Source organism: Shewanella colwelliana (assembly GCF_001735525.1).
Taxonomy (GTDB): domain Bacteria; phylum Pseudomonadota; class Gammaproteobacteria; order Enterobacterales; family Shewanellaceae; genus Shewanella; species Shewanella colwelliana.
Genome location: NZ_MCBT01000024.1, coordinates 173,014 through 230,684, shown reverse-complemented (window position 1 = coordinate 230,684; position 57,671 = coordinate 173,014). Strand labels below are relative to the sequence as shown.

38 protein-coding genes (2 of these 38 only partly in view) are annotated in these 57,671 nt (G+C 46.8%); 24 read left to right on the top strand and 14 right to left on the bottom strand.

Annotation, left to right across the window (positions count from 1 at the left end; translation table 11 throughout):
• Positions 1-2,819, bottom strand: the 5' portion of a protein-coding gene (locus BEL05_RS09605) for an ATP-binding protein (RefSeq protein ID WP_069671026.1). Its footprint begins 856 nt before the window's first position; only the first 2,819 of its 3,675 coding nucleotides appear in the window; its start codon is at positions 2,817-2,819; the stop codon falls past the left edge of the window.
• Between the two features lie 330 nt (positions 2,820-3,149).
• Complete coding sequence (locus BEL05_RS09600) at positions 3,150-3,860, bottom strand: DUF3581 domain-containing protein (protein WP_028763780.1); 711 nt, start codon at positions 3,858-3,860, stop codon at positions 3,150-3,152.
• Positions 3,861-4,057: 197 nt separating this feature from the next.
• Between BEL05_RS09600 and BEL05_RS09595 the strand changes: the two genes are divergently transcribed.
• The 6 genes from BEL05_RS09595 (at position 4,058) to BEL05_RS09570 (ending at position 11,308) form a co-directional block, all read left to right on the top strand.
• Positions 4,058-6,253, top strand: coding sequence for a TonB-dependent receptor family protein (locus BEL05_RS09595; RefSeq protein WP_069671025.1), 2,196 nt, complete (start codon positions 4,058-4,060; stop codon positions 6,251-6,253).
• A gap of 308 nt (positions 6,254-6,561) precedes the next feature.
• Positions 6,562-7,731 (top strand): porin, encoded by a 1,170-nt coding sequence (locus BEL05_RS09590; protein ID WP_069671024.1) that lies wholly within the window; start codon positions 6,562-6,564, stop codon positions 7,729-7,731.
• Positions 7,732-7,850: 119 nt separating this feature from the next.
• A complete protein-coding gene (locus BEL05_RS09585) occupies positions 7,851-8,369 on the top strand; it encodes an FMN-binding protein (protein WP_028763777.1) in 519 nt (172 codons plus the stop codon).
• A gap of 101 nt (positions 8,370-8,470) precedes the next feature.
• Positions 8,471-9,265, top strand: coding sequence for a PepSY-associated TM helix domain-containing protein (locus tag BEL05_RS09580; protein ID WP_069671022.1), 795 nt, complete (start codon positions 8,471-8,473; stop codon positions 9,263-9,265).
• A gap of 187 nt (positions 9,266-9,452) precedes the next feature.
• Complete coding sequence (locus tag BEL05_RS09575; RefSeq protein ID WP_245686971.1) at positions 9,453-10,679, top strand: flavohemoglobin expression-modulating QEGLA motif protein; 1,227 nt, start codon at positions 9,453-9,455, stop codon at positions 10,677-10,679.
• A gap of 29 nt (positions 10,680-10,708) precedes the next feature.
• Entirely contained in the window at positions 10,709-11,308 is a 600-nt protein-coding gene (locus BEL05_RS09570) for a GNAT family N-acetyltransferase (protein ID WP_069671032.1), read from the top strand.
• Positions 11,309-11,857: 549 nt separating this feature from the next.
• Here the strand turns inward: BEL05_RS09570 and BEL05_RS09560 are convergent.
• Positions 11,858-13,654: a flavocytochrome c gene (locus BEL05_RS09560; protein ID WP_028763789.1), complete on the bottom strand. Its 1,797-nt coding sequence runs from the start codon at positions 13,652-13,654 to the stop codon at positions 11,858-11,860.
• 403 nt (positions 13,655-14,057) lie between these two features.
• On the opposite strand from BEL05_RS09560, the gene BEL05_RS09555 reads away from it, so the two are divergent.
• Both BEL05_RS09555 and BEL05_RS09550 read left to right on the top strand, forming a co-directional pair.
• Positions 14,058-16,019 carry an ATP-binding protein gene (locus BEL05_RS09555; protein ID WP_069671030.1) on the top strand — a complete coding sequence of 654 codons (1,962 nt, stop codon included), beginning with the start codon at positions 14,058-14,060 and terminating at the stop codon, positions 16,017-16,019.
• A gap of 21 nt (positions 16,020-16,040) precedes the next feature.
• Entirely contained in the window at positions 16,041-17,417 is a 1,377-nt protein-coding gene (locus BEL05_RS09550) for a sigma-54-dependent transcriptional regulator (protein ID WP_069671029.1), read from the top strand.
• Between the two features lie 59 nt (positions 17,418-17,476).
• Here BEL05_RS09550 and BEL05_RS09545 read toward each other — a convergent pair whose 3' ends face one another.
• From BEL05_RS09545 to BEL05_RS09515, 7 genes are all read right to left on the bottom strand, one after another.
• A complete protein-coding gene (locus BEL05_RS09545; protein WP_069671028.1) occupies positions 17,477-20,425 on the bottom strand; it encodes a prolyl oligopeptidase family serine peptidase in 2,949 nt (982 codons plus the stop codon).
• Positions 20,422-21,006 (bottom strand): hypothetical protein, encoded by a 585-nt coding sequence (locus tag BEL05_RS09540; protein WP_069671027.1) that lies wholly within the window; start codon positions 21,004-21,006, stop codon positions 20,422-20,424. The genes BEL05_RS09545 and BEL05_RS09540 overlap by 4 nt, the downstream gene beginning before the upstream one ends.
• A gap of 211 nt (positions 21,007-21,217) precedes the next feature.
• Complete coding sequence (locus BEL05_RS09535; protein WP_028763784.1) at positions 21,218-22,480, bottom strand: dicarboxylate/amino acid:cation symporter; 1,263 nt, start codon at positions 22,478-22,480, stop codon at positions 21,218-21,220.
• A 525-nt stretch (positions 22,481-23,005) separates the two neighbouring features.
• Positions 23,006-24,226: a hypothetical protein gene (locus tag BEL05_RS09530; RefSeq protein WP_028763783.1), complete on the bottom strand. Its 1,221-nt coding sequence runs from the start codon at positions 24,224-24,226 to the stop codon at positions 23,006-23,008.
• A 1-nt stretch (position 24,227) separates the two neighbouring features.
• Entirely contained in the window at positions 24,228-24,881 is a 654-nt protein-coding gene (locus BEL05_RS09525) for a hypothetical protein (protein WP_028763782.1), read from the bottom strand.
• The gene (locus tag BEL05_RS09520; protein WP_069671026.1) at positions 24,882-28,556 is read right to left on the bottom strand and encodes an ATP-binding protein; all 3,675 of its coding nucleotides are present in this window, start codon (positions 28,554-28,556) and stop codon (positions 24,882-24,884) included.
• 330 nt (positions 28,557-28,886) lie between these two features.
• On the bottom strand, positions 28,887-29,597 hold the full coding sequence (locus BEL05_RS09515; protein ID WP_028763780.1) for a DUF3581 domain-containing protein: 711 nt from the start codon (positions 29,595-29,597) through the stop codon (positions 28,887-28,889).
• 197 nt (positions 29,598-29,794) lie between these two features.
• Here BEL05_RS09515 and BEL05_RS09510 point away from each other — a divergent pair, with 197 nt between their 5' ends.
• The 6 genes from BEL05_RS09510 (at position 29,795) to BEL05_RS09485 (ending at position 37,045) form a co-directional block, all read left to right on the top strand.
• Positions 29,795-31,990: a TonB-dependent receptor family protein gene (locus BEL05_RS09510; RefSeq protein ID WP_069671025.1), complete on the top strand. Its 2,196-nt coding sequence runs from the start codon at positions 29,795-29,797 to the stop codon at positions 31,988-31,990.
• Positions 31,991-32,298: 308 nt separating this feature from the next.
• A complete protein-coding gene (locus BEL05_RS09505) occupies positions 32,299-33,468 on the top strand; it encodes a porin (protein ID WP_069671024.1) in 1,170 nt (389 codons plus the stop codon).
• Between the two features lie 119 nt (positions 33,469-33,587).
• Entirely contained in the window at positions 33,588-34,106 is a 519-nt protein-coding gene (locus tag BEL05_RS09500; RefSeq protein WP_028763777.1) for an FMN-binding protein, read from the top strand.
• A gap of 101 nt (positions 34,107-34,207) precedes the next feature.
• Positions 34,208-35,002: a PepSY-associated TM helix domain-containing protein gene (locus BEL05_RS09495; RefSeq protein WP_069671022.1), complete on the top strand. Its 795-nt coding sequence runs from the start codon at positions 34,208-34,210 to the stop codon at positions 35,000-35,002.
• A gap of 187 nt (positions 35,003-35,189) precedes the next feature.
• Positions 35,190-36,416, top strand: coding sequence for a flavohemoglobin expression-modulating QEGLA motif protein (locus tag BEL05_RS09490; RefSeq protein WP_245686971.1), 1,227 nt, complete (start codon positions 35,190-35,192; stop codon positions 36,414-36,416).
• Positions 36,417-36,445: 29 nt separating this feature from the next.
• Complete coding sequence (locus BEL05_RS09485) at positions 36,446-37,045, top strand: GNAT family N-acetyltransferase (protein ID WP_069671021.1); 600 nt, start codon at positions 36,446-36,448, stop codon at positions 37,043-37,045.
• A gap of 45 nt (positions 37,046-37,090) precedes the next feature.
• On the opposite strand, the gene mrcB is transcribed toward BEL05_RS09485, so the two are convergent.
• From mrcB to BEL05_RS09470, 3 genes are all read right to left on the bottom strand, one after another.
• Positions 37,091-39,442, bottom strand: coding sequence for a penicillin-binding protein 1B (gene mrcB / locus BEL05_RS09480; protein WP_083250333.1), 2,352 nt, complete (start codon positions 39,440-39,442; stop codon positions 37,091-37,093).
• 31 nt (positions 39,443-39,473) lie between these two features.
• Positions 39,474-41,969, bottom strand: a complete 2,496-nt coding sequence (gene hrpB, locus BEL05_RS09475; RefSeq protein WP_069671020.1) for an ATP-dependent helicase HrpB — start codon at positions 41,967-41,969, stop codon at positions 39,474-39,476.
• An 81-nt stretch (positions 41,970-42,050) separates the two neighbouring features.
• On the bottom strand, positions 42,051-44,240 hold the full coding sequence (locus tag BEL05_RS09470) for a putative bifunctional diguanylate cyclase/phosphodiesterase (protein ID WP_069671019.1): 2,190 nt from the start codon (positions 44,238-44,240) through the stop codon (positions 42,051-42,053).
• 293 nt (positions 44,241-44,533) lie between these two features.
• On the opposite strand from BEL05_RS09470, the gene thpR reads away from it, so the two are divergent.
• Positions 44,534-45,064 carry an RNA 2',3'-cyclic phosphodiesterase gene (gene thpR / locus BEL05_RS09465; RefSeq protein WP_028763770.1) on the top strand — a complete coding sequence of 177 codons (531 nt, stop codon included), beginning with the start codon at positions 44,534-44,536 and terminating at the stop codon, positions 45,062-45,064.
• Between the two features lie 70 nt (positions 45,065-45,134).
• On the opposite strand, the gene pepB is transcribed toward thpR, so the two are convergent.
• Positions 45,135-46,412 carry an aminopeptidase PepB gene (gene pepB, locus BEL05_RS09460; RefSeq protein WP_028763769.1) on the bottom strand — a complete coding sequence of 426 codons (1,278 nt, stop codon included), beginning with the start codon at positions 46,410-46,412 and terminating at the stop codon, positions 45,135-45,137.
• 266 nt (positions 46,413-46,678) lie between these two features.
• Here pepB and sfsA point away from each other — a divergent pair, with 266 nt between their 5' ends.
• The 9 genes from sfsA to BEL05_RS09415 all read left to right on the top strand — a co-directional run.
• Positions 46,679-47,383: a DNA/RNA nuclease SfsA gene (sfsA, locus tag BEL05_RS09455; RefSeq protein ID WP_069671018.1), complete on the top strand. Its 705-nt coding sequence runs from the start codon at positions 46,679-46,681 to the stop codon at positions 47,381-47,383.
• A gap of 159 nt (positions 47,384-47,542) precedes the next feature.
• Positions 47,543-47,986 carry an RNA polymerase-binding protein DksA gene (dksA, locus tag BEL05_RS09450; protein ID WP_069671017.1) on the top strand — a complete coding sequence of 148 codons (444 nt, stop codon included), beginning with the start codon at positions 47,543-47,545 and terminating at the stop codon, positions 47,984-47,986.
• Positions 47,987-48,054: 68 nt separating this feature from the next.
• A complete protein-coding gene (gene gluQRS, locus BEL05_RS09445; RefSeq protein ID WP_069671016.1) occupies positions 48,055-48,921 on the top strand; it encodes a tRNA glutamyl-Q(34) synthetase GluQRS in 867 nt (288 codons plus the stop codon).
• A gap of 90 nt (positions 48,922-49,011) precedes the next feature.
• Entirely contained in the window at positions 49,012-50,463 is a 1,452-nt protein-coding gene (gene pcnB, locus BEL05_RS09440) for a polynucleotide adenylyltransferase PcnB (RefSeq protein WP_069671041.1), read from the top strand.
• Entirely contained in the window at positions 50,463-50,951 is a 489-nt protein-coding gene (gene folK / locus BEL05_RS09435) for a 2-amino-4-hydroxy-6-hydroxymethyldihydropteridine diphosphokinase (protein ID WP_028763764.1), read from the top strand. Before pcnB ends, folK begins: the two co-directional genes overlap by 1 nt.
• 78 nt (positions 50,952-51,029) lie before the next feature.
• The gene (panB, locus tag BEL05_RS09430; RefSeq protein WP_069671015.1) at positions 51,030-51,824 is read left to right on the top strand and encodes a 3-methyl-2-oxobutanoate hydroxymethyltransferase; all 795 of its coding nucleotides are present in this window, start codon (positions 51,030-51,032) and stop codon (positions 51,822-51,824) included.
• Between the two features lie 32 nt (positions 51,825-51,856).
• Positions 51,857-52,705 (top strand): pantoate--beta-alanine ligase, encoded by an 849-nt coding sequence (gene panC, locus BEL05_RS09425; RefSeq protein ID WP_028763762.1) that lies wholly within the window; start codon positions 51,857-51,859, stop codon positions 52,703-52,705.
• 692 nt (positions 52,706-53,397) lie between these two features.
• On the top strand, positions 53,398-55,041 hold the full coding sequence (locus BEL05_RS09420; protein ID WP_051413076.1) for an L-lactate permease: 1,644 nt from the start codon (positions 53,398-53,400) through the stop codon (positions 55,039-55,041).
• Positions 55,042-55,108: 67 nt separating this feature from the next.
• Positions 55,109-57,671, top strand: the 5' portion of a protein-coding gene (locus BEL05_RS09415) for an FAD-binding and (Fe-S)-binding domain-containing protein (RefSeq protein WP_069671014.1). It continues 242 nt past the right edge of the window; the window shows 2,563 of its 2,805 coding nt (coding positions 1-2,563); it begins with the start codon at positions 55,109-55,111; its stop codon lies off the right edge, out of view.

Below are 57,671 nucleotides of genomic sequence, written 5' to 3'. Positions count from 1 at the left end.
GCACGCTCCCAAGTTTCCGATAGACTCGAACCAGACTTACTGGCGATCACCGAATCGAAATGCTCAATATACTGCTTCACTGCACCAAGTAGCTGGTCGCGACGCAATAACAGCTCTTCGCCTTGACGCAAACGCTCAGTCAAGCCGCCTTGTAACTCATCGTTGTTGGCCGGTAATTTTAGCTCGGCTAATTTGCGCATCACACTGCGTAGCTTAGTTAAGTTCTCCGACGCCTCAACTTGCACCGCATCAGACTGCTTGCGGTCGGTATCTAAGCTTTGTCTTTGCTGCTTCACCTCGTTGGCTTTACGGGTTAATTGCTGTTCTAATTCAGTAACGGCCAGCTTAATGGTGCTTAACTCAGTTTGTAATTTAGGTTTGCGCGCCAGCCACGTATGTTGATACCAATCATCAAATCTGAGTACTTCGCTACGACGCTGCTCCGCCTTACTAATGTTGCTTTCCAGCTCGCGGATCGATTGCTTAAGCTTAACAATCTTGTCTTCGTCGACCCCCCGTGATTTTAACTCGTCCTTATACCACTGCTCACAAGCTTTCTGCTCACTCTTAGCATCTTGGCGACGCTGGGCAATGTTGCTCTTAATCTGCGCTAATTGGCTGTCGAGTACACCAACCACCTCTTGCCAGTAGGCATTCTTTTCCATGCGAGCCTCGAGAGCTTGTTCTTTTTGCTCGTCAATCCAGGCTTGATGTTGCTGTTCAAGTTGTTTGAGTTCGCTGTCGAGACGGCTTAGGCGTTTTTGCGCTTGAGCTTTCCGCTCACCGAGGGCTTTATTGATCTTCTCCTGCTCAACCCGCTTTTCATCAAACAGACGTCGCAGATCATCACGACTGTTTTTATACGCGGTCTTAGCAAAGGTCAGCTCACGATTGAGTTTATCAAGCTCACCATTGATGGCGACTAAACTATTTTCCGCCTCTGCTTGCAATGCTTTGGCTTTGGCCAATGCGTCTTCAGCCTCGCCATAACGACCACGTAGCTCTTGCTCTGAGGCTGCATATTCAGGGATCTCAATCGCTTTGAGATCTAAGCCGACACCGCAGAATAGATCGTCACTGTTTTCACCCATGACAGGGTGCAGATCACTGCGATGTAACAGTTCTGGATTAATCAGTTTACCTATGTTCTGTTCCCAACCATCAACCTCTTTACGCAGGTACTCAAGCAAGGTGTGCGATTGAGGGAAGAGGATATGGTGTAACTCATCTAAGGCACCTTGGCGCTCAATCACCCGAATACCAGCTTGACGCAGGCTTTCATTGGCTTGATCACGTTTAGCTCGATATTTGCGCTCCTCGCTACTGAGCCGTTCTGCCTTGGCATTACAGGCTTCTTGTTCTTCATCAGCACGCGAGATACGTTCATCAAAAACCGCTAACGCCAGTTTTTCTTCTTCACTATAGGTCACGTTATTGACCTGCATCGTTAGCTCAGCAGCGGTCAATTTGAACTGATATTCTTGCTCTCTGTGCTTTGCCTGGCCAGCATCCATCTGCTCACGCCACTGCTCGTCAAGCGCTGTTAACTCTTTGCGGCCTTGCTCTTTCTGTTTATCGCGGGCTTCTCGGTGTTTATCTTGCTCTTTATCGAGTAGCTCTAGTTCACGGTTAAGGTTTTCACCAATTTTGCTACGACGGGCATTATAAGCCGCCTCAACATCTTGATGTTTCTCGGTTTGCAGCTTATGACGCTCAGTTAAGTTATCTAAGCTGCCTCGCCAACTAGGCAGTTGATCTAAATCCAGCTTGGCTTGCTCTATATCGGCGTCGAGAAACGAAGCGTGTTGATCTTCGATCACATCAAGATCGTGTTCGATCTTAGCAACATCCCCTTTAGCGGCCGACAGATCTTGATTTAACTCATCGCGCACTTCTTTCCATTCGTCATCGAGCTGACGTAGTTTTAAACCTAACTCTTTTGAGCGTTGTTGGTTTAACTCCTGACGTTCGACTTCAGTGGCTTCATCTCTGCCATAACCACGCTTTAAACCAGCGAGCCTTTGTTCGGCGCTAAGCAGTTGATTAAACTCTTGTTCAAGCTTATCGAATTCGGGACGGATCTGCTCAAAACCTTGAATAAGCTGACTTTCTCTTATCCATGCTTCGACTCGCTGAGGGTTGATACGCGAGCTCGGAGGGTTCACACCATCCTCTTCCAAAATGGCGGCAATCATCGACTTGATGGTTTCCATCTTGCCCTCTTTGGAGTGCACCGCTTTAGCAAGCTTTTCAATATGACGTAGCGAATGTTCGCTCTGACACAAAGAGAATTGACGCGCATAGGCGCGCAATTCACTGCGGTTACTTCCCGTGCTCAGCAAGGTGCGGTCATTTTGGATAATGGCACGATACTCTCGGGTATTAAGGAGATTGGTGACAGCCACGCCTGCACGCTTCATCTCACGGCCTAATTCAGCCATGTTGTGACACAGAATCGACTCTCCCTGCTGCGACTTAACGTAATCTTCTAACTCAAACCCTTTCGCAATAAAGCGGTAATTCACCCCTTTACCATCACCCGCCGAAGCCAATACAGCCTGGTTAAGCAGGCCATCATCACGACGATATTCGTAGATGATGTAACTCGAATCGTGCGGCAGATACCAACGCTCAAAGCTGTCGCGAGTCGAGGGGACGACGCGGCTTGGATATTCACCATAAAACACCGGCACCAAACGCTGCAATGTTGTCTTACCCGAAGCGTTGGTTCCACAGATATTGGTATGTCCATCGAGGGCGAGTTCTACAACGCCAGGGAGGTGCGTATTGATGAGCACAATTCGATTCAAGCTTGGCATCTTAATCCTTATCCAAACAGCGCCAAATATTGGCAATAGCGCATAAACAATCGCAGCAGCCGAGCAGCATTAACGATCTATTTTTAAAATAATCCCACTAAAGTAAAACAAAGCCGCAGCCTTGGCAATCGAGGCGATGCCTCAAACACATTGGGAGTGAAAAAAGCGCGATCATAGCTCACTTTGGCGCGTAATGAAGCTTAAGGAAACAGCAGTTGAATTCTGATCTAGCGAAAACAAAAAAGCCATCGCTGCAGTAGCGATGGCTTTCGTCACCTTATTGGGGGGCAACCCTTAGTGAGTGATGTCGTTTAGTGATTATCCCAACGACTATGCACCTTGGTAATCTATACGGCGAGACTCATAACGCTCAACCATCTCATCCATACTTTGCACGTCGATAGCTCGCAGGCCACTCAGTACTAAGGTCTTAATGCCTGTGCCGACTAATTTGTCACCGCAATGCAGCTCGAAACCTAAGGTCACATCGCCGCGCTTGCCATCAACCACTAACTTTTGCTCCACGAGGCTTAGCTCAACCTTATTGAAGTCGAGCGTGGTTAAATCAAATGACATGCTCTCATAAATTACCAGTGGTCTAGCTGGGTTAATCATCACCCCATGGGCCTTCATCATCGGCACCAATACATGGGTAAAGTTAAGCCCAGAAAAAGCCACGTAACTTCTTATAAAAGACTCAGTTTGCACGTCACACAGCGTCGATGCGCCGCTTCGGGTAACACTAAGATATTGCTTGCCTTTATCATCGACAACGGCAAAGGCTCCACCTACCTGCTCAGGAAACAGCAAGGGGACGCCATCACCAACCATTCCCTCGAAACGAAAGCCCATGGTTTGACTTAAGCCATACTGACCCAGTACCAAGGCAAACAACAGATCACCGGGGACACAAAACTTCTTCGCAGCAACGTCGTGGATGGGATTAAAATCTTGCGCAACGCCTTTGGCAAACTCACTGGCTTGTTCAGCAGTGACAGAAACAAGCTGTTCATCTTTTTTATAATAAGGACTTAGAAACATATCGGCTCGACAATACAGGGGCTAGTTATCATTCAGGGGCCACAGTGTATAGCAAAACACCACAAACACTTCTCCGATGACTTAGGATACAGAATTTAACAAATGTAAATAGCTGCTGCTTTAAGTTAATTTTAAGCACCAACTCCTAACATCCGCCCAACTTAACGAGAATAACTCTCATTTACGTTGGAGATTTTATGTCACGCTCATTTACTGGCTCACTTAGCCTGATCACTGTCGCACTGCTGAGTCCCCTCAGCAACCCAAGCCATGCCCAGTCAGCCCCCCTTCAAGTTGCACAACCGTTAGAACAGCTGACCGTATTTGGTAAACGCAACCCTCTCAATACCGTACCAGGCAGCGCCCACCAGCTAACTCAAGCAGATTTAGACACCTTCAAATACAGCGATATACTGCGCACATTAGCCTCTATTCCTGGCGTCTATATTCAAGAGGAAGATGGCTTTGGTCTGCGCCCTAACTTAGGCATGCGCGGCACCGGCCAGAATCGCTCAGAAAAGATAACCATTATGGAGGATGGTGTACTAGCCGCGCCCGCCCCCTATGCTTCACCTGCCGCCTATTACTTTCCAACCTCAGGCAGAATGCAGTCTATCGAAATCCTTAAAGGCAGCTCGACAGTAAGATATGGCCCACGCACTACTGGCGGTGTAATTAATCTTATCTCGCGGCAGATCCCTGATGCGCCGTTGGCTGGGCAAATTGAGGTGGCAGCCGGCCAGCATGGCTACGGCAAACTCCATACCTATGCAGGTGGACAAGGTGAACGAGTGGGTGCGCTGGTGGATCTATATCGCTATCAAGCCGATGGCTTTCGTACCATCAATGGCGTCGGTGGCGATAGCGGCTTTAGTAAAAACGATGCACTCGCCAAACTGAGTATTCGCAGTGATGAAAACAGCCTGCAACCACAAATGCTGGAGATAAAACTGAAATATTCGGACGAATCCTCAAATGAAACCTACCTAGGTTTAACCGACGCAGATTTTGCCGCTAACCCCTACCAGCGCTATTCTGCTTCGCAAAAAGACCTGATGACCACTGAGCACAAACAGCTACAAATTAACCATCTTATCGATCTCAGTCCTAACCTGACCCTCGGCACAACCGCGTACTATAATGCCTTTGCCCGTAACTGGTATAAAACCAGTAAAGTAGGGGGTAAGAGTATTAGTGGCTCTGGTACTCAGTTGGCCGCCGATTTTGATAAAGACCCCCTAGCAGGAGATCTGAGTGTCGATGTGAAAGCCAATAATCGTGAGTATCTCTCCCAAGGGCTTCAAACTGAATTGAACTGGTTGTTAGACAACCATGAACTCGCTTTGGGTGCACGCTATCATGAAGATGAGATGGACAGATTCCAATGGGTAGACAAATACACCTTGCAGGCGGATCAACAGATGCGTCTCGATACGGCTGGCATACCTGGCACCGACTCTAATCGCCTCGACAGTGCTCAAGCCTTGGCACTTTATCTACAAGACAAAATCCAATGGGGTCAATTTAATCTCACAGCGGGTCTGCGCTATGAAACGGTCGAAACCCGTCGACTCGATTGGGGCAAAAGCAATATCGGCCGTGAGGGCGAGCCAAACAAAGATATTCGCAATAGTTTCTCGGCACTGTTGCCATCTTTATCGGTCACCTATCAATTAGATGAGCACTGGTTGCTCTTGACCGGTGTCCAAAAAGGCTTTTCCCCAGCGGCGCCCGGCAACCGTGATCGTAAAGAGGAGCAGAGCTGGAACTATGAGGCAGGTGCGCGTTTCAATAGTGGTGAATTAAACGCCGAAGCGATTCTGTTTTACAGTGACTACAGCAATATGCACGGCAACTGCACCGCTGCGCAAGGGTGTAATGATGACAATATAGGTAATCAGTATAATGGCGGAGAAGTCGATGTAAACGGCCTCGAATTCAGCCTAGATTACACCATCAACCAAGGGAAATCGTTGAGCTTCCCGCTTAAGTTGGCCTACACCTACACTAACGCAGAGTTCGATAACAGCTTCACCTCAGACTTTGACTCTTGGGGGGACGTCGAGGCTGGCTTTAAACTGCCTTACCTGCCTGAAAATATGCTGTTTGCCTCGGTGGCGATGGAGACTGAGAACTGGCAATTAACGCTGGCAGCACGTTATACCAGTGAAATACGCACTCAAGCTGGTAATGGTCATATCCCGAGCGAGCAACTTATCGAGGCTAAAACCATTGTTGACCTATCTGGGCGCTACCATATAGCGCGTGATCATGAGCTTTATCTGACAGCGGAGAACTTATTCGATACTGACTATGTCACCACTAAGATCCATGGCTCCAACTTTGCTGGTAAACCCCTATCCGTGACCATGGGTTATCGTTACCAATTCTAATTTACTTACCGATTTTTATCTGAGAATTAACGCTGGGCAGCATATCGCTGCCCACTTTTAGTCCGAAAGTTTACGCTACACCATTTAGCCACCTCTATGCCCTCGCCAAGAAGATAAACCCATACTTTTGTTTTTAAAGTGTTTTATAAAAAATATTTTAGCTTTCACCTACTCCTAAACATTTACAGACCCTTTACATTTGTTGATCTTGATCAATAAACTTAATGATAATGGTTTGCATTACGATACGTAATTGGTAGAATCGCCAGCAATTTAATAACCCCGACATAACAACTGGGAAGAGAATGATGAAGAAAACGCTAATTGCTGCTGCAATTGTCAGCTTATTTGCTAGCCAAGGTGCTGTTGCATCTGAAGAAACTCAAGAACTGCGTAAAGTAATTGAGCAGCAACAAAAAGTCCTGAAAGACCTTGAGAAGCGTCTTGAAGAGACAGAAAAGCGTGTTGAACAAACCGCAGATGTTGTAGAAGAATCAAGCTCAGCGAAGAGCGCGACCACCATCGGTGGTTATGGTGAACTGCATTACAACAATATCACCGATAATAAAAAAGGCACTGACAAGAAAGAGTTCGATTTCCATCGCTTTGTACTTTTCTTCGGCCACGAGTTCACTGAAAACACACGTTTCTTCTCTGAACTAGAAGTTGAGCACTCAATCTCAGGTGACGGCCAAAATGGTGAAGTAGAGCTTGAGCAAGCCTATATCGAACATGACTTTAACCAGATGTTGACGGGTAAAGCGGGCCTATTCCTAATGCCTGTTGGTATCATCAACGAGACTCACGAGCCACCTGCCTTTTACGGTGTTGAGCGTAACCCAGTTGAGAAAAATATCTTACCTGCAACTTGGTGGGAAGCCGGTGCTGCACTGAATGTTAAAGCTGCTCCTGGTCTTGCATTTGACGGTGCCATCACCTCAGGTCTTTATGTCGATGAGTCATACAGCATCCGTGGCGGTCGTCAAAAAGTCTCTAAGGCCAAAGCTGAAGATCTCGCTTATACCGCACGAGTTAAATACACCGCAGTACCAGGCCTTGAGCTTGCGGCAACAGCACAATACCAGTCAGACCTGACCCAAGGTCGCGAAGGTGTTGATACTGCATCTGCGACATTACTGACTGCTCACGCTATCTACACCATCGAAGGTTTTACGGTTAAAGCGCTTTACGCCCAGTGGGACATCGATGGACAAGAAGCCAAAGCACTTGGTCGTGATGAACAAACAGGTTGGTATATCGAACCTTCTTACCGTTTTAATGAGAGCTTTGGTGTGTTTGCTCGCTACAACGAATATGACAACAACGCCGGTAACAACGCAGATACTAACGTAGAGCAAACCAATGTCGGTATTAACTACTGGTTGCACGAAAACGTTGTATTCAAAGCTGACTACGAAAAAGTTGGCGGTGCTAAAGACTCTGATGGTTTCAACTTAGGTGTTGGCTACCAGTTCTAAGCAAGGCTTCATAATGAGTGCGTCTTAGCGGCGCACTCACTATGCCAAAGTAACGGTTATGACATAGCGGTTACTTTGCCATAGTGACCTATTTTCATCACATCATTGCAGAGCTAAACATGAAATCTATCACCCTTGCTTGCGCCAGCATCCTCTTGTGTTTCAGCTTGCAGTCACAGGCTGACAATACCTATCAAACTACTGAAGATTTTATCGCGAGCGCCTTTAACTCAGTAGCCCCAAAAGCCAACGTGCTATGGCTAGACAGCGAATCAAAAAAAGTCATTGAGGAGATATTGGCCCACAAGTTTAACAAGATGCGAGTTAGATACTGGCAACAACCACAGCAAACGGTATGGATTCTAGAAGAGATAGGCAAAGAATCTCCCATTACCGTGGGTATCCATGTTAAAGACAGCGCCATAGTGCAAACCAAAGTCTTGGTGTATCGGGAAAGCCGCGGCGATGAAGTACGCCATGATTTTTTTACCGACCAATTTAAAGCCGCCACACTCACAGCTAACTATCAGTTAGATAAACATATCGATGGTATTACCGGCGCAACCTTATCCGTCAGAGCACTCACTAAGCTTTCACGTATCGCTCTCTATCTGGATCAACAGATAAATAGTCAATAAGAAAGTAGTGGTTAGCATCAAGCTCAGTTATAGTAATCGCCACGAAATGGGGATGATTCCCCCGATTGACGCATCCTTAGACAACAGATAAGAACCGCTGCATGAGCAATAAGCCCCGCCATCCCCACCGTAAAACCCTGAATCAACAATTAGCAAAACTCTTTAGGCCTTGGCACAGAAGACTGGGGATCGCCAGCGCATTGCTGGTGGCAATGGTATCAATTAGCGGTATATTAATTAACCACAGTAATCAGCTAGCCATAGACAGCAGTCACGTAACACAAGCATGGTTGCTGGATCATTACGGTATTAAACCGCCAAATGAGATAAAGATTTTCCAAACTAAACCACTGTTGGCCATCACTGATAACCTATTATGGCTCAATGACAAACGTATCCTTGAGGCGAACGCACCACTTATCAGTGCAATGGTTTATCAACAAATGTTTGTCGCCATTGATGAAAGTAATCTCTATATACTCTCTGCTGAGGGGGAATTACTCGAACAACAAAGCAGAGCCACTGGTCTGCCTGACAACATCGAGGCCATTGCCATTCAAAAAGATCGGCTATTCCTTAAGACCCAAGAGGGCCAATTTGTGGCAGATGCCGAACTCATTGAGTGGGCAGCCACAACAGTCAAGCCTACGCTAGTTTGGCAACAAGGGCTTGATGGCAGAAAAATCACAGCAGCCAAGGCCCAAGTCTCCCTTTTATCGCGCTCAAATAACCTGACCTGGGAACGTGTCTTACTTGACCTTCACAGCGGTCGCATTGTTGGTTTGTCTGGCCAATGGCTTATGGATCTAGTGGCACTATCATTAATCTTTATGGCATTTTCAGGCCTGTACCTGTGGCAGCAAGCTAAGCCTAAAAAGCGCAGCAAACGCCCCTAATGACCGCCACAACCGTCCCATCCAGCAGCCTGTTATCCTTACAAAAGTATTAAGCTAACAGGCTGATATAACTAAAAATAGTAAAATCTCCACCACCATCAAAAAAATCTGCCTTTAGAGAAGATGATTTTCTAGCAAAAAACACTGTCCTGAGTTAGCTTAAGCCAAATACCGCCAACACTTTATTATGCGGTTAGAAAAGGGCACTACGCCAGCAGAGGTGAATATCACCTTCTTGCTTTACTTATTTCGAGGTTTGCCAACTATGTCTACACTCGCATCGCCAGCCCTTAAGTCATTGCAGACAAACATTGACGCCCCACTGCACCAATTAGTGGCAGATATCGATATACTTGATGCGGTAAAACCTCTCAATAATGTTGAACAAAAACAAGCCTTTTTCGATAATCAATTTTCGGTGGAACCTTCCTTCATTTACGCCAAAGAGAATATCGATCCGTTTAAACTCAAACGCGCCCTATTTAACCTGCCATTAGAAACCTTAAAGGATGACGATCTCTACACTTTATACCTAGATGTTATCGACTCCTATGTCGACAAAGTCGATCAATACAAGTCGATCGGTAGCACGGATTTTTTATATGATTCATTGCGTTATTACGGTGAGCCAAGCGAAAAAGATATTAATAATGCACAGTTCATTTTGCATCTACCCGATGATCCCGATGACAACGTCGGTAAGTTGCAAGATGCACAAGCCATTTGCCAGATCCTCTCATCGATGGCAGCTCAAGAAGGCTATACTTGGCAGTTGCAAATGGACGATTCTATGGTGGCGAATGCGCTAGTTTCAGGCACCAAAGTGCGCATTAATAGCCGCGCTATACTTTCTCACACCGACTCACTGGCTTTAGCCCACCATGAACTAGGCGTGCACTTAGTGACCTCCTTAAATGCACAAAGCCAGCCATTAAATGTGCTCTCATTAGGCTGTCCGCTCAACACCATGACCCAAGAAGGGTTGGCGATATTGAGTGAATATCTGTCGGGAAACCTTACCTTAAAACGACTAAAAATATTGGCGTTACGGGTCATGGCGGTAGCCTCTATGATTAAAGATAAAGATTTTCGCTCCACCTTTTTGCTGCTTAAAGAGCAATATGGTGTCGAAGATAATCTAGCTTATACCATCACAGTAAGGGTCTATCGTGGGGGCGGTTACACTAAAGACCACCTCTACCTCAAAGGCTTCAGTATGATACTGAATGCCTATGAAACGGAGGCTAACTTTAATCACCTACTAACAGGAAAAACATCACTGGCTTATTTGCCACTTATCTCACGTTTAATCAGCAAAGGCGTTTTGATTGAACCCAAGTATGTTACACCCTCCTATAAACAACCGGTACAGGCCAATGCGGTCAACCGCTTTATCACCCATGCAATACGCTAATTAACATTGACGTTAAATAAGGCGAACTTATGACGAACCTAGCCCAGTTCACATTGCTAACTCAATCCTTTAGTCGCTCATTTAAACAGAGTGATTGCGGCGCCTATATTCAGCCGCTAGTAGACCAAGATACCGAGTTCATGCAATTAATAGGCATAGATCCAAGGATTTGGCGTTTCGCACGGTTTCCAAAGAGTACACCAGAGAGCTTTAACCACTATTTTACCAACGTATTGTCAGATGAAGGCAGCTTTTTATTTAGTGTACGGCTTAAAGAAACCGATGCGATCATCGGCTTTACCCGACTTAAAAATATGGATTTTGATCATCGCCGTGCAGAGACTGGAACCTGGCTCATTGGCGATCAGCAAGGCAAAGGGCTCAATAAGTATATAAAACAGCAGCTATTAACCATCGCCTTCGACGTACTCCAGCTCAACGAGGTATATTGTTACGTCAATTGTGACAATCATCCCTCGGTAAAGAGCCTACTCTCTTTAGGGTTTGAGATTAAAGAAGCGCAGCAGCGGCTATCGCCGACCCATAACGAAATGGTCGATATGCAACAGTACTACCTGCATATGACGGCTGAGATGTTCCAGTGTTCCTTCAGGCACACACCCCAATAACAATGAACCAAAAGAGAAAATGTAACCAGCCTTCATTCGAAGGCTAACAAGTTTTGGGGCAAAAGCATGTTAACTTTTTACTCGCCACTCACAGCAAATGAAGCTAAAACGAAGAGAGAACATAACCTAGTGCAGATGCAGCTGCGGACGTTGATGGCATGGCCGCTCTTTGACATCCATGTCATCGCGGCATTTGTGAATCCATTCACGTCAGATGCCACCGTGGCGCGTATAGGGACATATTCACAACAATATCCCTATCTAAAAGCCAGTTCGGCATCCCAGCCTCTCGTTCGTTAGCATGAAGCCATGCTTCACTCACCGTGCTAAAAAAGTGCTTGCACACAAGCTCACCGCAGGTGATTGATTGCTATGACGGTAGGACCTTCAAGCGCTCTTTTCCAAACAGGACACCACCAAACACAACCTCTACAAAAGGTAAAAAAAAGCCACAGTATAATACTGTGGCTTTTTAGCGGCGGCTTCCTAGCCACCTTTTGGGTGTTGATAAACTATGTTAGTAACCTATGAGTTAGGTTGATAAGAAGATTAGTTCTTCTTAGAGTATTTCGCGGCTTCTTCACCCGCTAGACGACCAAAGGTAATGATGTCAGAGATAGCGTTACCACCTAAGCGGTTTGCACCATGGACACCGCCAGTCACTTCACCAGCGCCATATAAGCCAGGAATAACTTCTTTCTTGGCATTCATGACTTCAGCTTTGGTATCAATCATTACGCCGCCCATAGTGTGGTGAACACCAGGAGTGACTTCAATCGCGTAGTAGTTACCTTCATTCAGTGCACGAGGTAGGTTAGGACGCTCGAAATCAGCATCTTTACCACTCGTCACAAAGCTGTTGTAACGTGCAACGGTTTCCGTCAAGGCTTTACCGTCAATACCTACGCCTTTCATGTCGCCAAGTTTAACTAAGCTGTCAGACGTTGGTGCTACACCCAAGCCAATGTACTTATCAATTTTCTTCAGTGACTTACGTACAGAATCATCAAAAATAAGGAAGGCTGACTTACCTGTTTGCTTCAAGATAGCGGCAGAAGCTTTGTCACGTGTAGTGATTTCGTTAACGAAACGCTTACCTTCACGGTTAACTAAAATCGCACCGTTACCACGTACCGCTTCGGTAACCATAACGCCACCTTTAACAGATAACGTTGGGTGCGCTTGAATGTACTCAACATCTTTCGTTGCTGCACCAGCGTTTTCTGCCACGTCGATACCATCACCGACTGCACCTGGTTGGTTAGTAGAGATAAAGCCTTTTAGCTTAGGATCTAACTTAGCAACGCGATCGTTATTCTTAGCAAAACCACCTGTTGCAAGAATTACCGCATCGGCTTTAACCCAGTAGTAACCCTTATACATACCCTTAACTAGGATACCTTTTACCTTGCCACTATCATCTTTAAGAATTTCGATACCGCGTGTGTTCATGCGTAAATCGATATTACGTTTAAGTGCATTATCGTAAAGCACTTGAACAACGTGAGCACCCACACCAGCACCACCAGTTGGACGGTGTGAACGGTTAACCGATGCGCCACCCATACGGCCCACATCGTTTAGATCGGCGCCCATAGCGGTCATCCAATCTACAGAACCTTTAGAGTGAGAGCTTAAAATCTCAACTAGAGCTGGATCGTTAATGTTACGGCCACCTTTCATGGTGTCTTTATACATCAACTCAGGGCTATCGGTAATGTCCTTCGCTTTTTGCTGGTCAGTCCAAGCTGCATTCATACCACCAGCGGCTAACTTGGCGTTACCACCAATCACAGGCTCTTTTTCAATAAGAATGACTTTGGCGCCATTATCATGTGCAGACACTGCAGCAGAGAAACCTGCGCCACCTGAACCCACAACGACAACGTCAACGGTATCGTGCGGTGCGCTAGCAAGAGCAGCTTGACGTTCTGACTTATCTTTGGCCAATTCTGCAATAGTAGGCTCGTTACGCTCCCACTTTTTAGCGTATGGCATGTTGAAATCAAAGCTATGGCAAGAGTCACAGTAAACCATAGATTTTTCGTGAGCACTGTGACATGAGGTACATGCGACATCGCCAGGGAAATGAGAATCATGAGCGTTATAGTGCTCATGTTTAGTGGTTTCAGCCACCTCAGCGAGCGTGCCGTGACACGACACACATTGTTCATTTTCATAAGTTAAGCTGTCGTTAGATAGCTCACCATCTGGTGTATGACAGCTGTCACACTCTTGGTTTTGAGCATGGAACTCAGCCAAGTTATCTGCGGCTAAAGTACTGCTCATAAAGCCTGTACTACCAATTAATGTGGCAATACATGCTGCAAGTTTGATCATTTTCATCTTTGCTCCCCCTTCTACCCGTTATGACCTAAGCCTTATCAGTATAGAAGCACTTTCATTTCATTTTATTTAATTGAAGTGATGTCACTTCGTTTATGTTAAATACCGTCAAAATTTTTAGCGTTTTACGCGGCATTTAATATCGCTCAATTAAATCTTTACCTAAGGCTGCAAAGCCAGCAACAAGATAGAGAGGTTAGTGCTGAAAAATGACACCTCAATCACACGCCATTTATTGGCCTATGCAAACATGCATAGCCCATTGGAGGTATATGCAAAATTGCATAACGCTACGTGCGACGGGTCACATCGCACCATCAACATGCATAAACATGACTTAACATATGATGGATTCGCGTAATACAGCACAGTTTCATTAGTGAACATTATGTAAAATCTCCCCATGAGATCGTTACTGCTTTGCCTTACCCTACTCGTCATGCCTGCGCTCGCCCAAGAGAGCATTGTCTTTGGTGTACACTCAAAAACCGCCCCGTTAGAATGGCGCAACAATGGTGTCGACCAAGGCTTTAACATCGAGTTAATCGACCGTATTGGTCAACTCATGGACAAACGGATTTTAGTGCGCCGTAAAAGCTTTCAACAACTAGTGAAAGATGTTCACAACCCTGACAGCGATATCGATGTCATTGCCGTGGTTAGCCCGGTTAATTTAGACAGAAAGCTCAGCCAATCCGATCCTATTTATGCCACCCATGCCAAAGCCTATACCTTGCAAGGCAAAGCATTAATCAATAGCTGGGCAGACTTAATCGGCAAACGTGTTGCGATTAAAAAAGGCGCCTTTGTTGACGTTTACCTCTCTGGTTATCCACAACAATTTGAACGGATTGATGTCGACCTTTATGAGACAGGCTTTCAACGGCTGATTAATAATGAAGTGGATGTGGTCATTGCTGAAAGCTTTGTTGCTCGTCGACTATTACCCCTTTATCCGTCGGTTCGCAGCTCCAGTGATGCACTGATTTACGGCGCATTTAACTTTGTCTGCAATGGCAAAAAGTCTGCTTTAATGGACCAGATAAACGATGCACTGCGCCAGTTAAAACTCTCAGGGGAGTATGACAAGCTGGTGAATAAGTGGTTTGGTACTGGACGAGAAAAGGTCGATTTAACCTCAACCCAACAACGGATGTTTTGGCTGGCTATCTTAATTTCTATTATCTCCGCAATGGGGATGATCTATACCGGTTTTATTAGTGTGAGCCTGCATAAACGTAAAAAGGCGCTCGATGCAGAGTTGATGCAACGTCGACGGGTTGAAGCTGAGATCTCAGCACTTTCTAAACAGTTTCAGTCGGTATTAGATGGCATGCCTCATGGCGTCACCATCGTCAACCAAGCGATGCAGCGCTTATGGAGTAACGACAACAATATTCACCTTTTGGTAAGCCCTGAATTTCGCTATATCGACAACCACCCCTTTCAGCTAAAGTCAGCGGTGTTAGACACCTTGTCTGACCAACACTCGCTCACTGCCGACATGGTGTATCAACAGCAGTATTGGCAGCTGCAAATTCACCCTATTGCTCATGATCAGGTAGTGGTCTTACTCGAAGAGTCTACCGAGCAACATAGATTGCGCCATGCTAACGAAGAGGCGAGCCGCTTAGCCTCCCTTGGAGAGCTTAGTGCCGGTATCGCCCATGAGATCAACAACCCAACAGGACTTATCGTCCATGCTATTGCACTCTTTTCCGCCGCGATGAAAGATTTAACCCCAGCAGCGCAGCATTACATTAAAGTTAACCCGTTTTGGCAAATTGCTGGGTTTGAACCGGTCAAAGCTATGGATGAGTTAGCCCAAAGTTGCGACACCATCAACGAAGGAGCGCAGCGCATCAGTCGTATTGTTAACGATCTTAAGCGCTACGCCTTGCCGCACCTTGCCAGTGAAAAAACTGCCGTTAGCCTTAACGAAGTGGTGCAGGTCGCATTAAGGTTAACGGCAAATCAAACCAAAACCCATGAGGTGATTATCGAACTTAATTCCCCGTCACCTCTGGTGATGGGCGATGCACAACAGTTACATCAAGTTTTGATTAACCTCATTCAAAATGCGTGTCATGCCTGCCCCTCTCATACAGGGCGCATCTATATACAGACTCATTTAACAGCGCAGCATGCCAAAATATCCATATCAGACAATGGCTGTGGCATGGACAGTGCCACACTTAAACGTATTACGGAGCCATTTTTTACCACCCGCAGAACAGAGGGTGGCACGGGCTTAGGCTTATCGGTATGCAGCCGTATCATTAAAGCCCACAATGCTGAAATGCAGATCCATTCTAGCCAAGGAAAAGGCACCCAAATTAACCTAATTTTTCCACTGTTCCAGTGAAATTAACGGCAGGAACTTAAGATGAAACTGGCAAGAAATATTCTCTTAGTCGATGATGAGGCCTCATGGTTACGCAGTCTTGCCGTGACGCTCAACCGGCTGGTCCCCGAAGCTGAGATAGACACCTGTGTCGATAGTCGCCAAGTGATGAATCGCCTTCAGGTAGGTGATTACGCATTAGTTTTGCTCGACTTGACCATGCCTTTCCATTCAGGAGAGGAGCTGCTTGCCATGATCCGCAGTGATTTTCCTAATACCCGGGTTATCATCGTCACAGGGGTCAATGAGGTCGATACCGCCGTGCGCTGCATTAAAAATGGTGCCTACGACTACTTTATTAAAACTGATAATGTCGATGATCTGTCTCATACGGTCAGACGGGCTTTAGAAGTTGTAGGGCTTGAGCGGAACTACCTACATATTAAGGAGCGATTTTTAAGCCGCACCTTAGATCATCCCGAAGCCTTTAATAACATCCTCACCTGTGAACCTCAGTTATTGGATCAGTTTCGCTATTTAGAAGCCGTCGCCTTTAGCCCTGAGCCATTGCTGATTTATGGTCAAAGTGGGACAGGTAAAAGTGAATTTGCTAAATCTTGTCATCAACTTTATAGCCCAGATGCCCCCTTTATCAGCCTCAATTTGGCGGGCATCACCTGTGAGACCTTTGCTATCAAACTGTTTGGTCAGCTTCACCACAGAGCCAATGGCGAAATCGATGCGGTAGCCGGCTACCTGCACCAAGTGGGTAGCGGTGTGCTTTACCTCAATGAGATAGGCTCATTACCTCAGCAAGCGCAAATACAGTTACTGGAACTGCTTGAAAGTAAAAAATATAGCCCTATTGGCAGTGAACAAGCCTACCCGGTTAAGTGTAAATTCGTGGTATCCACTCAAGATGATCTTCTGCAACTTAATCAGCAAGGAACATTTCGAAGCGACTTACTCTACCGCTTACGCTCTCACAAAATAAAGCTGCCTCCATTGGCAAATCGGCCACTGGATATCGCCATGCTGATTAATCACTTCATCGCCCTCGCCGCGCAAGAGATGTCATTGAGAGCTCCTCAGCAACCGCGCGATCTCGCGCCTAAACTGGCAGGGTATCAGTTCCCAGGTAACCTTCACGAACTCAAAGGGATGGTTTTTGATGCCGTCAGCCGCAGTGATGGCGTAGCCTTAAATATCTCTCCTTTTATGGAGGCGATTAACGAACATAAATCTCTGTGTTCGCCACAACAAGATTGCATGGTATTCCCCAAACAATTACCCACACTCGCTGAAATCAATCAAGCCTTAATCGATGAAGCGATGAGCCGTACCGCCAACAATCAAACCGCCGCGGCTCAACTTCTGGGCATAAGCCAAAGCGCACTGAGCCGTCGCCTCAAGGGGTAATACGACAAAAAAACGGCTTTTCTCAAAGTCAGAAAAGCCGTTTTTAAACCTTTACAACTTTAACGTAATTCGACAGTTTTACTCGCTAAAAGCCTATTATTCAGATCGCTAATTTCTAACGTTAACGTTCCCTCAAACAGCTCATCTTCATCAAAGGTATATCGAATATCCCAACTCTTTGCGTCAGCATCACCATAGACAAATGAACTATCGAACACTTGTTGCTTCCCACTCGCACCTTGCTTAATCCATTTACCTATCAGTGCCACGTTTTCGCCTTCATGCTCAAACTCTACATTGAACACAGCGCCTAAACTCAATTTGTCTCTACCCACGAAGGACTTAGCATCATCAGTGACTTGATAACGGTTACGGTAATTGTTGTAAGTCACTTCACCAAATTCGACATCATCCAAATCAACCTTAACGTCTGAAGCTTGATACTCTTGCTGCACAACATTTTTCAATAATGTCCGTTCATCTAGGTTGTAGTCCCCTTTGGCAAAGATATCGCCAAGTACCCAACGCAAAGTCTTGTAAGACTTGGAGGTCACAGCGTTTCTCTGTTCATCCGTTGGCAATTTTTCCAGATCTGATAGCGAAAGCAGTTCGCTACAGCGTTGGACATCTCGAATTGGCGCAGGCGCAAGGCAATAGGCTTTTGCCATTCTCAAGCGCGCTCTCGCGTCATATTCTAACTCCGCTGCCGCAGTAAAATACTTCAAGGATTGTCCCCAATCTTGCTCAACTAACTCACCTAACTCATAAACAATGCCAAGCCAATAACCAGCTCCCGCATAACCAAACTCAACTGCCTTGTCGCCCCATTCTATCCCCTCATTAATCAATGCTTGGGCATTTTCTTTGTCGTCCACACCAGCCATGACACCTGCACCTATGGTGATGTTATCTTTGAGCTCAAGTCCCTGCTCAACAAGCAGATTGCCAAGATTGTAAGCCGCTCGTCCCTCACCCATATTGGCAGATTCACGGTAATACTTAAGCGCTAAGAGCCGATCATTTTCAACTCGATTATCAAAATGAAATCCATCGGCAATCAGTACCGTATCACCACCAAGCTGTTTAACCAGTTCATCATTAACGCCTTGCATTTGATGGTACTCGCCAAGCACTAAAGTACGCTTAAGATAGTCCGCGACATAGGCAGACTCATGCCGCTGCCAATACCATGAACTTTGACCATGCCCAGTTTGTTCGTAATAGAGAGTCTCAACCTCTTTGCCCAATTTGTTGAGTACGTATTCCATTCGCATCGAATGCTCAAAATCAGCAATACGATCCATCTTACCCGCAACCAACAGTACAGGGCTTTTGATCGCCTCAGCCAAATAAACTGGAGAGTACTTAATCAACTCATCACTCAATTCACCCACAACTTTGGATACACTCTCACGATACTCTTCCAGTACTTTGAAGTTGTTTGCGTTAAACAGTAACGGTAGATCGTAAATGCCGTATCCACCCACCGCACACTGATAGTCATCAGGATGCTTAATTGCCAGCATCAGCGAAGAGTAACCACCGTAGCTGGCACCAATGGCACACATCTGATTAAACTTATGTTGCTTTCTGACTTGAGTAACCGCTGCGGTAATATCCTCTTCAATCGCCTTTCCAAACTCGCCTTTACCGCTATCTAAAAACTGCTTACCGTAACCTTCAGAGCCGCGAAAGTTAACTCTCAGTATCGCAAAGCCACGGCTGACAAAATACTGAACTTCACTATTGAAATAGTTAAAGTCACGTACACCAATCGGCCCACCATGAGGCATAACCAAAAGCACGCCGTTGCCACTCTGCTTATCTGGCAAAGTTAAATAGGCTTCAACCTCTACGCCAGCGGTATTTGTGACAGAAAACACTTCTGTCGGCTGAAGTTGATGTTGAATTAAGTCTGGATATAACTCAGTAAGCAAATCAGCTTTTTTACTCTGCACATCAAATAAGTAATAGCTACCTGGGTCATCAGAGGCATAGGAGAATAGCAACATCTGCTTCGCGTCATTTGAGTGCGCACTAATAACGGTTTCCTTGCCCTGAAATGCGCTACTAAACAGCGATTTAATTTGGTTAATATCATTGTCAAAGAAATGGCTAACATGATGACCGTTTTCCACGTACCGAACAGACTTAACAGCCTTGCCAGACTCATCCAGTTCAGCGCCAACGAGGTCGTATTTTGGGTGTTCATATAACACGCTGCCTAACGTCTGGCTTGGAATGTCAAACTCATATAAAGCAACTTTATCAGTATTTTTATTGCTCAATACGGCCAAGGTATTGTCACGAATAAACCCGATCGGACTAAAACTGACCTCGGAGTCATCAATTTCAAACAGTAGCTTCCAGCGGCTTTCGTTTAGTGACCGATAAAGGACTTCGCCACGCATATTTTCAATATCTGCCGTGACCGCAAACAACTCCTCACGAATACTGTCAAAGGCAAATACCGCGACATCCTTTAGCTTTTTTTCTTCAAATTTAGCGGAATTAAACTTTTTATTGATCAACTCATCTAAGGTCAACTTATAAAGGCGATTACTGGGACGATTACCATAGCGGTTCTTAGCGTATAAAACATGCGTTGGGTCAGCAATAAGCGGGTCAACCAGATATCCGTCACTTGGAAGCGACACCATTTTGGCATCGATTTTCCCAGCTTTTTCTGACAACAATGCCAACACTTGGCGAGCTTGGCCACGGTGACTATAGCTAATGTATAGGGTGTTATTATCAATCCAAACATATTCATTGAGCTGCTCATCGGCGTCAAAGGCCCCTACATGCTGATATATTTTATCTTCAACACCTATCAGCGACAGATAGCTCTTCCCCTCATCCACAATTAGCGCCGAGATATAACGATTATCAGGGGAAAAGCCCACCTGCGACATAGCTGGTGAGCGAAACAGTTCTTTTGCAGGTATTGGTGTCGCTTGAGCATAAAACGCCAAGCAATATAAACACAGCGCAATCAGTGCTCTCATAGTGCCGCCTCCTTACCTGCAAGCAGCCTTTCGGCATACTCTAAAAACTTATCCTCGCCAGGTCCCGAATAACGAACTTGACGAGACTTTAAGATATTAGGGAATTTCTCTTCTAAAAATAGTTGTGCAGAGGTTGAGCGGTTTTCAAGTAGAATTTCAGCAGAAGATACCATCCAAAACCCAACAGTCTTCACGTATAGGTCGCCAACATAACTGACTTGATTGGGCTTCACCTCAAAATTCCAATATCCCTGCTCAAGCTCCATATAGACATAGCGACCAAACTTAATATCTTCTATTTGGTATTGGCCCGCTGGCACATCGACTAATATATAGTTGGTCCCAGACTGGAGATCTTTGTCGGTCAACATTAATGATTTGGTACCACCAATAATGATGCTGTGTAACCCTCGGTTAGTATCAATACCTATTAACAGGTATCCGCTATTTTCAGCAAGCTGCTTATCGACATCTTTAGAGATGCCCTCAATTTTCTGTGCACAGCCCAGAAGCGTGCTAATGGCAAGCATTAACACCAAACTTAATCGTGGCTTCATTAAAATCCCTTTCATCAATTTCATAGTGATACTGCTTGATTATGACGCTGTTATTGATTGTCGTTGTGCTGGTCGCACCAGAAGCAAAGATATCAGCAATACACATAAAATCAACATATTTTACATATACTTAAAACGTAGATCACTAATATTACGTACAAAAAAGCTCGCCATCTAGGCGAGCTTTTTTACTATCAATCGATTCAGTGTTTCACAAAAACTAGGCCAATCAGAATTAAGCCGACTTAAGCTCTGATGCTTCTGCCACCTCAGCTTCATGCTCTTTCTCTGTGGCATCGACAATGGTCAATACCGCGGCATCGCCCACCACATTACAAGAGGTTAATACCATATCGATGAGGCGGTCGAGCGCGGCAACAATAACAAATGCTTCAATTGGCAGACCCATTTGGTGAATAAGCACACCAATCATCACCATACCACCACCTGGTACACCACCTGCACCGACTGACAATAGGAAAATGCTAAACAAGAGTGCAGGTAACTGCTCCATCGCAATCGGTGCACCGAACGAGTTGGCCACAAAGAAGATAGCGATAGTGATGTAAATCGATACGCCGCCCATGTTCATGGTTGCCCCCAGTGGCACACCAAAACCCGCCACGGCACGCTTAACACCTAACTTTTCGGTCAAGGTACGCATGGTCACTGGAATAGTGGCATTTGAACTGGCCGTAGACAGTGAAAACAGGATCTGTTCTTGTGTTTTAGCCCTGAACTCTTTTGCTGATACCGGTGTAAATAGGCTTACCGCTAGCGGATAAACCACAAATATCCACAGTAGCAGTAGACTCAATATCACCACTAAGTATTCAAGTACGCTGAAGAATAAACTCGCCTCTAAGGTCGCCCCTAGCTTTAACATCAAGGCGAACACGCCAAACGGTGCCAGTTGCATCACCACGCTGATAAGCTTCATCATCAGCTTGTTGCCCTCTTGGAAACCTTGCACCAACAAAGGCACTGCACTGCCCATCGACTTGACGACACCACCAATCAATAGCGCCATAAAGATAACCTGTAGCATGTTGCCAGAGGTAAACGCGGCGACAGGGTTACTCGGCACAATATTGACGATAAGTTGCATCAAATTAGGCAGTTCAGTGGCGGTGATCTCAGCACCACTGCCACCGGACATATCTACACCTTGGCCAGGTTTGAGTAAAAGTGCGACAGCTAATGCCGCAAAGATAGCCACTAAAGTATTAATAATATAGAAGCCGAAGGTCTTTCCCCCTAGGCGACCAAAGCTTTTTAGGTCTTTCAGCTCTAATACACCACAGACAATACTGACGAATACCAGTGGCACCACCAGCATCATGATCATATTGACGAACATGGTGCCCGCACCTGAAGCGACATCCACCAAAGCGCCAGAGAACAGGCTAACGTCAGCGAGGAAATATTGAATGATTGACCCAAATATCAATCCAGAGAATAGACCAATAAAGATCCGAGTAGAAAGTGATTTTGTCATATGCTTGCCTATTTTATTAGCCCGTCTATTGCGCGCTTTTATCTGTTCATCTCTGCGGATGATATCTAGATATGAAACGACTACATGTCGTAATGAGCGTTTGATAGTGAATCATGCTGACAATAATTTCAATATCAATCACAATTAACGGCAGGCGAAACAAATCAATAACACCCAAACACTCAAAGCTAGCTCGCTGATTTACAACCAAATATCTTATAAAACAAAGGTTAATCCGTACAAAACTTTTACAACGACAACATGAAGGCAATGAACTAGCACAACAAACCACCACAATCAGCAGTGACTATACCCAACAAAACCAAAAAACTTAGCGCAATCCACCACAAAAGGTACAAGTGAAAACTCAAATCACTAGCAAAACTTGCATCGCCCTTATATTCCCTAGCTAAAAAACAGACAAAATCCGATTTACCTAACATGGCTTCAACAAGCGAAACTAATAAAAAAAACCATTAATACAATGTATTAATGGTTTTTTTTATTGGATAGTGGCGTAAAAAGTTAGGCCAGCCACAGCTCCACATCACGTATGATGAAGTTGCCCGTATAAACAGGATCTGGTTCACCGATAGGCTCTAGCTCAAAGTAACGTCTATGCTCCTCGGGGAGTCCTTCATAGCCGCAGATCACTTGATAGAGCCAACTTTCTTCATCCCAATTAAGCTGCTTATCTTGATGGTACTCGAGGGCCGATTGTCGTAAGCCTGAATCAATAACCGCGCAGAAATACTCCTCTACGGCTAACTTGAGCGGATTATCTGGAATATCAAAATCTTCAGCCTGAACCAAGGAGAACGCCACATCATGCTCACGCACTTCGCTATCTCGTCCAACCCTTGTTATCGCCTTGATCTGCGCCACTAATCCCAATAGCTCAGTTTCATAGCCACTGTTATTCACGTCTACTGCTGCTGGCGCTAATAGCGCATCGGCACGATTAAACAGCCTTGGTAACTGTTTATGGCCAACATGGTCGGCCACCCGATAGTCAGGATGCTGATCGGTATAGAGTAACCAGCCTTTTAATAACCGGGTACGCCCCTGAATCTGTCTGAAACGCCCCAATAGCTCCAGTAAACGTCCCTGCACCACACTGAGCTCCTGAGTACAGTCACTCAGCGTTTCTTGTAATGTGGTGACCAGGAGTTTTCTCAGCTCTCTAATATCGCCAGCGATTTCACCTAACTCACTAAACTGGAACATCTCCAGCCCATTGAGCAGCTCGGTAACCTGACTCTGCGCTAGCTCATTTTCACGAATTTTGGCATTGATGGTGCCAACATAACCAAATTCATTGTTAATCCGGCTCCACAGTACACGAATCGAGTAGCGTAACCCCTCGGCAAAACTGTAAACATGCTCACTTAAATCAGAAAGGTAGGCTTCACTCGCACTATAATCAACCGCATGACGCGCCTCTTTATAGTGATCGGCTAGGGTCTTAATGGTCGCCAGTGATGAGCCGACATTGGCATCGATTTGACGATTACGCTCATCGCTTAACGCCTCCTCAAGCAGCGCACGTACCGAACGCTTGAGCCGTAACTCCTGTTCGGGTTCGGGTCGCCACAAGATATCCGCCTTGCGCAACTTTTCAATGGCTGCGGCGTTGTCTCCGCCCTCAGAAACAGAGCCAGACAGGTAAACATCCATCACCAGCTCGGCATGACGGCCTAGCTGCTTAAGTAGTGTTACCCCGGCCTGGTGTAAGTTACTACTCATATTAGATTAAGTCCCTTTGCGTCGCTGTTTCAGCCTGTGCTTCTAAACTTAATCCTTCAGTTTCATCGATAAAGCGGATCACTTCATAGAGATAATCGAGTTTACCGGTGGCAATGTAGATCTGTTTTTCAGCGTTGGGCCGTAGCAGATAACCTAGCTCCACTAAGCGTTTAAACACTAACTTAATCTGCGCATCCACTTGAGTACTGGTTGACCCAAACAGACGATAATGGCTAATTTTTCCCAGTTGTTCCCTAAAGGCTGGCGTGTCTTCAATCCGCATCTGCAGCTCGCTTACACGCACGGCAGCCCCTTCAGACAGTGGCGCATCTTGGCCGCTCGCTTCTTGCACTAGCACCAGCCATTCCACTAAGGGAATGAGTGCATTACAGATATCTTTAAACTGACTGGAAATCACTTTACGCTCATCATCGCCAAGCTGCTGATAACCGCAGAAAAAGACCTCGCCCTCACCCGCTGAGGCGATGGTGCGGTTGATCTGATTTAGGTACTGCTCGACATTGTCACGAGTGACTGGCGACTTCAGAGCACGCCACGCCTCTTCATTACTGGTGCGGCAGATAAACTCGCCGCGCAGTAAGCTTTCAATCAATGCGCCTTGGCCAACTAATACGGTTTGCGTTGTACTACTCATTTACACAGCCTCCTTGGCAAAACGTTGGCTCAACTTATCGGCAATGGGGTTAATTTGCGGCTTCACCACCTGCAGTTTCTTAGTTTGCTTATTAATAATGTAACGGTTAGCAAACAGGTTCAGCACCTCAGACTCAGGATTAGGGAATGCGCCAAGTACCGAGATGTTATTGTTTTCACAGGCATCGAAAATCTTCTTCACGTTACCGTGGTGTAAAGTTCCAAGCTCATCGATAGGCCAATGAATAGTCACATCGGCTCGGCCGCGCAATAGGCGGGTAAAGGCTAAAAGGAATTTACATAAAATCAGATAAGCCATACCGTGGCTCGACGATTCGTTTAACTGACGGTCAGTACGAATAACCAAGTCACTATTGCCCTCTTTGAGCCTTAACTCAATCTCAAGCAACTTAGCGATACCACCAGTTAATGCGGCGCGGCCGATGATCTCTAACGCGCGGCGCATGCTACTGGTATAGTGCTCATCGGGCAACTCGGCAAAGCCGTCGGCTTTCCATTGGCGGAAAGCTTTCACAAAGACCTCCAGCTCAGGCCAAAATTCGAGTTCACTGATCCGCGATCGAATACGCACTGCTGACTCGCTGACACCATCGAGGAACAACTCCTCACCCACTTCGCGAGTAATACGTGCACTTTGCGAGGCAATACGGCGATCGATATCGGCCAACACATCGTAAAATGCAGTTAAGTCGATACCAAAGTTACGTCCCTGTTCACGCAGCCCCATTATCGCCTGTGGCACCATAACATTCAGCAACTGCTCAAGCTGTGGCACTAACTTGCGGTAGTCGAGCAGACGAATGCCTTTATCGTTGATAAAGCTCGACTCTTCGCGAGCACGCTCCCAAGTTTCCGATAGACTCGAACCAGACTTACTGGCGATCACCGAATCGAAATGCTCAATATACTGCTTCACTGCACCAAGTAGCTGGTCGCGACGCAATAACAGCTCTTCGCCTTGACGCAAACGCTCAGTCAAGCCGCCTTGTAACTCATCGTTGTTGGCCGGTAATTTTAGCTCGGCTAATTTGCGCATCACACTGCGTAGCTTAGTTAAGTTCTCCGACGCCTCAACTTGCACCGCATCAGACTGCTTGCGGTCGGTATCTAAGCTTTGTCTTTGCTGCTTCACCTCGTTGGCTTTACGGGTTAATTGCTGTTCTAATTCAGTAACGGCCAGCTTAATGGTGCTTAACTCAGTTTGTAATTTAGGTTTGCGCGCCAGCCACGTATGTTGATACCAATCATCAAATCTGAGTACTTCGCTACGACGCTGCTCCGCCTTACTAATGTTGCTTTCCAGCTCGCGGATCGATTGCTTAAGCTTAACAATCTTGTCTTCGTCGACCCCCCGTGATTTTAACTCGTCCTTATACCACTGCTCACAAGCTTTCTGCTCACTCTTAGCATCTTGGCGACGCTGGGCAATGTTGCTCTTAATCTGCGCTAATTGGCTGTCGAGTACACCAACCACCTCTTGCCAGTAGGCATTCTTTTCCATGCGAGCCTCGAGAGCTTGTTCTTTTTGCTCGTCAATCCAGGCTTGATGTTGCTGTTCAAGTTGTTTGAGTTCGCTGTCGAGACGGCTTAGGCGTTTTTGCGCTTGAGCTTTCCGCTCACCGAGGGCTTTATTGATCTTCTCCTGCTCAACCCGCTTTTCATCAAACAGACGTCGCAGATCATCACGACTGTTTTTATACGCGGTCTTAGCAAAGGTCAGCTCACGATTGAGTTTATCAAGCTCACCATTGATGGCGACTAAACTATTTTCCGCCTCTGCTTGCAATGCTTTGGCTTTGGCCAATGCGTCTTCAGCCTCGCCATAACGACCACGTAGCTCTTGCTCTGAGGCTGCATATTCAGGGATCTCAATCGCTTTGAGATCTAAGCCGACACCGCAGAATAGATCGTCACTGTTTTCACCCATGACAGGGTGCAGATCACTGCGATGTAACAGTTCTGGATTAATCAGTTTACCTATGTTCTGTTCCCAACCATCAACCTCTTTACGCAGGTACTCAAGCAAGGTGTGCGATTGAGGGAAGAGGATATGGTGTAACTCATCTAAGGCACCTTGGCGCTCAATCACCCGAATACCAGCTTGACGCAGGCTTTCATTGGCTTGATCACGTTTAGCTCGATATTTGCGCTCCTCGCTACTGAGCCGTTCTGCCTTGGCATTACAGGCTTCTTGTTCTTCATCAGCACGCGAGATACGTTCATCAAAAACCGCTAACGCCAGTTTTTCTTCTTCACTATAGGTCACGTTATTGACCTGCATCGTTAGCTCAGCAGCGGTCAATTTGAACTGATATTCTTGCTCTCTGTGCTTTGCCTGGCCAGCATCCATCTGCTCACGCCACTGCTCGTCAAGCGCTGTTAACTCTTTGCGGCCTTGCTCTTTCTGTTTATCGCGGGCTTCTCGGTGTTTATCTTGCTCTTTATCGAGTAGCTCTAGTTCACGGTTAAGGTTTTCACCAATTTTGCTACGACGGGCATTATAAGCCGCCTCAACATCTTGATGTTTCTCGGTTTGCAGCTTATGACGCTCAGTTAAGTTATCTAAGCTGCCTCGCCAACTAGGCAGTTGATCTAAATCCAGCTTGGCTTGCTCTATATCGGCGTCGAGAAACGAAGCGTGTTGATCTTCGATCACATCAAGATCGTGTTCGATCTTAGCAACATCCCCTTTAGCGGCCGACAGATCTTGATTTAACTCATCGCGCACTTCTTTCCATTCGTCATCGAGCTGACGTAGTTTTAAACCTAACTCTTTTGAGCGTTGTTGGTTTAACTCCTGACGTTCGACTTCAGTGGCTTCATCTCTGCCATAACCACGCTTTAAACCAGCGAGCCTTTGTTCGGCGCTAAGCAGTTGATTAAACTCTTGTTCAAGCTTATCGAATTCGGGACGGATCTGCTCAAAACCTTGAATAAGCTGACTTTCTCTTATCCATGCTTCGACTCGCTGAGGGTTGATACGCGAGCTCGGAGGGTTCACACCATCCTCTTCCAAAATGGCGGCAATCATCGACTTGATGGTTTCCATCTTGCCCTCTTTGGAGTGCACCGCTTTAGCAAGCTTTTCAATATGACGTAGCGAATGTTCGCTCTGACACAAAGAGAATTGACGCGCATAGGCGCGCAATTCACTGCGGTTACTTCCCGTGCTCAGCAAGGTGCGGTCATTTTGGATAATGGCACGATACTCTCGGGTATTAAGGAGATTGGTGACAGCCACGCCTGCACGCTTCATCTCACGGCCTAATTCAGCCATGTTGTGACACAGAATCGACTCTCCCTGCTGCGACTTAACGTAATCTTCTAACTCAAACCCTTTCGCAATAAAGCGGTAATTCACCCCTTTACCATCACCCGCCGAAGCCAATACAGCCTGGTTAAGCAGGCCATCATCACGACGATATTCGTAGATGATGTAACTCGAATCGTGCGGCAGATACCAACGCTCAAAGCTGTCGCGAGTCGAGGGGACGACGCGGCTTGGATATTCACCATAAAACACCGGCACCAAACGCTGCAATGTTGTCTTACCCGAAGCGTTGGTTCCACAGATATTGGTATGTCCATCGAGGGCGAGTTCTACAACGCCAGGGAGGTGCGTATTGATGAGCACAATTCGATTCAAGCTTGGCATCTTAATCCTTATCCAAACAGCGCCAAATATTGGCAATAGCGCATAAACAATCGCAGCAGCCGAGCAGCATTAACGATCTATTTTTAAAATAATCCCACTAAAGTAAAACAAAGCCGCAGCCTTGGCAATCGAGGCGATGCCTCAAACACATTGGGAGTGAAAAAAGCGCGATCATAGCTCACTTTGGCGCGTAATGAAGCTTAAGGAAACAGCAGTTGAATTCTGATCTAGCGAAAACAAAAAAGCCATCGCTGCAGTAGCGATGGCTTTCGTCACCTTATTGGGGGGCAACCCTTAGTGAGTGATGTCGTTTAGTGATTATCCCAACGACTATGCACCTTGGTAATCTATACGGCGAGACTCATAACGCTCAACCATCTCATCCATACTTTGCACGTCGATAGCTCGCAGGCCACTCAGTACTAAGGTCTTAATGCCTGTGCCGACTAATTTGTCACCGCAATGCAGCTCGAAACCTAAGGTCACATCGCCGCGCTTGCCATCAACCACTAACTTTTGCTCCACGAGGCTTAGCTCAACCTTATTGAAGTCGAGCGTGGTTAAATCAAATGACATGCTCTCATAAATTACCAGTGGTCTAGCTGGGTTAATCATCACCCCATGGGCCTTCATCATCGGCACCAATACATGGGTAAAGTTAAGCCCAGAAAAAGCCACGTAACTTCTTATAAAAGACTCAGTTTGCACGTCACACAGCGTCGATGCGCCGCTTCGGGTAACACTAAGATATTGCTTGCCTTTATCATCGACAACGGCAAAGGCTCCACCTACCTGCTCAGGAAACAGCAAGGGGACGCCATCACCAACCATTCCCTCGAAACGAAAGCCCATGGTTTGACTTAAGCCATACTGACCCAGTACCAAGGCAAACAACAGATCACCGGGGACACAAAACTTCTTCGCAGCAACGTCGTGGATGGGATTAAAATCTTGCGCAACGCCTTTGGCAAACTCACTGGCTTGTTCAGCAGTGACAGAAACAAGCTGTTCATCTTTTTTATAATAAGGACTTAGAAACATATCGGCTCGACAATACAGGGGCTAGTTATCATTCAGGGGCCACAGTGTATAGCAAAACACCACAAACACTTCTCCGATGACTTAGGATACAGAATTTAACAAATGTAAATAGCTGCTGCTTTAAGTTAATTTTAAGCACCAACTCCTAACATCCGCCCAACTTAACGAGAATAACTCTCATTTACGTTGGAGATTTTATGTCACGCTCATTTACTGGCTCACTTAGCCTGATCACTGTCGCACTGCTGAGTCCCCTCAGCAACCCAAGCCATGCCCAGTCAGCCCCCCTTCAAGTTGCACAACCGTTAGAACAGCTGACCGTATTTGGTAAACGCAACCCTCTCAATACCGTACCAGGCAGCGCCCACCAGCTAACTCAAGCAGATTTAGACACCTTCAAATACAGCGATATACTGCGCACATTAGCCTCTATTCCTGGCGTCTATATTCAAGAGGAAGATGGCTTTGGTCTGCGCCCTAACTTAGGCATGCGCGGCACCGGCCAGAATCGCTCAGAAAAGATAACCATTATGGAGGATGGTGTACTAGCCGCGCCCGCCCCCTATGCTTCACCTGCCGCCTATTACTTTCCAACCTCAGGCAGAATGCAGTCTATCGAAATCCTTAAAGGCAGCTCGACAGTAAGATATGGCCCACGCACTACTGGCGGTGTAATTAATCTTATCTCGCGGCAGATCCCTGATGCGCCGTTGGCTGGGCAAATTGAGGTGGCAGCCGGCCAGCATGGCTACGGCAAACTCCATACCTATGCAGGTGGACAAGGTGAACGAGTGGGTGCGCTGGTGGATCTATATCGCTATCAAGCCGATGGCTTTCGTACCATCAATGGCGTCGGTGGCGATAGCGGCTTTAGTAAAAACGATGCACTCGCCAAACTGAGTATTCGCAGTGATGAAAACAGCCTGCAACCACAAATGCTGGAGATAAAACTGAAATATTCGGACGAATCCTCAAATGAAACCTACCTAGGTTTAACCGACGCAGATTTTGCCGCTAACCCCTACCAGCGCTATTCTGCTTCGCAAAAAGACCTGATGACCACTGAGCACAAACAGCTACAAATTAACCATCTTATCGATCTCAGTCCTAACCTGACCCTCGGCACAACCGCGTACTATAATGCCTTTGCCCGTAACTGGTATAAAACCAGTAAAGTAGGGGGTAAGAGTATTAGTGGCTCTGGTACTCAGTTGGCCGCCGATTTTGATAAAGACCCCCTAGCAGGAGATCTGAGTGTCGATGTGAAAGCCAATAATCGTGAGTATCTCTCCCAAGGGCTTCAAACTGAATTGAACTGGTTGTTAGACAACCATGAACTCGCTTTGGGTGCACGCTATCATGAAGATGAGATGGACAGATTCCAATGGGTAGACAAATACACCTTGCAGGCGGATCAACAGATGCGTCTCGATACGGCTGGCATACCTGGCACCGACTCTAATCGCCTCGACAGTGCTCAAGCCTTGGCACTTTATCTACAAGACAAAATCCAATGGGGTCAATTTAATCTCACAGCGGGTCTGCGCTATGAAACGGTCGAAACCCGTCGACTCGATTGGGGCAAAAGCAATATCGGCCGTGAGGGCGAGCCAAACAAAGATATTCGCAATAGTTTCTCGGCACTGTTGCCATCTTTATCGGTCACCTATCAATTAGATGAGCACTGGTTGCTCTTGACCGGTGTCCAAAAAGGCTTTTCCCCAGCGGCGCCCGGCAACCGTGATCGTAAAGAGGAGCAGAGCTGGAACTATGAGGCAGGTGCGCGTTTCAATAGTGGTGAATTAAACGCCGAAGCGATTCTGTTTTACAGTGACTACAGCAATATGCACGGCAACTGCACCGCTGCGCAAGGGTGTAATGATGACAATATAGGTAATCAGTATAATGGCGGAGAAGTCGATGTAAACGGCCTCGAATTCAGCCTAGATTACACCATCAACCAAGGGAAATCGTTGAGCTTCCCGCTTAAGTTGGCCTACACCTACACTAACGCAGAGTTCGATAACAGCTTCACCTCAGACTTTGACTCTTGGGGGGACGTCGAGGCTGGCTTTAAACTGCCTTACCTGCCTGAAAATATGCTGTTTGCCTCGGTGGCGATGGAGACTGAGAACTGGCAATTAACGCTGGCAGCACGTTATACCAGTGAAATACGCACTCAAGCTGGTAATGGTCATATCCCGAGCGAGCAACTTATCGAGGCTAAAACCATTGTTGACCTATCTGGGCGCTACCATATAGCGCGTGATCATGAGCTTTATCTGACAGCGGAGAACTTATTCGATACTGACTATGTCACCACTAAGATCCATGGCTCCAACTTTGCTGGTAAACCCCTATCCGTGACCATGGGTTATCGTTACCAATTCTAATTTACTTACCGATTTTTATCTGAGAATTAACGCTGGGCAGCATATCGCTGCCCACTTTTAGTCCGAAAGTTTACGCTACACCATTTAGCCACCTCTATGCCCTCGCCAAGAAGATAAACCCATACTTTTGTTTTTAAAGTGTTTTATAAAAAATATTTTAGCTTTCACCTACTCCTAAACATTTACAGACCCTTTACATTTGTTGATCTTGATCAATAAACTTAATGATAATGGTTTGCATTACGATACGTAATTGGTAGAATCGCCAGCAATTTAATAACCCCGACATAACAACTGGGAAGAGAATGATGAAGAAAACGCTAATTGCTGCTGCAATTGTCAGCTTATTTGCTAGCCAAGGTGCTGTTGCATCTGAAGAAACTCAAGAACTGCGTAAAGTAATTGAGCAGCAACAAAAAGTCCTGAAAGACCTTGAGAAGCGTCTTGAAGAGACAGAAAAGCGTGTTGAACAAACCGCAGATGTTGTAGAAGAATCAAGCTCAGCGAAGAGCGCGACCACCATCGGTGGTTATGGTGAACTGCATTACAACAATATCACCGATAATAAAAAAGGCACTGACAAGAAAGAGTTCGATTTCCATCGCTTTGTACTTTTCTTCGGCCACGAGTTCACTGAAAACACACGTTTCTTCTCTGAACTAGAAGTTGAGCACTCAATCTCAGGTGACGGCCAAAATGGTGAAGTAGAGCTTGAGCAAGCCTATATCGAACATGACTTTAACCAGATGTTGACGGGTAAAGCGGGCCTATTCCTAATGCCTGTTGGTATCATCAACGAGACTCACGAGCCACCTGCCTTTTACGGTGTTGAGCGTAACCCAGTTGAGAAAAATATCTTACCTGCAACTTGGTGGGAAGCCGGTGCTGCACTGAATGTTAAAGCTGCTCCTGGTCTTGCATTTGACGGTGCCATCACCTCAGGTCTTTATGTCGATGAGTCATACAGCATCCGTGGCGGTCGTCAAAAAGTCTCTAAGGCCAAAGCTGAAGATCTCGCTTATACCGCACGAGTTAAATACACCGCAGTACCAGGCCTTGAGCTTGCGGCAACAGCACAATACCAGTCAGACCTGACCCAAGGTCGCGAAGGTGTTGATACTGCATCTGCGACATTACTGACTGCTCACGCTATCTACACCATCGAAGGTTTTACGGTTAAAGCGCTTTACGCCCAGTGGGACATCGATGGACAAGAAGCCAAAGCACTTGGTCGTGATGAACAAACAGGTTGGTATATCGAACCTTCTTACCGTTTTAATGAGAGCTTTGGTGTGTTTGCTCGCTACAACGAATATGACAACAACGCCGGTAACAACGCAGATACTAACGTAGAGCAAACCAATGTCGGTATTAACTACTGGTTGCACGAAAACGTTGTATTCAAAGCTGACTACGAAAAAGTTGGCGGTGCTAAAGACTCTGATGGTTTCAACTTAGGTGTTGGCTACCAGTTCTAAGCAAGGCTTCATAATGAGTGCGTCTTAGCGGCGCACTCACTATGCCAAAGTAACGGTTATGACATAGCGGTTACTTTGCCATAGTGACCTATTTTCATCACATCATTGCAGAGCTAAACATGAAATCTATCACCCTTGCTTGCGCCAGCATCCTCTTGTGTTTCAGCTTGCAGTCACAGGCTGACAATACCTATCAAACTACTGAAGATTTTATCGCGAGCGCCTTTAACTCAGTAGCCCCAAAAGCCAACGTGCTATGGCTAGACAGCGAATCAAAAAAAGTCATTGAGGAGATATTGGCCCACAAGTTTAACAAGATGCGAGTTAGATACTGGCAACAACCACAGCAAACGGTATGGATTCTAGAAGAGATAGGCAAAGAATCTCCCATTACCGTGGGTATCCATGTTAAAGACAGCGCCATAGTGCAAACCAAAGTCTTGGTGTATCGGGAAAGCCGCGGCGATGAAGTACGCCATGATTTTTTTACCGACCAATTTAAAGCCGCCACACTCACAGCTAACTATCAGTTAGATAAACATATCGATGGTATTACCGGCGCAACCTTATCCGTCAGAGCACTCACTAAGCTTTCACGTATCGCTCTCTATCTGGATCAACAGATAAATAGTCAATAAGAAAGTAGTGGTTAGCATCAAGCTCAGTTATAGTAATCGCCACGAAATGGGGATGATTCCCCCGATTGACGCATCCTTAGACAACAGATAAGAACCGCTGCATGAGCAATAAGCCCCGCCATCCCCACCGTAAAACCCTGAATCAACAATTAGCAAAACTCTTTAGGCCTTGGCACAGAAGACTGGGGATCGCCAGCGCATTGCTGGTGGCAATGGTATCAATTAGCGGTATATTAATTAACCACAGTAATCAGCTAGCCATAGACAGCAGTCACGTAACACAAGCATGGTTGCTGGATCATTACGGTATTAAACCGCCAAATGAGATAAAGATTTTCCAAACTAAACCACTGTTGGCCATCACTGATAACCTATTATGGCTCAATGACAAACGTATCCTTGAGGCGAACGCACCACTTATCAGTGCAATGGTTTATCAACAAATGTTTGTCGCCATTGATGAAAGTAATCTCTATATACTCTCTGCTGAGGGGGAATTACTCGAACAACAAAGCAGAGCCACTGGTCTGCCTGACAACATCGAGGCCATTGCCATTCAAAAAGATCGGCTATTCCTTAAGACCCAAGAGGGCCAATTTGTGGCAGATGCCGAACTCATTGAGTGGGCAGCCACAACAGTCAAGCCTACGCTAGTTTGGCAACAAGGGCTTGATGGCAGAAAAATCACAGCAGCCAAGGCCCAAGTCTCCCTTTTATCGCGCTCAAATAACCTGACCTGGGAACGTGTCTTACTTGACCTTCACAGCGGTCGCATTGTTGGTTTGTCTGGCCAATGGCTTATGGATCTAGTGGCACTATCATTAATCTTTATGGCATTTTCAGGCCTGTACCTGTGGCAGCAAGCTAAGCCTAAAAAGCGCAGCAAACGCCCCTAATGACCGCCACAACCGTCCCATCCAGCAGCCTGTTATCCTTACAAAAGTATTAAGCTAACAGGCTGATATAACTAAAAATAGTAAAATCTCCACCACCATCAAAAAAATCTGCCTTTAGAGAAGATGATTTTCTAGCAAAAAACACTGTCCTGAGTTAGCTTAAGCCAAATACCGCCAACACTTTATTATGCGGTTAGAAAAGGGCACTACGCCAGCAGAGGTGAATATCACCTTCTTGCTTTACTTATTTCGAGGTTTGCCAACTATGTCTACACTCGCATCGCCAGCCCTTAAGTCATTGCAGACAAACATTGACGCCCCACTGCACCAATTAGTGGCAGATATCGATATACTTGATGCGGTAAAACCTCTCAATAATGTTGAACAAAAACAAGCCTTTTTCGATAATCAATTTTCGGTGGAACCTTCCTTCATTTACGCCAAAGAGAATATCGATCCGTTTAAACTCAAACGCGCCCTATTTAACCTGCCATTAGAAACCTTAAAGGATGACGATCTCTACACTTTATACCTAGATGTTATCGACTCCTATGTCGACAAAGTCGATCAATACAAGTCGATCGGTAGCACGGATTTTTTATATGATTCATTGCGTTATTACGGTGAGCCAAGCGAAAAAGATATTAATAATGCACAGTTCATTTTGCATCTACCCGATGATCCCGATGACAACGTCGGTAAGTTGCAAGATGCACAAGCCATTTGCCAGATCCTCTCATCGATGGCAGCTCAAGAAGGCTATACTTGGCAGTTGCAAATGGACGATTCTATGGTGGCGAATGCGCTAGTTTCAGGCACCAAAGTGCGCATTAATAGCCGCGCTATACTTTCTCACACCGACTCACTGGCTTTAGCCCACCATGAACTAGGCGTGCACTTAGTGACCTCCTTAAATGCACAAAGCCAGCCATTAAATGTGCTCTCATTAGGCTGTCCGCTCAACACCATGACCCAAGAAGGGTTGGCGATATTGAGTGAATATCTGTCGGGAAACCTTACCTTAAAACGACTAAAAATATTGGCGTTACGGGTCATGGCGGTAGCCTCTATGATTAAAGATAAAGATTTTCGCTCCACCTTTTTGCTGCTTAAAGAGCAATATGGTGTCGAAGATAATCTAGCTTATACCATCACAGTAAGGGTCTATCGTGGGGGCGGTTACACTAAAGACCACCTCTACCTCAAAGGCTTCAGTATGATACTGAATGCCTATGAAACGGAGGCTAACTTTAATCACCTACTAACAGGAAAAACATCACTGGCTTATTTGCCACTTATCTCACGTTTAATCAGCAAAGGCGTTTTGATTGAACCCAAGTATGTTACACCCTCCTATAAACAACCGGTACAGGCCAATGCGGTCAACCGCTTTATCACCCATGCAATACGCTAATTAACATTGACGTTAAATAAGGCGAACTTATGACGAACCTAGCCCAGTTCACATTGCTAACTCAATCCTTTAGTCGCTCATTTAAACAGAGTGATTGCGGCGCCTATATTCAGCCGCTAGTAGACCAAGATACCGAGTTCATGCAATTAATAGGCATAGATCCAAGGATTTGGCGTTTCGCACGGTTTCCAAAGAGTACACCAGAGAGCTTTAACCACTATTTTACCAACGTATTGTCAGATGAAGGCAGCTTTTTATTTAGTGTACGGCTTAAAGAAACCGATGCGATCATCGGCTTTACCCGACTTAAAAATATGGATTTTGATCATCGCCGTGCAGAGACTGGAACCTGGCTCATTGGCGATCAGCAAGGCAAAGGGCTCAATAAGTATATAAAACAGCAGCTATTAACCATCGCCTTCGACGTACTCCAGCTCAACGAGGTATATTGTTACGTCAATTGTGACAATCATCCCTCGGTAAAGAGCCTACTCTCTTTAGGGTTTGAGATTAAAGAAGCGCAGCAGCGGCTATCGCCGACCCATAACGAAATGGTCGATATGCAACAGTACTACCTGCATATGACGGCTGAGATGTTCCAGTGTTCAGGTTTAAGACTAAGCTGCTAACCGACTAGATAAGGGAAAAAGATCCCTTCTCTAAGCCGGTAAGCATTAACCGCCAGTCAGTTTTTGCCACCACGACAGTGGCTCACCACAGTTTTTGGCTGGATGATAACTCTCTGCCAGTGCCGGCAGCGCCATCACATTGCCACAATCACGCTCCATTGCCGCACCAGATGTGGCATCAAAATAGCCCTGCACCACACCATTTACAGGTGTTCGCCTTAGGCTAATAGGCGCCCTATTTTTTAAGAACGCCTGATAAACCGCCATGGCACCACTACTGCCATACAAGCCTGTTTTGCCGTTATCATCTAAACCGACCCAAATTGCCGCGACATTTCGCTCATCAAAACCGGCAAACCAAGAGTCACGAGAGTCGTTACTGGTTCCGGTCTTACCCGCCAAGGTGACACCTGGAAACGCCTGACCCAGCCGCCGCGCCGTCCCCGACGCGACCACTTGAGTCATGGCATGCTGCACTAAAAAGTCACTGCCAACATCAATGGCCTGTGATGAAGAGAGCCCCGCGCCCTGCAGCGGATTATTGTCCATATCGAGTACATGAGTCACCGCACTCAACTGACGGTAACGACCATTATCGGCAAGGGTTTGATACGCCTGTGCCACCATCAAAGGTGAGCCATTAATAGCCCCCAATAGCATCGATGGGTACTCAGGAATTTTGTCAGTCCAACCAGCTTTATCTAGTGTCGTCGCCACCGCACTAGTGCCGATAGCCATACCCAAATTAACCGTTGGCACATTCATCGAACGTTTAAAAGCGGTTAATAACGGCACCTGTCCGGTAAACTTTTTGTCCACGTTTTGGGGTGACCAAGTTTTACCCTGACCATTTTTAAGGGTAATAGGCTCATCTTTCAAGGGGGTCGCTAAGGTGTATTTATTCCCCTGAGACAAAGCTGTTGCATAGACAAAGGGTTTGACCAAGGAGCCTATGGGACGTCTTATCTCTACGGCACGATTAAACCCTTGGTAGCTTGGCACCTTATCACCGACCATGGCAGCTATGCCCGCGGAGTACTTGTCGGTCAACACCATACCGACTTGCAATGCCTTATCACGTTGGCTCAACTGTTTCATGGTCGAAGCCACGGCTTTTTCAGCCGCCTCTTGCGCCATTGGATCTAAGGTGGTGTACACCTTAATACCCGACTGCTGCAGCAAAGCATTGCCAAAACGTTGATTTAATTCATGTCTCACTACTGCAAAAAATGCTGGCAACTTCTGATGCACAGGTTTATCAAACTTACGCAGCCCCAGTGGTGATTCCACTGCCGCTTTATATTGCGCCACCGATAACTGCTCCGCCTCCATGAGCAAACGCAGCACTAGATCACGACGCTCTTGCGCGCGCGCAGGGTAACGCCAAGGATTGTAATAGGAAGGACCTTTAATCGCCGCGACCAAAAATGCCTGTTGCGGCAAAGTCAGTTCGGCAATCGGGCGACCAAAATAAAATTGAGAAGCGAGCCCCATACCATGAACAGCACGCGACTTATCTTGCCCCATATAGACTTCATTTAAGTACGCCTCAAGGATCTCATCTTTGTCATAGCGAAAATCGATAATGATCGCCATCAAGGCTTCTCGCACTTTACGGATAAGTGAGCGCTCACTGGATAAGAAGAAGTTTTTCGCCAACTGCTGGGTTAAGGTCGAGCCACCTTGAACGGTTCGACCAGCACTGATATTCACCATCGCCGCTCGCACAATGGCAAAAGGGTTCACGCCGTGATGTTGATAAAAACTTCTGTCCTCCACCAATATTAAGGCATCTACGATCGCCTGCGGCATCTTTTCTGTCGGCACAAATAACCTATCTTCACCATCACCAGTGATCATGCGGTCCAGCAGCACAGGTTCTAGATGAAACACAGCCATTTGACGTTTATCATCATGGCGAGCGACAGACTCAACCCCTAAACCATCAAAAGTGATCATCACTCGTTGCTCACCTTGAGAGCCTTGTGGATGTAGGAAGGGGCGACGCCATAGATCAACTTTAGTTTTAGACGCAGAAAACTCACCCACTTGACGAGGATTGGCCACCTTACGATATCCAAGTAGTTTTAGCTCGGCAATCAACTGTCCGTGACTGACGGCAGCCCCTGGATACAGTGCCATCGAACGGCTAAATACCTGCGCTGGAAGGTGCCACTTCTGTCCCTCAAACTTACGCGCAATAATCTGATCTAAATAGATACTGTAGATAGTCAACGCGGCCATAACAATCAGCGCTAATTTCCAAGTTATCGACCAGAGCTTACGCCCCCACCCTCTGGAGGTCGCCACGCCCTTCTTAGGCTTTGATTTGGCCTTGGCTGACTTACTGGCAGGCTTGCGTGGTGCGCGCTTCTTTGGTGTCTCTTTCGTTGTCATTACAATTCCATTAAAAATCGATAACGGCGTTTTACTGGCCGTTATTTAATGTCTTTTTCTTGGTGAATTTGGTCGGTAAGGTGTTGGCTGGATCATCGGGCCATAGGTGCTTAGGGTAGCGGCCTTTCATCTCTTTTTTCACCTCAACATACGCGCCATTCCAAAAGTTGGCCAGATCGGCTGTCAATGCCAGCGGTCGCTGAGCAGGCGACAGTAACTCCATAGTAACCGTTAACTTTCCCTGCGCGATCTGTGGGCTTTGCGCCAAGCCTAAAGCCTCTTGCAGTCGCACGCTCAATAAGGCTCGACCAGAGGCTTCGTAACGAATTCTCGCTCGGGTTCCTGTTTTCATCAACCAGTGCGTAGGCAACATCTCATTCAGTTGCTGCTGTTGCTCCCACGGTAAACGGTTGAACAGTATCCCATAAAAATCCAAACTTTTAAGCTGTCCGATACGACGAACATCATCTAAATAAGGGCCGAGCCACTGCTCCAACTGAGCCAATAGCCCTTGCTCACTCACATCAAACCAAGTACCCGCTAGCTGATAATGGGTCGCTAAAGCAATACGTTGACGAAGCTGGGTTACCTTATCATCAAATGCCAATATCGATAGCCCTTTAGTACGGAGTAATCCATAAATTGCTTGCTTTATCAGTGTACTATCAAGTTGCTGTAGTTGACGCTGCTCAACAACGATAGCACCTATCCGTTTTTGCTCAAAGGCAACAAACCGCCCCTGCAGCTCATCCCAGCCACACTCCACATGATTACTCACACAATGGCGAAGCTCAGAGGTCAAAGTCTGCGGATTTAACTTAGCAGCCAAATAGACGAGACCACTGCTCTGCCCCTGCGACTCTTGAAAGTCGGCAACGACTAACCAAGGCGTCGCGACTAACGCTTCATGCTCTCTCAAACTCACGCCAACACCGCAGGCGAGTAGGTAACGATGATCACCCCGTCCTTTGGCGATGCGGTCAGGATATGCCAACGCTAATAACAGCGCCATCTCGTCGGGATGACTTTGATAAACCTCATCATCAATATGGTTTGCGCCATTCACCCGTTGTAGGTAACCTCGAGCCAGTTGCGCGACTTCGCCTTGACGTGCATCACGTAAATAGCTGCTGATATCTGCGCCTCTTCGCGGCAGAGTGCGAGACTCCAAAATACCCGCCAATACCGCCGCTAAGCCCAAGTGGTGGCCGACGTTATCACCTTTATCAAACGCTTGAGCTTGAAGCAGCATATGTGCCAAACGCGGATGACATCCCAATTGATAAGCCGCTTGTCCATGGGGGGTGATTTTACGTTGGTCATCAACCAAAGTGAGCTGGGTGAGTAGCGACCAAGCCACCGCTTCATTGGCCTGATTGGCGGGGCTTAATAGCGGTAACTCAGCTAATGCGCTAACGCCCCAATAAGCCGCGTCGAGCACCATGGCGGTCAGATCGCCATGAAGGATTTCGGGATCATCGGCTTGCATTAATCGACCGTGCTCCTCCTGTCCCCATAAGCGGATACAATGCCCAGCACACAGACGACCCGCACGACCAGCGCGTTGCGCCGCAGATGCTTGGCTAATGCGCTTAAGTGACAAACGGCTTACGCCCGTTTTAGGATTGAAACTGGCTTGGCGTTTATAACCCGAATCGATGACTAAAGTGATCCCCTCAATCGTTAAACTCGACTCGGCAACATTGGTCGACAGCACCACTTTTCGCATTCCGGTCGGTGCTGGAGCGATAGCGCTGTCTTGAGCCGCAGCAGGTAAGCTGCCATAAAGCGGCGCAATAAGGTATTTGGTTGTATCCAGACGTTCATTGAGATATTGAGCTAACCGATTGATTTCTTTCTGTCCGGGCAAGAAAGTTAATAGCGACCCCATTTGATGCTGATTGAGCGCATCATGGATAACTTTTGCCATATGTAACAACCAATCTTGTTGCGTCCCAGGCGCTTGATATTCAATCTCCACCGGGAAACTACGCCCCTCACTTTCAAGTAGCACCGCATTGGGCATTAAGGCACGCAGCGGTAAACCGGATAATGTCGCTGACATGGCGACAATCTTAAGATCTTCACGGAAACCAGCTTGCAGCTCAAGCGCTAGGGCCAAACCAAGATCCGTGGTGAGATGACGTTCATGGATCTCATCGAAAATAATCAGCCCAATTCCTGCTAACTCAGGATCTTGCTGGATCATCCGCGTTAGAACCCCTTCTGTCACCACTTCCAACTGAGTCTCTTTGCTGACTCTGGATTCGCCTTTTACTCGGTAACCCACCCGCTTGCCCACAGTTTGGCCGCACTGCTTAGCAATAAAGCGGGCAACATTTCTTGCCGCCATGCGTCTTGGTTCGAGCATCAGGATTTTCCCCGATATCTCAGGCCAATCGAGCATTGCTAAAGGCAAGGCGGTCGACTTTCCGGCACCGGTAGGGGCTTGTAAAATGAGCTGGTCATGGGCCGCTAATGTTTGTTGAATGCGACTAAGGAGCTGATGGATAGGTAACTGATTCAAAGGTGGCGTTCTATCGCTAAAAACTGCGACAAGTGTACAAGGAAAGCCAACAAAACAAAACTGATGTGCGACGGCAACTCACTAACTGAGTTGTTGGTACCAGGCTAAACTGTTGCCCGACGTCAGGCCATTCAATGAACTCGGCTTAGCGATACCATAACCTTGTCCATAGTCCACGCCAAGCTCTTTAAGGTGACGACCAACGGCTACTGATTCAACAAACTCGGCGATGATCTCAAACTCCATATCACGACCTAACTGCACAATGGCATTAACAATGGCTTGGTCTGCCTTGTCCTCGCATAGGTTTTGCACAAATTGACCATCAATTTTGACAAAATCCACATCCAGTAATTTCAGATAAGCAAAGCTTGAAAAACCGGAGCCAAAATCATCAAGGGCCAGCTTACACCCCATAGGCTTTACTAAGTTAATCAATTCGGTTGCATGATCTAACTGACTGACCGCTGCGGTTTCGGTGATCTCAAAGCAGAGTTTACCCACCAACTCAGGCTCACCCAGTAGACGCATCTCTAACCAGTCAATAAACTCTTTGTCGCCTATCGATAACGCCGATAAGTTCACCGATATCATAGACATCGCCTGCCAAAGTGATAAATGCTCAGCCCCCCAGCGCAATAGATGATCAATCACCCATTTATCGACTTTTGAGACCAAATTAAAGCGCTCGGCTGCCGGTAAGAAAATCCCTGGTGCAATCAGCTCACCATCATCGGATATCATTCGAAGCAATATCTCTAAATGTAAGCCTTCTGACTCCTTCATTAACGGCTCTATCGGCTGAAAATAAAGCTCAAATTGGTCCTTGGACAAGGCTCCGATAATATCCACAGAGGCACTCATATCGGTATTAAGTCTATCTAAGGTGGGGTCATCCGCCTGATACAAGTACCAACCGTTACGCCCTTTTTCTTTGGCAATACGGCACGCAGCACTGGCACTTCTTAACAGCTCGGAGATCGACTCTTCTGGTACATCGCACCGAGCTAAGCCCAAGCTGATACTGACACTGTGTTTTCTCTCATTCCATACAAATTCATGCTCACTGAGGGCATGACAGATACGCTGCGCCACTTGCTGGGCGATCGCCATGTCGATATCTGGCATCAAAATACCGAATTCATCGCCACTAAGACGTGCGACCACATCATCTTTGCGCACTAACAGCCCAAGTCGTGCCGCCACTTCACAAAGCAGGCGATCACCCGCCTTGTGGCCACTGACATTGTTGACGATCTGAAAACGATCTAAATTGATAAACGCAACGAAGGTAGAACGCCCTTGACGATTAGGCTTAGCTTGAGTGTATAGCGCTTCGAAATAGCTACGATTAGGCAGTCCTGTTAGCCCATCGAAATGCAAGGAGATGGGTGGGGCCGTGGCAAGCTGCTCTTCGATAGGCTCAATAAACATCAATAGTGGCCCCTCTTCACCAGAGAGCGACAAAAAAGTCAGTCGTGACGGTGCAGGGGAAGGACTTGGCTTTATTACCAGTTCACAGGAAGCTTGCTCTAAAACTTGGCCTCTCACTAACTGCATGGTATCAAGCAGTAATGCTTCGTCACGGCGATTAACCAAGGTCAACACCTCTTGCATCGCCTGCAGATGCAGTGTCTCTTCAGCACTCACATTAAAACGCACTACTTTATTATCAATATCAATATGCGCGCAGGGCATCGGCAATCGATACAAGTGTTCGGCACACACCAGTTCATTATTGCTAACAATCGAACGTTGGCGAATTAACTCTTGCTTAAACGCGACCAGGTGGCTCGCTAATCGAAGCGCTTCAATCTTATCCTCGTGCCATGGCTCGTCACAATCGTAACGATAGGCTCCCAATATATAGGTATCAATACCACTAATTGGCATCAACAACACACTGCGGATCTGCACGGCATCCAATTGTGACTGAATGGCTAGGTCGTCGTCGATAATGGTGTTGAGATCATCGACAATACAGGGCGTTTTGAGTGATGCATAGGAGTGTAAACGACGATGGTTGGCCAGCCGAGTCAATAATCGTTCCGCATCTTTGCGGCTTAATTTCGCCCCCTGTGTCTGGCTCATCGCCTCAACCACCAGATGACGTCGCTGCTGAGTAACACGCAGCAAAAATAGTCCATCACAGTTGACATCCACGGCGAGATTTTCTAATACAGCATCAAGCTCATCATCTAATCCACCATCACACAAATAGGCCAAAACCTGTTGTAATAGATACGGTTGATGCTGCTTGCTATTAGGCATATAGGGCTAATTTCCTTGGTGACTCGGGCTTACGACACTAAAATTATAGCTAGGGATACGGCAATGACCCCGTTATTTCAACGATTCACACGCTAATACGATATGAAAGAGCTTATTAGTATCGTAAATTAATACAATGCGTTGACTCATGAGTAACAGGGATTATCACGCGAATTTTTGTATACAAATTAGTTAACAACAAATCCGTAACACACTCAAGTGTTAATCAGTAATAATACAATTTCATCAATGACATTTAGCTTTCATCGCAATCCGTAGAAGAGTAGACCGCTATGTTAAAGAGACTTTTTTTAGGTTTCAGTCCAAATGAGGTACAAACCACACAACTACTCGGTGAGCAAAATGCTATTGAAAGCGATGGTAACCGAGTGCCATCAGCTAATTTACATCTGACGTTGGCCTTCCTTGGCCAAGTAAATGAGTACCAACAAGCTTGCCTCATTGAACAACTCAATCATCACTCTACTGCCGCTAAGTTCAAGCGTTTTAACGTCATACTTAATGAATTCGTTCACTGGCAAAAAGCCAGCGCCATCTGCCTAATAGGTAAAGCTCTTGATCCCAATTTAATCGACCTTAAACGTCGAAGCGTCACCTTGGCCACAGATATAGGCCTGCACTGCAGCGAGCATGACTTTATCCCCCACATCACTTTGTATCGCAAAGCCAAGCGGCTGACCGCTGCGCCACCAGCCCCCTTATACTTTGCCCCTGATACCTTGCATCTGTATCAATCGGTGTCCACTCACAATGGCGTGCGCTATCCCATCGTGTCGTCATGGTCTCTGATAGATGAGCCGTGAGCGTAGATAAAAAAGCGGCCTCATGATGAGACCGCTTTAAGTATTCGATAGAGTTAAGTCATTAAGACGCTTAGTCTTCCAATAGTGCAGCTACCGTCAATACACCGTGAGTGGTTGCACCGGCGGCCCAAAGTCCATTAGCACTGTCAGCAAATGCCGCGGCTAAATCCACATGCAGCCACTGTGCATCAGGTGACACAAAGTGCCACAAGAACCCTGCCGCGTTAGAGGCTCCACCAGCGCCGCCTCCTTTCACTGGGCGACTATTTGCGGTATCGGCATACGGTGATGGACACATCTCTTTATGCCAAGGATCTAACGGTAATGGCCACACACGCTCCGCCACACTTGCGGCTTTAGCTTGAGTGCGCGCCAGTAACTCGCTGCTTGGAGAGAAAATGGCGTTATAGTTGGTGCCAACGGCCATCAAGGCTGCGCCAGTTAACGTTGCCGCATCGATGATTAATGGTGCCCCGGTTTCCGACGCGGCTTGCAGACCATCGGCCAGTACTAAACGCCCTTCCGCATCGGTATTAACCACTTCCACCGACACACCATTTTTATAGGTCAATATATCGCCCAGCTTGTAAGCATGGCCACTAATTAGGTTTTCAGCACAGCACAAAAAGAGTTTTACACGCTTGTTTAAGCCTGATTTGATAGCTAAACCAAGTGCTGCAGTAACGGTGGCTGCACCGCCCATATCGCACTTCATTCCCAACATTCCTTCAGACGCTTTAATGCTATAGCCGCCCGAGTCAAAGGTGATTCCTTTACCGACCAAGGCCACAGAAACTGGCGCGTCTTCACCCAAAGGATTGTAATCAAGCTCTAACATCGCTGGAGGACGCTCACTACCGCGACCGACTGCATGAATACCAATCCATTTCTGTTGCAGTAACTCTTCGCCCTCAATAATACGATAGCTCACCTTATCGCCACCGATTTCAGCCAACCATTTAGCCGATTGAGAAGCTAATGTTACCGGCGCTAAATTCTCTGGGGTTTCATTAATTTGTTGGCGTGCAAAGCTGGCACTGGCTAGGCGGTCAGTCAACAACTTCTGCATACTCTCATCGCCTGTCCATTGAATCTCACCAGCACCTTTTGCCGTGGCGAAACCTTGAGCAAACGCCCATTGAGTGTGTAACTCCCAATGTTCACCACACAATGCAACCTGTGAAAGCCCTTGGCTGCGGAGTTTACGGGCGGCCTGTTGCACTTGGCGCAAATGATCACCGGCTTGCAGGTGAATATAGGCTTGCCCCTGCTCAAAAGTCACATCGGCTTTTCCCCAGTGGGCGGCAGGTGCATCATTGGTCAGAATAATCTTCATCGCGTGGCTCATATCGATTCCTTGTTTGGACAGCAATTATCTTAATCAGATTTTGTCATGGCAAAAACAGAGCTCACGAGGTCATCATTAGCATGATTTCTTACACTTGCTAACGCCCTATTTGTTTGCGCTAATCTGACAGGCATTATTATCGAGTCTTCATTTTTGCGCCCAAGTATAACCCCAAACCTTAATCAGGATAAAACCTGATCCGCCAATAGGCTCGCTCCGTACTTTCTGCTAACCTGCTGCCACCGCTTATTTGATGATTTTTTAGTATGCTTTTTGATCCCAAATTTGAACAAGGCACCTTAATCAAACGCTATAAACGTTTTCTTGCTGATATCCAATTGCCCGACGACTCACAAATCACCATTCATTGCCCTAATACAGGGTCGATGCGTCACTGCCTCTTTCCGGGTGAAAAAGTCTGGTATTCCACCTCAGACAATCCCAAACGTAAGTACCCCAATACTTGGGAACAAGCCCATAATGATGTAGGAGACATTATTGGCATCAATACGGGCCGTGCAAACGAGTTAGCCGCCGAAGGGATCGCTCAAGGGGTGATTAGCGAGTTAAGCGGATATGCATCACTGCGTCGCGAAGTTAAATACGGCAGTGAAAATAGTCGTATCGATCTACTTCTTGAAGATGAGCATAGACCGAATTGCTATATTGAAGTCAAAAGTTGCACTCTGCTCGAAGAGGGTCAAGGTTACTTTCCTGATGCCGTGACGACTCGCGGCCAAAAGCACTTACGAGAGCTAATGGAGATGGTGCGTTTAGGCCACAGAGCGGTACTATTATTTGTGGTGCAACACAGCGGCATTACTTCGGTCACAGCGGCCCGTCACATCGACCCTGACTATGCCAACTTACTCCAACAGGCAGCTCAAGCTGGCGTAGAAATCTTGGCTTATCGTGCGCAACTATCACCAAACAGTGCTTTCTTGGCTAAATCCTGCCCTGTCAAACTCTAAAAGGCGAGTAAAAGTTGAATTAATGCTAAATAGAGGACATAGTCAAAAGATAAAGAGATGGCAACATAAAAAATTTGCGTGGTATATCAGTTTCTGATATAGATATCGGCCTTTAATGAAAGACGCCCTACAACGCAAATGATTAACAGGAGATGCGTTATGCCTGAAGGCACTAAAAAACTTGGCGTGCTCGCTATCGCAGGTGTAGATCCTTACCAGGAGAAACCTGGCGAGGAGTATATGAATGACAATCAACTTGGTCATTTCAGAAAGATTCTCGATGCATGGCGCAACCAACTTCGCGAAGAAGTAGACCGCACTCTTAGTCATATGCAAGATGAAGCGGCAAACTTTCCCGATCCAGTGGATCGCGCTGCGCAGGAAGAGGAGTTCAGCTTAGAACTTCGTGCCCGTGACAGAGAGCGTAAACTGATCAAGAAGATTGAAAAAACGCTACAGAAAATTGAAGATGATGATTTCGGTTTCTGTGACTCGTGCGGTATCGAAATTGGTATTCGCCGTCTCGAAGCCCGTCCTACTGCCGATCAGTGTATCGACTGTAAGACACTTGCTGAGATTAAAGAAAAGCAGATGGCTGGTTAATCTGACTTTTTAATGAAAGCGGGGATTATCCCCGCTTTTTAGTATCTGCTTCTTGCAAAGGCTGCAACGTGCACTCTAAAGCCTATATCGGTCGTTTCGCTCCTTCACCCTCGGGGCCACTCCATTTCGGATCACTGATTGCTGCCCTTGGCAGTTACCTGCGAGCACGTGCTCAACAGGGAAAATGGCTAGTCAGAATCGAAGATATCGATCCTCCTCGTGAAATTGCCGGTGCCAGTAGCCACATCTTAAGTACTTTAGACGCCTACGGCTTGCACTGGGATGACACAGAGCTTTACCAAAGCAGTCGGCTCGACGCCTATGAGATGCAGCTGCAACAGTTACTGAGTCAGAATGACGCTTATTATTGCCAATGTACCCGCAAATTGATCAAAACTATGGGTGGCCATTATGATGGTCGCTGCGGCCAGCTACACCCACAACTAAACCAAGGCGCTATTAGAATCCGCAACACCAGTCCCGTATGCCAGTTTACTGATCAATTAATGGGAGAGATCGATGTCGATGCCGATTTTGCCAGCGAAGATTTTATTATTAAACGCCGAGATGGTCTCTATGCGTATCAGCTTGCGGTCGTCATGGATGATGCTTATCAAGGGATCACCGAAGTCGTTCGAGGCTGTGATCTACTGACCTCGAGTGCGCGCCAAGCAACATTGTTCAATCAGTTTTCACTCACCAGCCCTCAATGGTTACATCTGCCACTCGTTTGCGCTGAGCCTGGGCTAAAACTGTCAAAGCAAAACCATGCGCCAGCCATAGACAGTAAGGCGCCACAGCAAAGTATCCAATCTGCGCTGGCCTTTTTAGGTCAACCTAGTGTCGATATCGATGATCCGCGCACTATGCTCACTCAAGCTATCAGCCAATTTACGCTACACGCTATACCTAAACAGCAGGAGATTGTCCTGTAACGTTAAGGGCAATCATCGCTGCCTATGACACTCGCGCCGTGATCATTGGCAGCTAACCGCTTCCCTGAGGGTATACTCTTTAAGCTGTATTTGAGTTATGATAGCGGCCTTATTTTATCGCTAACTTTAGATCCATGTTCGAGGTGTCCTATTTTTCGCCGTATTAGTCAATTCTGTAAGCAGCTTTTTGACGACAATCAAAACAACACAGAAACCACACAAGCGGGACTAAGCTTGGAAGTTGTAGCGCGCAAACATCACGCTATCTCTCGTAAGCAGATTAGCGAAAACGCTATAAAAGTACTCTATAGACTGCACAAAGCGGGCTTTAAGGCCTACCTTGTTGGCGGCGGTGTACGCGATATTTTATTAGGCCTCGAACCTAAAGATTTCGATGTGGTGACTAACGCCACTCCCGAAGAGATCAAAAAGCTGTTCCGTAACTGTCGCCTTGTGGGCCGTAGATTCCGTCTGGCGCATATCGTTTTCGGTCGTGATGTCATTGAAGTGGCCACCTTACGCGGTCACCATGTTGATAGCGGTGAAAAGATTTCTAAGACCAACGCTGAAGGTCGTCTGCTGCGTGATAATGTTTATGGCACCATTGATGAAGATGCAGAACGCCGTGACTTTACGGTTAATGCACTCTATTACGATATCAGTGACTTCTCTATCCACAGTTATGGCGGCGGCTTACAAGATCTTGAGTCGCGCACTCTGCGCCTGATTGGCGATCCACAGAAGCGCTATCGTGAAGATCCTGTGCGTATGCTTCGAGCCGTGCGCTTTGCCACAAAACTGGGCATGAGCATAGATAAAGGCGCGTCAGAACCTATCTATGAGCTGGCGCCGCTGCTTAAAGATATTCCCGCAGCACGCATGTATGAAGAGATATTGAAACTCTTCTTCAACGGTCAAGCACAAAACAATTTCACCATGATGCGTGAATTCGGCCTGTTTGAGCCGCTATTCCCATTAATTGAAACCTTATTAAAGGATGATCCTAAAGGCCCTGTTGCCAAGATGGCCAACGCCATTATGCGTAATACAGATGAGCGAGTAAACGCAGAGAAGTCTGTTACTCCTGCATTTTTCTACGCGGCAATGTTGTGGTACCCCTTGAGTCAGCGAGCCGACGATATCGCACTGGAAAGCGGCTTAAGCTTATATGATGCCTTTTACGCTGCCATGGGCGATGTGATGGAGCAGCAATGCCAAACCATCAGCATCCCTCGTCGCTTTAGCACACCGGCTAAAGATATCTGGCAACTACAACTGCGCTTTGACCGTAATCAGGGCACCCGCGCCTTTAAGTTTATCGAGCACCCTAAATTCCGAGCCGCTTATGACCTCTTGCTACTGCGCGCAGAAGCCGAAGGTGGCAATGTGGCCAAGTCTGCCGCATGGTGGAAAAGCTTCGTTGAAGGCAGTGAAGAACAACGCAGTGTCATCGCACGCAGTGGCAGCAAGGGCAAAGGCAATCGTAATCGCAGTAATAGCCGTCGTCGCAGCCCAAAGAAAACCAGCAAGCCAGCAGAATAATGACCTATGTCTACGTCGCATTGGGGGCTAACCTTGAGTCCCCAGCTGCTCAACTTGATGATGCGATTAAAGCGCTCAAGCTGATCGCCAGCGATGGCATTATCAACGTCTCCCCCTATTATCGCAGCGCTCCTATGGGTGAAGTTGAACAACCCGACTATGTTAATGCTGTTGCATCATTTCATTGCGACCTTGCCCCCATCCCACTACTCGATGCACTGCAAGGGATTGAGCACCAGCAAGGCCGCGTACGCAATATCCGCTGGGGCGCCAGAACCTTAGATCTCGATCTGCTGCTTTACGGTAATCAAACGATAAACCAGCCAAGATTAACCGTTCCACATTACGGCATGAAACAACGCAGTTTTGTGCTGATCCCACTTGCAGATATTGCACCGGCATTAATCCTTCCTTGCGGGACGCCATTAGCGAGCCTAATTAACAATGAGCTGGCGATGCAATTGCAACAACTCGGCCCAGATCATTGAACTTGGCGCCCAGTTAGCATATAAAGCACACTAGTGTGTACCGAGTTCCTTTTTATAAATTGATTTAAGACCACCATTATGTCCAAGATAACCAGCTCTACCCTGCTTAAATTTAAGCAGGAAGGAAAAAAGTTCACTTCACTCACCGCCTATGACGCCAGTTTTGCGGGCGCGTTCGATAGTGAAGGTATCGATGTCCTGCTTGTTGGCGACTCGATGGGGATGGTACTCCAAGGCCATGATGACACCTTACCTGTAACCATTGACGATATCGCTTACCATACGCGTTGCGTGCGTCGCGGTATTAAGCAGGCGCTACTGATAGCCGATATGCCCTTTATGAGTTATGCCACACCAGAACAAGCCATGACCAACGCCACGACGCTGATGCAAGCGGGGGCCAACATGGTTAAAGTCGAAGGTGGACATTGGCTACTCGACACTGTGACTAAGCTGACCGAACGCGGGATACCTGTGTGCGCCCATCTCGGCCTTACACCGCAATCGGTGCATGTTTTTGGTGGTTTCAAAGTACAAGGTCGTGATGCCGACAACGCCCAGCGTATTTTAAATGAAGCCAAAGCATTAGAAGCCGCTGGCGCGCAGCTATTAGTGGTTGAGTGCATTCCAGTCGCACTGGCTAAAACCATCACCGAAGCACTCGCTATCCCAGTGATCGGAATCGGTGCAGGCGCTGACACCGATGGCCAGATCTTAGTCATGCACGATGTATTAGGCATCTCTAGCGGCTACATTCCACGCTTTTCGAAAAACTACCTTGCCCAAACTGGTGAGATACGCAGCGCCATTCGCGCCTATATCGAAGAGGTGGATAAAGGAATCTTCCCAAGCAGCGAACATACGTTTAGCTAATCCTAAGAGCTGTTAAAAAGGTCGTTATAACCATGTTTACTACTCAAGATATCGCTCACATCCGTGAGCAAGTTCGCCTTTGGAAACGTCAAGGTGAAACCGTCGCCTTTGTACCGACCATGGGAAACCTGCACTTAGGTCACATCACCTTAGTAAAAGAAGCCGTTAAACGCGCCGATCACGTTGTGGTGTCAATCTTTGTCAACCCAATGCAATTTGGCGTTAATGAAGATCTAGACGCTTATCCACGCACATTAGACGCCGATAAGGCTGCCCTCATTGATGCAGGTGCTGAGTTACTCTTTACCCCAACGCCAGCGATCATTTACCCCAAAGGGATGGACAAACAGAGCTTTGTTGAGGTGCCGGCTATCTCAGACGAACTGTGTGGGGCGAGTCGCCCTGGGCATTTTCGCGGTGTCGCGACCATAGTGTGCAAACTGTTTAATATCGTCCAGCCGGATATCGCGTTATTTGGTAAAAAAGACTTCCAACAACTTATGGTGATCAAAACCATGGTTGACGACCTCTCTATGCCAATCGAGATAGTGGGCGTTGAGACCATCAGAGAGGCTTCAGGCCTTGCGATGAGCTCACGAAATGGCTATCTCAGTAACGAGCAAAAAAGCGCTGCAGCAGTGCTTAAGCAGACCATGGATAAAATGGCTAGTGCCATTCAGTCAGACGGAATGATTGAAGAGGCTATTTCAATCGCAACTCAGCAGCTGGCTGCCGCTGGATTTAAGCCCGATTATCTTGCCGTACGCTGTGCCGATACCTTAGACCCAGTCAGTACTGACCACCAGCACCTGGTGATCCTTGCCGCGGCATATATGGGGAATACCCGCCTAATTGATAACCTTTGCTTTAACCGAGAATAACTTTTAGCACACATTAAGCGACACACTGCCGCTTAATGTGTTATTTTTTAACGTATTAAGTAGTACTGACGTACATTTAAAATGCGTCGATAGTGGCCATCAAATAGAAATAAACCACCAAAATTGAATTGTGAGCAAGATCAGTTAGGCCCTATAAGGCTTAACATAATCACAACGGCTAAAATAGCGCTGAGTAATAAAGGTCTATTTTATTGAAGGTTAAATTGATCTTACCAATTCAAAGAAAGCACAACCCAGTAACAAGGCGATCTACATCACATTGACAATTATTTAGTCATTACATTTTTTAATTCAGAAATGAAATTATCAGATCAGATTTTTGCAAAAAACAGCAAAACTTAGAGTAAATACGTCATTAAAATCATCGTTTTTTGCTAAAAAATGCTAACTCACTACTGTTTTGTTATATACCAGCCCCTTGTCGCGTGACGCGCGTCACAAAACCATTTAATCACTTCAGACTAACGTCACAGCCATCTAACCCCACCTCACATATTAGATACAATATGATCTAGATCATATTGGCTTTACGTGAATTAGCGTTTAGTACGCATCACGACTTAGTTGGTCAAAAAAATTTACCACTAAGCAACAACATCGCAGCACTGTTTCAAACGACTCAGCGCCAACCATAACTAGAAATATTAAAGTAAAGACAGTAAGAGGCAATTATGACCCTACTTCAACTACTCGCCAGCTTAACGCCAGTAATCAGCGTGATGCTCTTTTTGGTACTTTTACGAATGCCAGCTTCGCGTGCCATGCCCATCTCTATGGTGGTAACCGGTCTTGCTGCGGTGTTTATCTGGCAGATGGATACCACCATCTTAGCGGCCTCAGTGGTGGAAGGTTTGCTATCGGCCTTAACACCACTGACCATTATCTTTGGTGCAGTATTCTTACTTAATACCCTTAAGTATTCCGGTGCAATGGACACTATTCGGGCAGGCTTTACCAATATTAGTGGTGACGCGCGAGTACAGGTGGTCATCATCTGCTGGCTATTTGGATCCTTTATCGAAGGCTCTGCAGGCTTTGGTACACCCGCCGCCATTGGCGCACCACTGCTAGTGCTGTTAGGTGTACCACCTATTGCAGCTGCGGTTGTAGCACTTATCGCCGACTCTACCAGCGTATCATTCGGCGCTATCGGCTTACCGGTTCTATTTGGTATGGAACAAGGCTTGATGCAAGGTGGTGTGAGCATGGCATCAGAGCAGATTGCTCAGCACGGTGGTAACTTCGCCGACTATGCCCAGTTCATTGCGTTACACATGATCACCATAGATCTGATCACAGGTACTTTAATTCCATTAGTGCTCGTTGCGGTACTTACCGGTTTCTTTGGTCGTAACAAATCCTTTAAAGAGGGCTTGGCCATCTGGAAGTTTGCCCTGTTCGCGGGCTTCGCCTTTACGATTCCCGCTTGGTTAATCAACTACTTTGCTGGCCCAGAATTCCCATCGGTGATTGGTGCGTTAGTAGGTATGGCCCTCGTGATCCCTGTGGCGAAAAAAGGTTACTTACTGCCTAAAACGCCTTGGAATGACTTTGCTGAAAATGACAATCAAGAGAAAGCGGTTGTTGAAACTAAAGCCCAGTTCTCTCAGTTTGCCGCATGGACTCCTTACATCATTATGGCTGCGCTGTTAGTGCTATCACGCACAGTAGCACCACTTAAAACTTGGTTGACGAGCTTTAATATTAGCTGGACAGGTTTACTCGGCACAGAGCTTAAAGCTGGTTTTGCTACCCTTTACGCCCCTGGTGCCTTCTTTGTTTTGGTCTGTCTGATAGGTTTCGTGCTGTTTAAGATGAAATCTTCAGCGATTAAGCAATCGATCACCGTGTCATGTAAATCTATGCTACCGACCATTATCTCTTTAGGTGCCTCGGTGCCTATGGTGAAAATCTTCCTCAATTCAGGCTCAAACGAAGCTGGGTTGCAATCTATGCCAGTGGCTCTTGCCGACCTGCTCGCAAACTCCATGGGCGCAGTATGGGCTTGGATTGCACCGATTGTGGGTATCTTTGGTGCCTTCTTATCAGGCTCAGCAACCTTCTCCAATATGATGTTCTCGGGTCTACAATACAGTGTGGCCGACAACATAGGCATGAACCATGCTTTAGCGCTAGCACTGCAAGGTATTGGTGCTAACGCAGGTAACATGATGTGCGTCATGAACGTTGTTGCTGCCGCTACAGTAGTAGGCATGGCGGGTCGTGAATCAGAGATTATTCGTAAGACCATGCCAGTCGCACTCGGCTATGCAATGGTTGCAGGTACTATCGCGGCCCTATGGGGCGGCTTATAACCCAAACACAGGTGGGCGAGCAGTGATGAACTCGCCCTTATCCTTGGTTAAATAGAAGAGTAATGTTATGTCGATTAACTATTCCACGGTCATTACAGACCTACGTGCAATCCTTGGCACTGACGCCGTTACCGATGATCCTGTACGCCGTTTTGCTTGGTCTACCGATGCTAGCTATTTCCGTATTGTACCGGAAGTGGTGGTTCATGCTGAAACCCTTACCCAAGCTAAACAGACCTTAGAGGTCGCTCGTCAGCATCAAGCGCCAGTGACATTTCGCGCCGCTGGCACCAGCCTTTCAGGCCAAGCGATTGGCGAAGGCATCTTGCTTATTTTGGGTCACGATGGCTTTAGAGATATCAAGATCAGCGAAGACAGCCAAAAGATTTCTCTAGGCTCGGCAGTGATTGGCGCAGATGCCAACATGGCACTCAAGCCACTCAATAAGAAGATTGGCCCCGATCCAGCCACCTTGGCATCAGCCATGGTGGGCGGCATCGTATCAAACAATGCTTCTGGTATGTGTTGTGGTACGGCGCAAAACAGTTACCAAACCATCGACTCAGCCAAACTGCTGTTTGCCGATGGTACCGAGCTAGACACAGGCTGTCCGCAGTCTAGAGCTGCTTTTGCCAGTTCCCATAAAGCATTATTAGACGAGCTGACCGAACTTGCTGCACTAACCCGTGGCAACGAAGTGTTAGCCAACCGCATTCGTAAGAAGTACTCCATCAAGAATACCACTGGCTACAGTATCAATTCGTTGGTAGATTTCACCGATCCGTTCGATCTGATCAACCACCTGATTGTAGGTGCAGAAGGGACATTAGCCTTCGTCGAAGAGGTAACCTACCACACCGTCGATGAAGCTAAGTTTAAGGCCTCTGCCATGGCCGTATTTTTCAATATGGAAGATGCAGCACGTGCGATCCCTCCGATTAAAAGCGACAGTGTTGCTGCCGCTGAACTGCTAGACTGGGCATCAATTAAGTCTGTCACCGGCAAGAAAGGGATGCCAGATTGGTTAAGTGAACTGCCTGAAGGGGCTGCCATTCTGTTGATCGAATCACGTGCCAACGATGAAGAGACGCTGGCTCGCTACACTAAAGATGTCATCGCCAAGCTTGCACATATCGAAACTGAACGCCCTATCAGCTTCAGTAACGACCCAGAAGTCTATGGCAAATATTGGGCAATGCGCTCAGGCTTATTCCCCATCATCGGGGGTGAGCGTCCAAAAGGCACCTCAGTTATCATCGAAGATGTGGCCTTTGAGCTAGAGCATTTAGCTAACGCCGCCAGCGATCTCACCGCACTGTTCCATAAGCACGGTTACCCAGAAGGCGTGATCTACGGCCATGCGCTAGCGGGGAACTTCCACTTTATCATCACACCAACCTTTGCCTCGCAAGGCGATATCGACCGTTTCCATGCCTTTATGCAAGACGTGGCCGAAATGGTGATAGACAAGTATGACGGCTCAATGAAAGCTGAACACGGTACTGGCCGTGCGGTAGCGCCATTTGTTGAGATGGAATGGGGTGCTGATGCCTACACATTAATGAAGCGCATTAAGCAGATTTTTGACCCACAAGGTCTACTCAATCCAGGCGTGATCTTAAACGATGATGCCAATGTGCATGTGAAGAATATCAAGCCATGTCCTGTGGTTGATGACTTTGTCGATAAGTGTATTGAGTGTGGTTTTTGCGAAAAAACCTGTCCAACCTCTGCACTTAACTTCACGCCGCGTCAGCGTATTGCCACCTTGCGTGAAATTGCTCGTCTCGAACAATCTGGCGACAAGCAAGCAGCAGAAGAGATGCGCGCAGCCGCCAAGTACGATGTGGTTGATACCTGCGCTGCTTGTCAGCTGTGTACCATTGCCTGTCCCGTAGACAACAGCATGGGTAACTTGGTGCGTAAGTTGCGTACGCCTTATATCACTACGACTGAACAGAAAGTACTGGATTTCCAAGCCAAACATTTTGGCGCGGTCAACCAAGTAATAAGCACAGGTTTTAATGTGCTTAACATCATTCATAAAGTCACGGGTGACAGCGTCACCGATGGACTCATGAAAGTTGGCCGTATGGTGTCTAAGGAAGTACCTTACTGGAATCCTGACTTTGCTAAAGGCGCTAACCTGCCTACGCCATCTCCTGCGTCACCAGATAAAGAGACCATCGTCTACTTCCCAGCTTGTGGCGGACGTACCTTTGGTCCAACCCCGTTAGACCCAGATAACCGCACGTTACCTGATGTTGTGGTTACCCTGCTAGAGCGCGCAGGTTACAACGTCGTCACCCCCGACAATACTCGTCATCTGTGCTGCGGCCAGATGTGGGAGTCGAAAGGCGACTTTAAAAATGCCGACGCTAAGCGCGACGAGTTAATCGATGCCTTAAGCACCCTCAGTGATAACGGTAAAGTACCTGTCGTGGTCGATGCACTCTCTTGTACCTACCGCACGCTCACTGGTAATCCAAAGGTTGAGATCACCGATCTGGTTGAGTTTATGCACGACAAGATCTTACCTAAGCTGACATTTACAAAGAAGGTCAACATTGCGCTGCATTTTGGTTGTAGCGCTCGTAAGATGAAGCTTGAGCCTAAGATGCAAGCTTTGG

Bases quoted from the DNA above. Each gene is read 5' to 3' on its own strand.
- folK (WP_028763764.1), top strand. From the start codon at position 50,463: ATGACCTATGTCTACGTCGCATTGGGGGCTAACCTTGAGTCCCCAGCT.
- BEL05_RS09580 (WP_069671022.1), top strand. From the start codon at position 8,471: ATGAGCAATAAGCCCCGCCATCCCCACCGTAAAACCCTGAATCAACAA.
- BEL05_RS09570 (WP_069671032.1), top strand. From the start codon at position 10,709: ATGACGAACCTAGCCCAGTTCACATTGCTAACTCAATCCTTTAGTCGC.
- mrcB (WP_083250333.1), bottom strand. From the start codon at position 39,442: ATGACAACGAAAGAGACACCAAAGAAGCGCGCACCACGCAAGCCTGCC.
- pepB (WP_028763769.1), bottom strand. From the start codon at position 46,412: ATGAGCCACGCGATGAAGATTATTCTGACCAATGATGCACCTGCCGCC.
- panB (WP_069671015.1), top strand. From the start codon at position 51,030: ATGTCCAAGATAACCAGCTCTACCCTGCTTAAATTTAAGCAGGAAGGA.
- BEL05_RS09595 (WP_069671025.1), top strand. From the start codon at position 4,058: ATGTCACGCTCATTTACTGGCTCACTTAGCCTGATCACTGTCGCACTG.
- BEL05_RS09555 (WP_069671030.1), top strand. From the start codon at position 14,058: ATGAGATCGTTACTGCTTTGCCTTACCCTACTCGTCATGCCTGCGCTC.
- BEL05_RS09500 (WP_028763777.1), top strand. From the start codon at position 33,588: ATGAAATCTATCACCCTTGCTTGCGCCAGCATCCTCTTGTGTTTCAGC.
- BEL05_RS09495 (WP_069671022.1), top strand. From the start codon at position 34,208: ATGAGCAATAAGCCCCGCCATCCCCACCGTAAAACCCTGAATCAACAA.
- BEL05_RS09540 (WP_069671027.1), bottom strand. From the start codon at position 21,006: ATGAAATTGATGAAAGGGATTTTAATGAAGCCACGATTAAGTTTGGTG.
- BEL05_RS09530 (WP_028763783.1), bottom strand. From the start codon at position 24,226: ATGAGTAGTAACTTACACCAGGCCGGGGTAACACTACTTAAGCAGCTA.
- thpR (WP_028763770.1), top strand. From the start codon at position 44,534: ATGTTAAAGAGACTTTTTTTAGGTTTCAGTCCAAATGAGGTACAAACC.
- BEL05_RS09515 (WP_028763780.1), bottom strand. From the start codon at position 29,597: ATGTTTCTAAGTCCTTATTATAAAAAAGATGAACAGCTTGTTTCTGTC.
- BEL05_RS09585 (WP_028763777.1), top strand. From the start codon at position 7,851: ATGAAATCTATCACCCTTGCTTGCGCCAGCATCCTCTTGTGTTTCAGC.
- BEL05_RS09525 (WP_028763782.1), bottom strand. From the start codon at position 24,881: ATGAGTAGTACAACGCAAACCGTATTAGTTGGCCAAGGCGCATTGATT.
- BEL05_RS09505 (WP_069671024.1), top strand. From the start codon at position 32,299: ATGAAGAAAACGCTAATTGCTGCTGCAATTGTCAGCTTATTTGCTAGC.
- BEL05_RS09600 (WP_028763780.1), bottom strand. From the start codon at position 3,860: ATGTTTCTAAGTCCTTATTATAAAAAAGATGAACAGCTTGTTTCTGTC.
- BEL05_RS09510 (WP_069671025.1), top strand. From the start codon at position 29,795: ATGTCACGCTCATTTACTGGCTCACTTAGCCTGATCACTGTCGCACTG.
- BEL05_RS09490 (WP_245686971.1), top strand. From the start codon at position 35,190: ATGCGGTTAGAAAAGGGCACTACGCCAGCAGAGGTGAATATCACCTTC.
- panC (WP_028763762.1), top strand. From the start codon at position 51,857: ATGTTTACTACTCAAGATATCGCTCACATCCGTGAGCAAGTTCGCCTT.
- BEL05_RS09420 (WP_051413076.1), top strand. From the start codon at position 53,398: ATGACCCTACTTCAACTACTCGCCAGCTTAACGCCAGTAATCAGCGTG.
- sfsA (WP_069671018.1), top strand. From the start codon at position 46,679: ATGCTTTTTGATCCCAAATTTGAACAAGGCACCTTAATCAAACGCTAT.
- BEL05_RS09575 (WP_245686971.1), top strand. From the start codon at position 9,453: ATGCGGTTAGAAAAGGGCACTACGCCAGCAGAGGTGAATATCACCTTC.
- BEL05_RS09550 (WP_069671029.1), top strand. From the start codon at position 16,041: ATGAAACTGGCAAGAAATATTCTCTTAGTCGATGATGAGGCCTCATGG.
- BEL05_RS09535 (WP_028763784.1), bottom strand. From the start codon at position 22,480: ATGACAAAATCACTTTCTACTCGGATCTTTATTGGTCTATTCTCTGGA.
- BEL05_RS09520 (WP_069671026.1), bottom strand. From the start codon at position 28,556: ATGCCAAGCTTGAATCGAATTGTGCTCATCAATACGCACCTCCCTGGC.
- dksA (WP_069671017.1), top strand. From the start codon at position 47,543: ATGCCTGAAGGCACTAAAAAACTTGGCGTGCTCGCTATCGCAGGTGTA.
- BEL05_RS09470 (WP_069671019.1), bottom strand. From the start codon at position 44,240: ATGCCTAATAGCAAGCAGCATCAACCGTATCTATTACAACAGGTTTTG.
- BEL05_RS09590 (WP_069671024.1), top strand. From the start codon at position 6,562: ATGAAGAAAACGCTAATTGCTGCTGCAATTGTCAGCTTATTTGCTAGC.
- BEL05_RS09485 (WP_069671021.1), top strand. From the start codon at position 36,446: ATGACGAACCTAGCCCAGTTCACATTGCTAACTCAATCCTTTAGTCGC.
- BEL05_RS09560 (WP_028763789.1), bottom strand. From the start codon at position 13,654: ATGAAAATGATCAAACTTGCAGCATGTATTGCCACATTAATTGGTAGT.
- BEL05_RS09545 (WP_069671028.1), bottom strand. From the start codon at position 20,425: ATGAGAGCACTGATTGCGCTGTGTTTATATTGCTTGGCGTTTTATGCT.